This window comes from Prevotella sp. MA2016, assembly GCF_000619825.1.
Classification (GTDB): domain Bacteria; phylum Bacteroidota; class Bacteroidia; order Bacteroidales; family Bacteroidaceae; genus Prevotella.
The window spans coordinates 1-57,671 of sequence record NZ_JHUW01000010.1; the positions used below are offsets into that span (position 1 = coordinate 1).

Sequence of the window (57,671 nt, forward strand, 5' to 3'; positions counted from 1 at the left end):
GACCGTATTTTATCGAAGCTGCGTGCAAAGGTAAATGATTTTTCTCAATATCAAGAACTATTTGCCTCTTTATTTCCGGAGTAGAGCGAAAATAACTTCTTTTCTTGAGACCATCTATACCTAATTCTTGATATCTTTGCCATAATACTTTTAGAAATTTCTCATCAGAACCGTAATGGTTACTGATATACCTGAAACTATATCCTTCCTCTAGCATATGCATATAACGGAGATAGTCTGATAGGCTTTGCCTCTTTTGCTTTTTCTTTAACATAATACACCCCGAAAGTTTTTTGTCTAACTTTCGGGGTGCACTTCAAAATGAGGCGGGGTGCTTGTGTATAGAGAGCTAACCCTGTGACTAGTATTGGCGCAGGGCGGCAATCAACTCGCTGTTTTCGGTCTTGGTGCCGATGGTGATACGCAGGCAGTTCTGACAAAGCTGTACGCGGTTGCGGTTGCGAACAATGATGCCCTGATCCACCAGATAGTTGTAAATGCCGGTGGCATCGGTCATCTTGGCCAGGAAGAAGTTGGCATCCGTAGGATAAATCTTCTCGCAGATAGGGAGTATGCTGAAGGCCTGCATCACGCGGCCGCGCTCCTCCTTCAGAATCTTTACCCAACCATCTACTTCGAATGGGTCCTCCAGTGCCTTCAGTGCCTGCTGCTGGGTGAGCAGGTTGACATTGTAGGGATACTTCACCTTGTTAAAAATGTCGATGATACCTTCTGATGCGAAAGCCATACCCAGACGGATGGCAGCGCAGCCCCATGCCTTCGACATGGTGTTGAGCACTATCAGGTTGGGATACTTGGCCAACTCGGCGCGCAGAGGTTTCTGCGATGAGAAATCGCTGTAGGCCTCGTCAACAATCACCAGTCCGTCGAAACCCTCAATAATCTTGATCACCTCTTCGCGGTTCAGGCAGTTGCCTGTAGGGTTGTTAGGTGTGCACAGCCATATCAGTTTGGTATGCTCGTCGGTTGCGGCCAGCACTGCCTCGGCAGTAGTCTGGAAGTGCTCGTCGAGCACTACGGTGCGATACTCAGTATCGTTGATATCGGCACACACTTTATACATGCCGTAGGTGGGCTCGATAGCCACTACGTTATCCTTGCCCGGCTCGCAGAAACAGCGGTAGGGCAGGTCGATAGCCTCGTCGCTACCATTGCCCAGGAAGATGCACTGAGCAGGCACGCCTTTTACTTTAGAGATGGCTTCCTTGAGCTCCAGCTGCAGTGGGTCGGGGTAGCGGTTATAAGGCGTGTTGTATGGATTCTCGTTGGCATCGAGAAACACGCGTGCCTCTCTACCGGCATACTCATTGCGAGCACTGCTGTAAGGCGCCAGGTTCCATATATTCTTTCTTGTTAATTCTTGAAGCGATTTCATAATTGTCAATTATCAATTATCAATTGAGCGCAAGCGTACGCGCATCGCGTTAGCGTGTGCCTCCAGCTGTTCGGCTTCGGCCATGAGTTCTACGGCGCGACCGATGCTGCGGATACCATCCTCTGTGAGGTGCTGGAAGGTAATCTTGCGGCAGTAGCTGTCGAGGTTTACACCGCTGTAGGCAGTGGCATAACCATGTGTGGGCAGGGTGTGATTGGTGCCGCTGGCATAGTCGCCTGCACTCTCACAGGCATACTCGCCCAGGAACACGCTACCAGCATTCACCACCTTATTAGCCAGCTTGGCATAATCCTTCACCTGCAGAATCAGGTGCTCGGGGGCATAGGCATTCGAGAGGTCGATAGCATCCTGCATGCTCTTTACCAGCACCAGACGACTGTTGTCAAGCGCCTTGGCTGCCATCTCCTTACGGGGCAGCAGATCCAGCTGGCGGTTCACCTCGGCCTGTACGTCGAGAATCACCTGCTCGGAGGTGGTGATGAGGAACACCTGCGAGTCGATACCATGTTCGGCCTGCGACAGCAAGTCGGCAGCTACAAACTCGATGTTGGCATTCTTATCAGCAATCACGCAAACCTCAGACGGACCGGCAGGCATGTCGATAGCCACGTCGTGCAGACTAACCTGCTGCTTGGCGGCCATCACATACTGGTTGCCAGGACCGAAAATCTTAAATACCTTGGGCACACTCTCGGTGCCATAAGCCATTGCACCGATGGCCTGTACGCCACCAGCCTTGAATATCTTGCTAACGCCTGCTGTGCGGGCTGCCACCAGGATGGCGGGGTTCACCTTGCCATCGCGGCCTGGAGGGGTGCAGAGCACTATCTCCTGGCAACCGGCTATCTTGGCAGGTGTGGCCAGCATCAGTACGGTAGAGAAGAGTGGGGCAGTGCCGCCAGGAATGTAGAGGCCCACCTTCTCGATGGCTACACTCTTCTGCCAGCAAACCACGCCGGGCTGCGTCTCAATCTTCTTACCCTTGAACTGCTGCGACTCGTGGAAGGCTTTGATATTGCTGTGAGCCACCTGGATGGCAGCTTTCAGATCAGCACTTACCAGCGCCTCGGCCTCGTCCATCTCCTCCTCAGTAACAGCCAGTGTAGGCAGATCTACGTGGTCGAACTTCAGCTCGTAGCCCTTCACGGCATCATCGCCGCGCTTCTTCACGTCGGCCAATACCGAGGCTACGGTGTCGTTCAACTGTGAAACGTCCAAGTGCGGACGCTCTACAATCTTTGCCCACTCGCTTCTTTCAGGAAATCGAATTATATTCATAGAATCATCTTTTCGATTGGGGTAACCAGGATGCCCTGGGCGCCCATCTCCTTCAGTTTGCCAATAATCTCCCAGAACTGCTTCTGGTCGAGCACGGTGTGAACAGAGCACCACTCCTCGTCGGCCAATGGGATGATGGTGGGGCTCTTCAGGCCTGGCAGCACACTGATAATCTCCTGCAGGCGGGCCTTAGGGGCGTTCATACGTACATACTTCTTGTCCTCGGCATCCTTTACGGCTTTAAAACGGAACAGCATCTGCTCGAGGATGGCTTTCTTCTCGTCGCTCATCTGCTTGTTGCCAATCAGCAGAGCCTCACTCTGCATTACAATCTCAACTTCGCGCAGATTATTGCTCACCAGGGTAGAGCCTGATGATACAATATCAAAGATAGCATCGGCCAGACCAATGCCTGGGCTGATTTCTACGCTACCTGTGATGACATGGATTTCGGCATGGATATGATGCTGCTCAAGGAAATGTCGAAGGATTCCGGGGTAGCTGGTGGCAATCTTCTTGCCGTTGAACCACTCTACTCCCTTGTAGTCGATCTCTTTGGGAATGGCCAGCGAGAGGCGGCATTTTGAGAAGCCGAGACGTGAGATGATATCAGCATCTTCGCCACGCTCAACAAACTCGTTTTCGCCCACTACACCGATGTCAGCCACTCCACTGGCTACACTCTGTGGGATGTCATCATCGCGGAGGTAAAGCACCTCCAGCGGAAAGTTGGACGACTGCACCAGCAAGGTGCGTTTTGAGGCACCAACCTTGATGTCTGCTTCCGACAACAGGTTCATTGTGTCCTCGAACAGGCGTCCTTTTGATTGTACTGCAATTCTTAACATATTGTTAAATCTAAAAATATCGGGTGCAAAATTACAAAAAAATTCTCAATTATCAATTGTCAATTATCAATTATTTAGTACCTTTGCACCGTTTTTCTGTCAAAATGCTGCTGAAGCGTGCAAAAATGGTATAAATATGTCGGTTTTGGGGCGGTTTTGCTATCGCTGGTATCGTGTTTCGAAAAGAAGCACGAACCTATTGTGGCGCCCTGGGGCGTGATAGATGATACCGTGGCGGTGACAGACGAGTTCGACCTGCATGATATCCAAACCAGTGGCGAACTGATTATGGCCACGGTGAGTGGTCCGCAGACCTACTATGAGTATCGCGGAAAAAATCTGGGCACTCAGTTTCTGATTTGTCAGCGATTTGCCGACTCGCTGGGTGTGCGACTGCGTGTAGAGGTGTGCCGCGACAGTATGGAGCTGGTGAAGCGTTTTGCCGATGGCGAGGTGGACATCGTGGCATGGCCCACACCCGGACATATCAGTGCCGATACGGCTAAGAACGACTTGGCTAAGGAGCTGCAGGGCTGGTATCGACCGGAGCTGATTGCTGCGGTGCAGAAGGAGGAGAACGACCTGCTGACGGTGCGCAAGGTGCATCGCCGCATCTTCTCGCCTATGCTCGATGCCAAGGGTGGCGTCATCTCGCACTATGATCAGTATTTTATGACTTATGCACGCGATATCCGTTGGGACTGGCGCCTGTTGGCAGCCCAGTGCTATCAGGAATCGACATTCGACCCGCGTGCCGTGTCGTTTGCTGGTGCTAAGGGCCTGATGCAGATTATGCCAGGCACGGCCGACCACTTAGGCGTGTCTCGCGGACAGTTGTACGAGCCCGAGGCCAATATCCGTGCAGCGGTGAAATATATCGGACAGTTGCAGAACACTTTCCGCGATGTGCGCGACCAGTATGAACGCACCAATTTCGTGCTGGCAGCTTATAATGGTGGTGCCCATCATATCCGTGATGCCATGGCCTTGGCCAAGCGTGATGGCAGAAACCCACACCGCTGGAGCGAGGTGTCGCCTTATGTGCTGAAGCTCAGTCAGCCTCAGTATTATAACGACCCTGTGGTGAAGTATGGTTATATGCGTGGTTCTGAGACGGTGGATTACGTGCAGCGCATCCGTCAGCGCCATGCGGGCTATCAGGGTGTGAAATCACCTCACATGGGTTTCCACGGCGTTGGCAAGCCCCGCAAGGCTGATAAGCGAAAAACAAAATATGATATTAAAAATTAGGCACGGATGCGTAATCCGTGCCTAAATATTTATTTCTGTACGGGGATCTTGACCTTCGGTCGAGATCGCTCACGTTCGAAAATGAAAGCGAACTTTCATTTTGCTCACTTAATCGCGATCTTGTCCACGCGCTTCTGATGGCGGCCGCCTTCGAAGCTGGCTGTGAAGAACTCGTCCATGATCTTGCGAGCCATGTTGTTGTCGATGAAACGACCTGGCATTACCAGTACGTTGGCATCGTTGTGCTGACGGATGAGATGTGCAATCTCAGGAATCCAGCACAGTCCGGCGCGCACCTGCTGATGCTTGTTCAGTGTGATAGAGATACCCTCGCCGCTGCCGCAGATGGCAATGCCGGGATAAACCTCGCCACTCTCGATACCCTCGGCCAGCGCGTGTCCGAAGTCGGGATAATCTACACTGGCATCACTCCATGTTCCATAGTCTTTGACAGGATAACCTTTCTCCTCCAGATACTGGAGTACAAACTGCTTTAACGCAAAGCCTGCATGATCGCAAGCCACTCCTACTGTTTTTACTTCCATAGTTTTAAAATTTAAGGCACGAATTACACGAATTTTACGAATTTTACTAGCAATGAGTAAAATAATTCGTGTTAATTCGCGAAATTCGTGCCAGATTATTAATTAAGCAAGCAATTTCTTAACCTGCTTGTACACATTCTCACCGGTGAAGCCGAGCTTCTCGTCGAGCACCTTGTAAGGAGCAGAGAAACCGAAGCTCTCCAAGCCCCAAACAGTACCGTCGGCACCTACCAGACCTTCGAGGTTTACAGGCAGACCAGCGGTGAGACCGAACTTCTTAACACCTGCGGGCAGTACGCTCTGCTGATACTCCTTGCTCTGGCTGCGGAACAATCCCTCAGAAGGAACGCTAACCACGCGAACCTTTACGCCATCCTCGCGGAGCAGCTTAGCACCTGCCTCCAGAGTAGAAACCTCTGAACCAGAAGCCAGCAGAATCACGTCGTAGTTCTCATCACTTCCGGCTACTACATAAGCACCCTTAGTGGCCTGGCTGTAGTCGTTGCCCTCAGGCAGCATATCGATATTCTGACGAGAGAAGATGAGCGCTGTTGGGGTATCAACATTCTCCATGGCCATGCGCCAGCAAACGGTTGTCTCCTCGGCATCGGCAGGACGAACCACCAATACAGAGTTCTTGCCGTGGTGGTTCTTCAGCTTCTCCATCAGGCGGATCTGTGCCTCCTGCTCTACAGGCTCGTGGGTAGGACCATCCTCACCTACACGGAAGGCATCGTGAGTCCAGATGAACTTCACTGGCAGCTCCATCAGGGCAGCCATACGTACGGCGGGCTTCATGTAGTCAGAGAATACGAAGAAGGTACCGCATGCGGGGATTACACCACCGTGCAGAGCCATACCGATGCAGCAGCAAGCCATGGTGAGCTCGGCTACACCAGCCTCGAAGAAGGCACCGCTGAAGTCGCCACGAACCAGGTCGTGAGTCTTCTTCAGGAATCCGTCGGTCTTATCAGAGTTGCTCAGGTCGGCCGAAGCACAGATCATGTTAGGCACCTGCTCAGCCAGGGCTGACAGTACAGTAGCACTTGCACCACGTGTGGCAGCACCAGCCTTCTGCTCAACCTTGCTCCAGTCGATCACAGGAGCCTTGCCGCTGAACCACTCCTCCAGCTGCTTGGCCTGCTCGGGATGACCCTTAGCCCACTCAGCCTTCTCAGCGTAGCGCTCAGCCACAATCTTCTTCAGTTCCTCAGCACGCTTAGCGTACATCTCCTGTACCTCGGGGAATATCTGGAATGGGTTCTCAGGATCAGCACCCAGGTTCTTCATGGTGTTGATGTAAGCGTCGCCACCAAGAGGAGCACCGTGAGTAGCGCAGTTGCTCTCGTAGCTGCTGTTGTCAGCCTTGCGGGCACCCTTACCCATTACGCAGTGACCGATGATGAGTGATGGGCGATCCTTCTCGGCCTGAGCCTTCTTGATGGCCTCGCGAATCTGGTCAACATCGTTACCGTCAATCTTCTGTACAAACCATCCCCAAGCCTCATACTTCTTGGCGGTATCCTCAGAGGTAACCACCTCAGTCTTGGTAGAGAGCTGGATATCGTTAGCGTCGTAGAACATGATGAGGTTGTCGAGTCCCAGGTTTCCGGCGATACGACCTGCACCCTGTGAGATCTCCTCCTGCACGCCACCATCGCTGATGTATGCATAGATAGTCTGGTTCATCACGTTGCCCAGACGAGCCTTCAGGAACTTAGCGGCGATGGCAGCACCAACTGCAAAGCAGTGACCCTGACCCAGAGGACCAGAGGTGTTCTCGATACCGCGCTCAATCTCGCGCTCGGGGTGACCTGGAGTTACTGAGCCCCACTGGCGCAGATTCTTCAAATCCTCGAGTGTATATTTACCGATAAGAGCCAACTGGCTGTAAAGCATAGGAGCCATGTGACCTGGATCGAGGAAGAAACGGTCGCGACCTTCCCATGCGGGATTCTCTGGATCATAAACCAAGAACTCACTGTAAAGGGTGTTGATGAAATCTGCACCACCCATAGCACCGCCGGGGTGTCCCGACTTTGCTTTTTCAACCATCGAAGCAGCGAGGATACGGATATTATCCGCTGCCATGTTCATAACTTTGTTGTCGTACATAATGAATATTTAATAGTAATAAACGTTATTTTTGGGGGCAAAGATACAAAAAAACTTCGAAATAGGTGATGGTTTCTCGATAAATTGTGCGGAATGATAGAAAAATACTATATCTTTGCAACATATAACAAAGTATTTGTAATTATGAAGGTGTCAATTCTACAACATAACATCTTTTCCGGTGCACTCAGCAGCACCCTCAGCAATCTCGAAAATCAGCTTTCGCAGCATCCCGGTGCCGACCTTTATGTGCTGGCCGAAACCTTTGCCACGGGTTTCCTGGCCGAGGGGAGTAGTGCGATGGCTCAGCAGCAGGGTCCTTTGATTCTTTCGTGGATGCAGCAGCAGGCAGCCCGCCTTGATGCTGCCATCGCAGGCAGTGTGGCTGTGAAGGATGATAAGGGCCGACTGCGTAATCGCATGTATTTTGTGCGCCCCGATGGCACCTATGATTATTACGACAAGCGCCATCTGTTTTCGTATGCTGGCGAAACAAAGGAGTATGCAGCTGGCTGCCGGCGTGTGGTGGTCGAATGGCGTGGGGTGAGATTTCTCTTGCAGGTGTGCTATGATTTGCGCTTCCCGGTATTCTCGCGTTCGCGTGGCGATTATGATGCCATCATCTACGTGGCCAACTGGCCCGAGAAGCGTCAGGATGCCTGGACATCGTTGCTCAAGGCCCGCGCTATCGAGAACCAGTGCTATGTGATAGGCGTGAACCGTGTGGGTAGCGATGCTGCTTGTAAGTATATTGGTGGTTCGGTGGTGATTGATGCCTATGGCCGCACCATCGCCCAGTGTGCCGATGGTGAGGAGGGTATTGCTACCGTTGAACTTGATATGGAACAGCTGCAGCGTTTCCGCAAGAAGTTCCCCGTGCTGGACGATGCCGACAAGTTTAATGTTCTCTGATGCTTTTGGGTTCTACGTGTACCGATATGTGGGTTTCCTTGCCGTAGTGTTCGCGTAGGATATTCTCCACTTCTTCGCTTTTGTTGTGAGCCTCGCGCAAACTGATGTCGTCGTCCATCAGTATGTGCAGTTCTATGGCGTAATGATTGCCTATTCGGCGCGTGTGCAGATCGTGTGGCTCTGTAACGCCAGGTATCGATCCTGCCAGCTGCAGAATCTCGCTCTCAACCTCATCGGGCAGCGAATGCTCCATCAGGTCGCCAATGCCATTACGCAGCAGGTCTATCGCCACCTTAATAATAAATAGGCCCACGATGATACCTGCCATGGGATCGAGCACCGTCCATCGTTCACCTAAGAAGATGGCGCCACCAATGCCGATGGCTGTGCCTATACTCGACAGGGCATCGCTGCGGTGGTGCCAGGCGTTGGCCTCTACTGCCTGCGACTTGAGTTTGCGGGCCTGCACCATCGAGTAGTGGAACACCGCCTCTTTCAGAATAATCGAAAGAAGTGCAGCCCATAGCGCCAGCATGCCTGGTGCCTCTAAGGTGCCGCCCTGTGCCCAAGCGATAATCTTGGTGAGTGCGCTGTACACAATGCCTACAGCTACTATCAGTAGTGCCAACCCAATCAGTGTGGTGGCCAGCGTTTCGTATTTACCATGCCCGTACTCGTGCGATTTGTCGGTAGGTTTGCCGCTGATGCGCACAAACACCAGCACGATGATATCTGTAACAAAGTCGGACAGCGAGTGAACCGCGTCGGCCACCATCGCCGCACTATGTCCCACAATGCCCGCCACAAACTTAAACAGCAGCAGCACCACATTCACGGCGCCACCAACCATCGTTACCTTATATATCTCTTTATTTCTTTTCATTGTAGTGCAAAAGTAGTAAATTGATAGCAAATAGCAAAAAAAATCCCGTTTTATTTGTCAGATAGAAATAAAAACATTACTTTTGCAGCGCAATTTTGCAATATTCGGGGTGCTGAGGCATGTGCCAAAGCTGAGAAAATACCCATAGAACCTGATACGGGTAATGCCGTCGGAGGAAAGAAATATGAAAATAAGTATTAACAACAAACAACACGAGTCGCAAGCCGTGACATTGCTTGAGCTTGCCGCAGAGCTGCAGTTGCCCGCCAAAGGTGTGGCAATAGCCATTGATAATGAGTTGAAACCACGTACCACTTGGGGCGAAACCACACTGCAAGAGGGTGCTAGCATCACGATTATCAAAGCAGCATGCGGGGGGTGAGGCAGATGTTACAGTTCATATCACATTTTACGGAGCGTTATAGCTATCTTGACAGTATCCAACTGGCTTTGCAAGGTGGATGCCGCTGGATACAGTTGCGTATGAAGGATGCTACCGACGAGGAGGTGCGCCCTGTAGCCATCGAGGCCTTACGACTGTGCCGTGAGGCGGGTGCTACGTTCATCATCGACGATAGGGTGGAGCTGGTGCGCCAGTTGCAGGCCGACGGTGTGCATCTGGGCAAGAACGATATGCCCATCAGCGAGGCGCGCCGCATCCTGGGGCACGACTATATCATTGGTGGCACAGCCAATACCTTCAGCGATGTGAAAGCGCACTACGAGGCTGGTGCCGACTATATCGGTTGCGGACCATTCCGTTTCACCACCACCAAGCAGAAGCTCTCACCCGTGTTGGGCCTGGATGGCTATCGCCGCATTGTGATAGAGATGCGTGCGGCACATATCGAACTGCCCGTTGTGGCTATCGGCGGTATCACCGATGCCGACATACCTGCTATCCTTGCTACAGGCATTGATGGCATTGCCCTGAGTGGCAGTGTGCTGCGAGCCGAGAATCCGGTAGAAGAAATGAAACATATTATAAAGGTAATCAATCATGAGTAAATTAGTTATTGCAGGACGGGAGTTTGACTCTCGTCTGTTTTTAGGCACGGGTAAGTTCAATAACAATGAACTGATGGCGCGTGCCATCGCAGCCTCTGGCACAGAGATGGTGACAGTGGCTATGAAGCGTGTAGAGCTCGACGACAAGAATGACGACCTGCTCACCCACATCACGCAGAATCAGAACATACAGCTGCTGCCCAATACCTCGGGTGTGCGTAATGCCGAAGAGGCTGTGTTTGCTGCCCAGATGTCGCGTGAGGCTTTTGGTACCAACTGGCTTAAGTTGGAGATTCATCCCGACCCCCGATATCTGTTGCCCGACTCTGTAGAGACCCTGAAGGCCACCGAGCAGTTGGTGAAGATGGGTTTTGTGGTGCTGCCTTATTGCCAGGCCGACCCCACACTGTGCAAACATCTGGAAGAGGCTGGTGCAGCTACTGTGATGCCGCTGGCAGCGCCCATCGGTACCAATAAGGGCTTGCGCATGAAGGACTTCCTGCAGATTATCATCGATCAGGCCACGGTGCCTGTTGTGGTAGATGCCGGTATCGGTGCACCCAGTCATGCGGCTGAGGCGATGGAGATGGGTGCCGACTGTGTGCTGGTGAATACCGCCATTGCCGTGGCAGGCGATCCTGTAGCGATGGCTGATGCCTTCCGCCAAGCGGTGATTGCAGGTCGACACGCCTTTGAGGCTGGTCTTGGAGCCATTGCCGATAGCGCCGAAGCCTCGAGCCCACTCACGGCGTTTTTAAATGTTTAATGTTTAATCTTTCGCTCGGCTTTGCCGCTTTTACAAAGGCGGAACGCCGACTAAAAGAATGTTTGAAATATGATAAACGATCACAAAGCTTACGCACAGCGTGAGAAAGCATATATGCAGGGTAAGATTTACCCCGATATGAAGGTGGGTATGACCAAGGTGAACCTGACACCAACGGTGACGAAGGATGCTGATGGCAAAACCCACGTAGAGAAGAATGAACCGGTATATATCTACGACACCAGCGGTCCTTATACCGACCCTAACTATCAGGTTGACCTGAAAGCTGGTCTGCCCCGCATGCGCCAGCAGTGGATAGAAGACCGTGCGCAGAAAGGGCAGGGCATCACCCAGATGGCCTGCGCCAAGGCTGGTATCATCACCCCCGAAATGGAGTATGTGGCCATTCGTGAGAATATGAACTGCGAGGCATTAGGCATCGAGACGCATATCACCCCCGAATACGTACGTGAGGAGGTGGCACGCGGACGTGCGGTTATTCCTGCCAACATCAACCACCCTGAGAGCGAACCGATGATTATCGGACGCAACTTTGCCGTGAAAATCAATACCAATATCGGCAACTCGGCCACTACTTCGTCGATTGATGAAGAGGTGGACAAGGCCGTATGGTCGTGCAAGTGGGGTGGCGACACGCTGATGGACCTCTCTACTGGTAATAATATTCACGAGACACGCGAGTGGATTCTGCGCAACTGTCCTGTGCCCGTAGGCACCGTGCCCATCTATCAGGCTCTGGAGAAGGTAGATGGCAAGGTGGAAGACCTGACCTGGGAGGTGTATCGCGACACGCTGATAGAGCAGTGCGAGCAGGGTGTGGACTACTTTACCATCCACGCTGGCATCCGTCGCCACAACGTGCATCTGGCCGACAGCAGATTGTGCGGCATCGTGAGTCGTGGCGGTAGCATCATGAGCAAGTGGTGCCTGATTCACGATAAGGAGAGCTTCCTGTATGAGCATTTCGATGATATCTGTGATATCGTAGCCAAATATGATGTAGCGCTGTCGCTGGGCGACGGTCTGCGCCCCGGTTGTACTGCCGATGCCAATGATGCCGCTCAGTTTGCTGAGCTCGACACGATGGGCGAGCTGGTGGTACGTGCCTGGGAGAAGAACGTGCAGGCATTTATCGAAGGTCCTGGTCACGTGCCCATGCATAAGATCAAGGAGAACATGGAGCGCCAGTTGGAGAAGTGCCACGAGGCACCCTTCTACACCCTCGGACCTATCGTCACCGATATCGCTCCTGGCTATGATCACATCACGAGTGCTATTGGTGGAGCCCAGATAGCCTGGCTCGGAACTGCCATGCTTTGCTACGTAACTCCTAAGGAGCACTTGGCGCTGCCTAATAAGGACGATGTGCGTGCGGGTATCATTGCCTATAAGATAGCCGCTCATGCTGCCGACCTGGCTAAGGGGCATCCCGGTGCCTGCATCCGCGACAACGCCCTGTCGAAGGCCCGCTTCGAGTTCCGCTGGCGCGATCAGTTCCACCTGTCGTTAGACCCCGAACTGGCGCTGCAGTACTTCACAGAGGCAGGTCATACTGATGGCGAATACTGCACGATGTGTGGACCAAACTTCTGCGCAGCGAAGTTAACTCACGACTTGAGAAAATTGAAGAGTTGATGGATCTATCTAGCGAACAACGTAGGCGTTATAACCGCCACTTGATATTAGAGGGGTTTGGACACGAGGCGCAAGAGAAATTGCTGCAGGCCAAGGTGCTGCTTGTTGGTGCTGGTGGCCTGGGTTCGCCTGTGGCACTGTATCTGGCTGCTGCCGGCGTGGGCACCATTGGCGTGGTGGATGGTGATACTGTGAGTATCACGAATCTGCAGCGCCAGGTGCTGCATTCTACCAAGGATATCAACCGACCGAAGGTTGAGGTGGCCCGCGAACGCATTGAGGCGATGAATCCCGATGTGAACGTGCGTACCTATGAGCTCTATCTGAACGAGGCCAACGCCATGAAGCTGATAGAGTCGTATGACTTTGTCATCGACGGCACCGACAATTTTGCCACCAAATATCTTGTGAACGATGCCTGCGTGATGCTGGATAAGGCCTTTACGATGGGGGGCATCAGCAAGTATAGCGGACAGGTGATGACCCACCTGCCAGGCACAGCCTGCTACCGCTGTCTGTTTCCCGAACCGCCTGCCAAAGAGGATGTAGAAACCTGCGCCACGGTGGGCGTGCTGGGCTCTATCGCTGGCATGCTTGGCACCGTGCAGGCCACCGAGTGTATCAAATATCTGGCGGGGGTGGGGCAGCCACTCACCAACACCCTTCTCACCTTCGATGCCCTGAGCATGCAGTGGCAGCGCTTCGACTTCGGTCAGCGCTCTGACTGTGCGCTCTGCGGCGAGCACCCTTCAATCCACGAACTGAAGGAATATGCGTTTAAACCCTGCGCGAAGAGAATTTAAGAATTTAAATATTGAAGTTATGTTTTCTGACGAACTAAAAAATATCAGTTGGGACGAGACCACAGAGCGTATTGCTAGCAAGACCGATGCCGACGTGCGCCGCGCACTGGGCAGGAGTCGCTGCGATGTAGATGATTTTATGGCCCTGCTCTCGCCCGCTGCCGAGCCTTACCTTGAAACGATGGCCCGACTGTCACGACGTTATACCGAGGAGCGCTTCGGGCGCACCATGTCGATGTTTATCCCACTTTATATTACCAATTCCTGCTCTAACTCCTGCGTGTATTGCGGGTTCCATCGTGAGAACCCCATGGCACGCACCATCCTCACCCCCGACCAGATTGAGGATGAGTACCGCGCCATCAAGCAGTTGGCACCATTCGAGAATATCCTGCTCGTCACGGGTGAGAATCCCGCCAAGGCTGGCGTGCCCTATCTGGCTAAGGCCATCGACATAGCCAAACGCTATTTCTCGAATATCAAGATTGAGGTGATGCCACTCAAGATGGAGGAGTATCGCGAGCTCACCCATCACGGACTGAACGGTGTGATATGCTTTCAGGAGACCTACAACCGCGAGCACTACCAACTCTACCACCCACGCGGCATGAAGAGCCGTTTTGAATGGCGCTGCGACGGCTTCGACCGTATGGGGCAGGCCGGGGTGCACTCTATTGGCATGGGTGTGCTGATAGGTCTGGAGAAGGAGTGGCGCACCGACGTGACGATGATGGCCCACCACCTGCGCTATCTGCAGAAGCACTATTGGCGCACCAAGTACTCGATCAATTTCCCCCGCATGCGTCCGGCACAGAATGAGGGCTTCCAACCCAACTGTTTCATGACCGACCGCGAGTTGGCTCAGGCTACCTTCGCTATGCGTATCTTCGACCATGATGTGGACATCTCTTATTCTACCCGCGAACCGGCATATATCCGTGACAACATGTGCACGCTGGGCGTCACCACGATGTCGGCAGAGAGCCATGTCAATCCCGGTGGCTACCACACCTATCCGCAGGCGCTCGAACAGTTTACTGTGAGTGATGAGCGAACCGCCAAGGTGATCAACGCCCGTCTGAAAGAGCTGGGCCGTGAGCCGGTTTGGAAAGATTGGGATGCGAGCTTTGATTATACGAATGGAATAGAATGGAAGGGGAATTTAAAGGGAAATGATAATAGTAATCACGAAGCCCGAGTTTTTTGAGGGCGAGGCTGAGCGCATTGTGCAGCTGCTGGACAGCGGCCAGGCCGATATAGTGCATATCCGTAAGCCTGCCCTAGGTTCTCTGGCCGACTCGGCCAGAGGGCTAGAAAAACTCGAGCGCCTGATTCAGGCGCTACCAGCCCGGCTCTACTCGCGGCTGGTGCTGCACGATTGCCACCAGTTGGCCGTCAAATATCAGTTGCGTGGTGTGCATCTCAATAGTCGCAACCCCCAGCCCCCAGCAGGGTGGGGCGGTGCTGTCAGCATCTCGTGCCACTCTCTGAAGGAGTTGGCAGATTGCCTTCATCAACCATACGATTATATGAGTCTTAGCCCCATCTTCGATAGTATCTCGAAGCCCGGCTATTACTCAGCTTTTAGCAAGGAGAAGATAGCTGCAGCTCGCGAGTCGGGATTGATAGGTCCGCGCGTGATGGCGCTGGGCGGTGTGACATTTGATAAAATAAAGGAAGTGGAACAGATGGGCTTTGGAGGAGCCATGATATTAGGCGACGCATGGAAGTAGTATTAAGTATCGCTGGCAGCGACCCCTCGGGTGGTGCCGGCATTCAGCAGGACTTGAAGGTGATAACGGCACATGGTTGCTATGGTGCCACCGTTATCACAGCACTCACCTCACAGAATACACTGGGTGTGCAGGCCTCGATGCCTGTGCCCAAAGCAGTTGTGGCATCGCAGTTGCACGCCGTGCTGAGCGACTTGCAGCCAGCTGCTATCAAGATTGGCATGATACCCGATAAGGCAGTGGCCGAAGCTATTGTCGAGGCGCTGAGTCAGGTTGATGTGCCTGTGGTTTACGATCCCGTGATGATATCCACCAGTGGCTATACGCTGATGCAGCCAGAGGCTATCGACTATATTGCCGACGCGCTTTTCCCGTTGTGCACACTTGTGACGCCTAATCTGCCCGAAGCCGAGCGCCTGAAGAAGCAGGTGGACAGCAGATGCTGTGCCTTCCTGGTGAAAGGCGGTCATGCCGACGACACGCTGATGACTGACAGGCTCCTGATGCCTGATGGACGTATATATGAATATACCACCGAAAAAATTAAGAGCGCCAACCTGCACGGGACAGGATGTACGCTCTCATCTGCTATTGCCTCGAATCTGGCGTTGGGTTATCAGCTGCCAGATGCCGTAGGCCAGGCCAAAAAGTTTATTACCGAAGCCATACGTCGCTCAGTGAGCATCAGCGTAGGTCATGGTAACGGGCCGTTATTTCTTACTTGTTCAGACCGCGGTTGTTAAGTGTTACGTTCAGCAGCATCAAGTACTTACGCATCTGATCTGAGTTAAGCACGTAGCTCATACGCTTTACGTCGGTGTTGATGGCACGCTTTACCATTGCATCGCGATCAGCGCTACCGTACTGAGCAGCATAAGCCATCTCTGTGCTGAATACGTAGTGAATGTTCTCTACAGCTTCCTTCTGGTCGTTGGCCAGGTTCAGCGCGTCAGAGAGTTTGTTGATATTGATATTCATGTTATAAGCCTCTGCGTTGCTTACTGTTGCTGCGTTCTCATTCTCGGCAAATGCGGTTGTCATACTCAACATTGCTACCAGTGTCAAAATCATCTTTTTCATCTTTTTACCCTTTCTTTTCTTTTAATTCAACTTTTATTGTTATCCTTATTGGCGTGCCCTTTTGGCAAGCGCCTTATGTCTTTTGACGATGCAAAGATACGGCGATGTTTTGAACTGAACAAGCATTTTTATCAAATTGTGTGCGAACACAGTGTTTTTATTGATACAAATCAGATGTTTGATTCATATCAATCCTCCAGCCCGCTTATTTGCGGGTTGGAGTGGGAGCAGGGCCGAAGCCGAATGCGGGCAGCTTAGACTTCTCTGGTTCGCCCAGGAATGAAGCCTCGGCATCCTTGTCGTCCAGCTTAAACACCATGAACTTGGTGCTCTTCTCTGTGCAGGGTGTCCATGCGCCACCCTTAGGACCGTTAGGATCGCTGTACTTCACGAAGTTGGTCCAAGCGGTAAGCATCTTCTCCGACAGATCCCAGTCGCCCTTTGTCCAGGGGCGCCAGCAGTGCTTCAGACTCTTGAATACAAACCACAGGTCGCTTGAGTGGAAGGCTCCCTTCAGGCGCTGTGTCACCTCAGGATGACTGCCATCGTCGGGCAGAGGACGTGCAAACTGATAAGCCCAAGCCTTACCGCCCTTCTGTTCGCGCACCTTGCAGAACTCGGCAATGTTGGGTGCCATGTTGCCCATGTCATCCAGTGTGAAACCTATCATATAAGGCACGTCGGCCAGTGTGCCCTGGCGGGTAGCATCGTCGAAGCTCTTCTCGCTTACGTAGCCATCAATCATTGGCATGAAGGGCAGGCCCTGGCGCATGAAAGCCATCGGACCGCTGGCCTGCTGTCCGTCGTTGTTCACCTGATAGTAGAGTGTAGGCAGTGCAAAGATGGTCTCGGTGCTGGCAGCGCGCATCTTCTTCAGGTCGGTCAGTCCGGCCCAGTCGAACACCTTCTTAGCGTTAGCCTCGGCCTCCTTCACGGTACCGCCGCTGTAGCGTGCACCCATGGGGCGACCGTTGGCATCAGGAATGCTCAGTCCCTGGGCACTCATAATCACAGCCTTGTGGAACAAGCCGCGAGCCAATGGGCTCTCGCACAGTGTGCGTACGCTACCGCCACCGGCGCTCTGTCCGAAGATGGTTACGTTATTGGGGTCGCCACCAAACTGGGCGATGTTCTTCTTAATCCACTTCAGCGCCTCTATCTGGTCCAGGATACCGTAGTTGCCCGATACGTGGTTGGGGCTCTCGGCTGCCAGTGCAGGGTGAGTCAGGAATCCGAACACACCTAAGCGGTAGTTGATTGATACCAGCACCACATCCTTGGCACCCCACTCCTGACCGTCGAACTCAGGCTCCGAACCGAAACCCTCGCGATAGCCACCACCGTGAATCCACAGCGCTACGGGCAGTTTCTTGTTAGCCTGTCCGGGAGCTTTGGTCCATACGTTCAGATACAGGCAGTCCTCGCTGAAGGCAGCCTCCTTACCATAACCCCACTCGGTGTAGTAGCCACCGGTGTACTGTATGGCCTGATAGCTGGGCCGGCCAAAGGTGTCGCACACCTTCACACCCTTCCAGGGCAGAACAGGCTGTGGCGCCTTCCAGCGGTTCTCCTTGATAGGAGGCGCAGCATAAGGAATGCCACGATACACAAACACTTCAGGATGATCGTCGGCCAGGATGCCTTGCACCTTACCGCCTTCGATAGTTAGAACTGGGTTTTCTGCAGCACCTGCAGACGCTGCTACTAAGAGCAGGAGAGACATGAATAGTTTTCTCATAATTATTGGTTTTGTTGATAATAACTAATGGTTCCTTATTTATATAATAGGTTAATTAATTGACGCTGGCAGAGGCAAAAGGTTTAAACCGGATGTAAAGTTTGGCGTGTTTTTTGTCGGCCTATGGCGATGATCTTCTCCGATTTGTCGTAGTCGAATCCCCCGTAGCGTGCCATCTGTATGTCCACCAGCACATCCGGTTTGGTAAGCTGAGCCATCAGCAGCGAGTTCTGTCGTATCATCAGCGAGCTTACGCGTGACAGCATGGTGTAGTAGTTGAAGTCCAGATGGTCGGGCAGCAGTCGGTTCAGTATCTGTTGCGATAATGACGTGCTGTGCTTGCGCTTTTCGGTCAGCTCCTGCTGTATCTCCCATTGCGTTTTATAGTCGTGTCCGCTCACGTCGATACCAATCAGCAGGTCGCCCTCGTGGCGCTCCACGCGGTTCAGTGGTATGGGGTTGGTCACGCCGCCGTCTATCAGTATCATGCCGTCGCGCTGCACCGGTTCATAAAAGGTGGGTAGCGATATCGAGGCGCGTATGGCCTCAAACAGGCTGCCTTTGCGAAACACCACTTCCTGGCCCGACACCCAGTCGGTGGCTATGGCGCAGTAGGGGATAGGCAGATCCTCTATCTGCACATCGGGCACAAACTCCATGATAGCCTCGATGATGCGTGTGCCTTTCACCAGATGACTCAGACTGAACGAGAAATCGGTCAGCTCCAGCATCTTTTTGCGGTCGATGGTTTTCATCCACTCTCTGAAGTCCTCCAGCTTGCCTGCAGCATACACGCCACCTATCAGCGCACCCATCGAGCAGCCTGCTATCGAGGTGATATGATAGCCCTCGTTAAGCAGTTCCTCGATGGCACCGATATGTGCCAGTCCGCGGGCACCACCACTCGATAGTACCAGAGCCACATCACGCTTTGTGCTTGTTGCTGTATCCTGTTTGTTCATTGCAATCATTCTAATTTCGCGACAAAAATACAAAAAATTAGGCACGAATTACACGAATTTGCGCGAATTTATTAATTTTTTCGTGTTAATTCGTGAAATTCGTGCCAAAACATTTATCTTTGCATCCTATATGACACAACAAAGTATCTTCCAGCGTCCTGTTTGGGCTGCCCTCATGGCATTCACCGCAGCCTTTCTGTGGGGCTGGGCTTATCCGTTTATCAAACTAGGCTTTGCCGAGCTCGGAATCACCGCCGATATGACGGGCAGTAAGATGCTCTTTGCAGGCATCCGCTTCTGTATCTCCGGACTCATCATCCTTTCGATAGCCCGTTTCACCCATCGCTCGTTCAGCTTCAAGGAGTCGGCCCGTCCGCATCTGCTGGGCAGTGCCCTGTTTCTGTTGGGTTTCACCTTACTCAATACCACGCTGCATTATGCCGCCTTCTATATCGGTTTGTCGCATAGTCAGGGCAGTCGTGCTGCCATCCTCAATTCGCTCAGTGTGTTCACACTGGTGCTTCTGGCCTGCCTGTTTTTCAAGAGCGACAAGCTCACCACGCGCAAAATCCTGGGTTGCACCATCGGCTTTGGTGGTATCCTGTCGCTCAACCTGGGGGGCGAGGGTAGTGGCCAGTTCACCCTGCTGGGCGATGGCATGATCATCCTCAATGCCCTGTGCGGTGCCTTTGCGGGACTGATGACCCGCGGCGTTGGCAAGCGTGTGGACGTGTTTGTGGGCACTGGTTACAGTCTTGGCATTGGTGGTGCCCTACTCATCATCCCCGGTTTGCTGATGGGTGGCACGCTGCCCCATGTCACCCTGCTCGGACTGTTTTATCTGCTCATGCTGATAGGCATCTCCACCATCGGTTTTGCCCTCTACAACAAGCTCCTCACCTGCAACCCTGTGGGTAAGATAGCCATCTGGAATTCGCTCATCCCCGTGGTTGGCGCCGTCACCTCGTGTCTCTGCCTCGGCGAGCCCTTCCTGCCCAAGTACATCCTGGCAGCCACCCTCACCACAGCTGGTATATACATTATTAATAAAGGAAAAGTGTAATATCAAACAATAACAAACAAAACTAATAACCTTATGCCCACAACAGAATATCTACTACTTTTCGCCGTCAACCTGGCGTTTATCCTCACCAACCTGTATGGATGGATTCTGAAATGGTACTATCGTCCGAAAGCCTACGGCGAGCATTTTTATGAACTGTTTCCTGCCCAGCGATCGGTGGGCGTGCTGTATCTGATGCAGATTATGGAGTTGCCCTATCTGGTGCAGGTGGGCGATGCCGATGCCCTGCTGTATGTCAACGCCTTTGCCGTGCTGTTCTTCTCGCTGCAGATGCTGGTGATGTGCCACGGCTATTTCTTTGCGGCAGGCCATTCGTCGTGTAATTGCATGCTTGATAAGAAAGGCTACTGGCTGTTTCTGCCTGGTGCCATCGTGCTGGCTCCCCTGTTGCTACAGGCCCTGGGCATCGTGAAACTGGCTGATGGTTATCGTCCTTTGGCGTTTGTGGCAGTCAGCGTGGTGTTTGCTGCCTATTTCGCCCTGTCGGTGCGCATGGCACTCAAGATAGGACAGGCCGTGCGCCGTGCCAACGAGGACACCTATGCCGATAGCGATGATTTCCCCGTGCGCTTTGCCCAGTACATCCAGTGGTTGCCCACGTTCATCTGTGTGCTGATGGCTATCAACTTCTATGCTGATAATGCCATCGTGAAAGCGGTGCGCGACGTGTTTTTTACGGGTATGAACATCTGGTTCTGCATCTTTACGCTTAACCCTTGGCGACAGCCCTATGCCGACCGTACAGATGAAATCGTTAAGGCTGCAGCCGATGATATGGCTGAACCAGCACCTGTGGCAGGCACGTTCCGTTTAACCGACGAGCGCTTTATGCAGTTGAGCCGTAAGTTGGACGACCTGCTCACCAAGGAGCGTATCTTTACCGAGCAGCACATCACCAGCGACTTGCTGACGGCACGCCTGGGCACCAATGCCACCTATCTGTCGGAGGTGATACGCCGCAGCGGTTACCAGTCGTTCTACGATATGATTTGCCAGCATCGTGTGCGCCATGCCATCAGTTTGATTACTGCCAAGCCCGATGAGCGCTTGCTTGTGATAGCCGAAGAGTGTGGTTTCTCTTCGCCGGCATCAATGACCAAGGCCTTCAAGCAGTTAGGCAAGCAGTCGCCTTCGGCCTATCGCCAACAAGGGTAGGCGGCTTTCCTTTCAGCGTATTTCTTTCCTTTCGACGTATTTTTGCTTTCCTTTCAGCGTATTTTTGCTCAGGGGAAAGGACGTTTGCCGCCATCGGGTGTATATTTGCATCCGCAAACAATAATTCCTACCATTATGATGGCATTAGACATTCTGCTTTTTATTCTTTTCGGAGCCACAGCATTGATTGTTATTTACCTGATATATAAGGTGAACAGTTTCTTTTTACCACCGAACCGCCAAGATTTGACCTCTAAAAACAATAACTGAAAATGAAACAGAACATTCAGAAGACGCTGGTGCTACTGCCTACGAGCGCACTGCTGGTTGGGTGTTTGGATGCGACCGACAACCCCGCAAAAAAGATCACGCCTACGCCTAATGCCGACGGCAAGTACAACATCATTTTTATTACTACCGACCAGGAGTCGTATATGGAACAGTATCCTGCTGGTAGCGACTATGCTGCCCGCGAGCGATTGCGCAAGCTGGGAACCACGTTCGAGAAGCATTACGCCTGTGCTAATGTTTCCACATCAAGCCGATCGGTTATCTATACCGGTCGCCACATCACCGAAACGTGTATGCTCGACAACACCAACTATGCCTTCCAACCCAATATGTCAACCGATCTGACTACTGTAGGCGATATGCTGCGTCAGGCTGGCTACTACACCGCCTTTAAGGGCAAGTGGCACATGTCTGAGGGTGACACCTCGCTCGAGGAATATGGCTTTAGCGACTGGACCGAGGGCGATATGTATGGTGCCGTTTATGAGGGTTATAAAGAGGATGGTACCATCGCTGATAACACCATCGAATGGCTGAACAACAAGGGGAAACAGTTGAATGAGAATGGTCAGAGTTTCTTCCTGGCTGTCAACTTCCTGAACCCACATGATATTATGTACTATAACGAGGATGGTATCGGAGGCCTGGCCGGTGAAGGTGTTCCTGCTCCCGACGATCCTATCTACAAAAAGAGTTATAGCGTGCCCGTTCCTGCCACCTGGAATGAACCATTCGACAAGGAAGGTCGTGTGGCAGCCCATGGCGAGTATGCAGGCAACTGGGAGCGCATGGTGGGGCCATCACCTAAGACAGAGGCTGGATGGAAAACCTTCCGCGACTACTATTTCAACACCATTCGGGATCAGGACAACCATATGCAGAAACTGCTCAACTACCTGGCTGACAATGGTCTGCTGAAGAACACAATCATCATCTATACCAGTGATCATGGTGAGATGCAGGGCGAACACGGTCTGAAGGGTAAGGGAGGCTTTATTTATGACAACAACATCCACGTGCCCCTGATTGTTTATCATCCAGAACTGAAAGGTGGTCGCCATTGCGAGCATATCACGTCGCATCTGGATCTGGCACCTACCTTCGTCGATTTCGCTACTGGCGGAAATACTGCCAAGTTTGCTGAGATCACAAGTGGTTTGCATGGTCACTCGCTGGTGCCTGCCGTGAAGAATCCTACTGTTGATGTGCGCAATGGTGAGGGAGTCCTTTTCTGCTACGATATGTTATCGATGATTGATAGCGAGTTCATCATCGACAAGAGTCTTACACCAGCCTATCGCCTGGATATCAACAAGCGTGGATTTGTGCGTGGCATCGTCACCGAAAGTTATAAGTTTGCCCGCTATTTCGCACCTGTTAATTTCAATAATCCTACCGATATCGATGCCCTCTATGCCAATAACGATGTCGAGATGTTCACCTACGGCAGTTCTGAAACCGAGAATCTGGCATGGCCCAAGGGCAATATGCAGTCGGTGGTAGAGCTGATGAACCAGAAGCTGAACACCCTCATCCAGCACGAGATAGGTACCGACGACGGTAGCGAGACACTGACCTACTCAAAGCTCGGCGTAAAACCATTCGCTAAGCCTACAGAATGATTATTGTATGTCAGCTTGCGGTGACGATTTGAGGCATTATGCCATCGAGGTAAAGCCCATTGGTGCGGCTTGCAACCTGCGATGCCAGTACTGTTATTATTTAGCGAAGGGTAGTGGCCATGCCGCTGGCCCTTCGCTTATGACAGATGAGGTGCTCGAGAACTACATCCGTCAGGTGATAGATATCCACGGACGATATGCCGAGATAGAGTTTGCCTGGCATGGTGGCGAGCCCACTATGTGCGGCATTCCCTTTTTTGAGCGGGCCATGGCGCTGCAACAGAAATACGGCGAGGGCCGCCAAATACTTAACACGCTGCAAACCAACGGTACGCTGCTCACCGACGAGTGGTGCCAGTTCTTCCGCAATCATCAGTTCCGTATCGGCATCAGCATCGATGGTCCCGAACATCTGCACAACATCTATCGCAAGGACGCACGGGGCGAGGGCACCTTCAGTCGCACCATGCATGGCCTCGACCTGCTGCTGAAACACGGTGTCGACTTCAACACCCTTACCACCGTAAATGCCGCCAACGCCACGCATGCTGCCGAGGTATATCAGTTTCTGCGTGGATTCAGCAACTACATGCAGTTTCTGCCAGTGGTAGAAAGTCTGCCGCAGAATGATAGCGGAAAGAATGTGGCTTTGCCCCCTGGCATCTATAGCCATCAGCCCCGCAACCTGGCGCCCTTCTCCGTTCAGCCCGAAGCCTACGGCAAGTTCCTCTGTACCGTTTTCGATGAGTGGAGCCGCCGTGATGTAGGGCGAAAGTTTGTGCAGGTAATCGAGGCAGCCATTGGCAACCTGACCCACCGCCCAGCCGGTTTGTGTGTTCACGAATCCGTTTGCGGCCATTGTGGTGTGATTGAGAAGAATGGCGACCTGTACCGTTGCGACCGCTATGTGTTTCCCGAGTATCGCATTGGCAATATCCTGCAGGGTTCGCTCCATGATATGATGCAAACCAATCGCAAGTTTGGCGAGTATAAACTCGACAGTCTGCCCTCCGCCTGTCTGCATTGCGATGTGGCCCACCTCTGTTTCGGAGGCTGTCCCAAGGATCGCTTGGTAGAGCGCATCACCCTTCGCGGTCCCGAGCGCCGCAACTACCTATGCCCCGGCTATAAAATGTTTTTCCGCTACATCTCGCAGAAAATCAAAAACTGAATGTCTTATACTACAAACAGCGTTCTTATAGTTAATAAGTACTAAATTAATGCGGTTGGAAGAGCAATGAACGGGAAAATTGCCTATATTTGTAACAACTAAAAATCACCAAAAAGGAATGCTTATGACAACTAAGAACGAAACAAAAAACGAAGAATTACAGTTCGACGAGAAAATGGTCGACAACAGTACACCGAAACAAATGCCATCTATATGGTACACTTAAAGAATAAGCGCGGCACCTGCAAAAAGGTGTCGCGCTTCTCTTTTTATTGTATGGTAAGTACGGCTTTCTTCAGATGTTTCAGACTGCTGTCGGGACCAATCATAATCTCAAAGTCGCCTGGTTCCAGCACATATTCCAACTGGCTGTTGTAGAATTTCAGCAGGTCGTCGGTAATCTCGAACTTCACTACCTTGCTTTCGCCCTTCTTCAGGTGAATGCGCTCAAAGCCCTTCAGCTCTTTTACGGGGCGGGTGATGCTGGCCACCACATCGTGGATGTACAGCTGCACAATCTCGTCGGCATCGTAGTTGCCGGTATTGGTAACCGTTACCTGTGCTGTGCGGCCGTTAAGCGTTACATCGCTATAAGCAAAGGTGGTATAGCTCAGACCGTAGCCGAAGGGGTAGAGTGGGTCGTTACGTACATCGAAGTAGTTGCTGCCGAACTTCTGGAACTCCTTGCGATCCTCGCCTACAGGGCGACCGGTGGGTAGATAGTTGTAGTAGAGTGGCTCCTGACCTGTGACCTGAGGCATAGAGGTGGTGAGCTTGCCGCTGGGCACCTTATCACCAAACAGTACGTCGCAGATGGCATCGCCTGCCTCGCTGCCACCAAACCATACCTGCAGGATGGCGGGCACATGGGCCTGCTCCCAGCTGAGCACGGTGGGGCGGCCTGCAAAGTTGAGTACCACTACGGGCTTGTCCAGTTGCAGCAGGGCCTGGAGCAGTTCGCGCTGCACATCAAACATCTCGAGTGTGGCGCGGCTGCTGCTCTCGCCACTCATCTCGGCACTCTCGCCCATAGCGCACACAATCACGTCGGCATCCTTGGCTATGGCCAGTGCCTCGCGCTTCAACAGTTCGCTATCCTTGAACGGGGTGGCGCGATAAAAACCACCATCCTTCTGCAGCGTAGAGTCGCTGGTAAAGTTGCAGCCCTGGGCATAGCTCACGGTGGCCTTACCTGCCAGCGCCTGCTCCATAGCCTCTTTCAGGGTGATGTACTTGCTGTTGTCGGCTGTAGGTGCCCAGGTGCCAGCCATGTTGGCACGGTTGTGGGCCATCGGACCGATAAGGGCTATCTTGCCTTGTTTCTTGAGTGGTAGCAGCTGGTCCTGGTTCTTAAGCAGCACAAAACTCTCGGCTGCCAGATTGCGGGCTGCCTGCTTGTGTTCGGTGGTATAGATGTCGGTGGCGCGGCGTTTCTTATCAAGGAAACGGTAGGGATTCTGGAACAGTCCTAACTTGTATTTCGCCTCCAGCACACGACGGCAGGCCTGGTCGATCTCGGCCATAGTGACCTTACCCTCCTTGAGCGACTGCTCTAAGGTACCGATGAATCCCTCGGCACACATATCCATATCGGTGCCTGCCTTCAGGGCCAGTGCCGATACCTGTGGGAGATTGCCCAGACCGTGTTTCATCATCTCGGCGATGGCGCCGTAGTCGGTAACTACAAAGCCATCCCACTGCCACTGCTTGCGCAGCACATCGTCGATAAGCCAGCGGTTGGCTGTGGCAGGGGTGTAATCTACGATATTAAACGATGTCATGAACGAGCCAGCCCCTGCCTTGGCGGCTGCCTGGTAGGGTGGGAAGAACTGGTTGTACATGCGTATGTGACTCATATCTACGGTGTTGTAGTCGCGACCGGCTTCGGCACCGCCGTACAGGGCGTAGTGCTTTACGCAGGCCATCATGTTCTCAGGACCATAGTTGCCCTGATAGCCGCGTACCAATGCCTCGGCAATGCGTGAGCCTAAGAACGGGTCCTCGCCATTACCCTCGGCAATACGGCCCCAGCGGGCATCGAGGGCGATATCCACCATGGGGCTGTAGGTCCAGCAGATGCCATCGGCTGTGGCTTCCTTGGCTGCGATGCGTGCAGCCTGCTCGATGGCAGCCAGGTCCCAACTGCACGACATGCCCAGGGGAATAGGAAAAATGGTTTCGTAGCCATGAATCACATCCATACCCACCAGCAGGGGAATACCCAGACGGCTCTTCTTGACGGCGGCATCCTGTAGCTGACGGATGCCATCCACACCTTTCTGATTCAGGATGGTGCCCAGCTTGCCCTGGGCTATCAGTTGCATCAGCGGACTGTTCTTCAGTTCGCCTGTGGTTGCCGATGTGCCTGGCAGCAGGTTCATCTGTCCTAACTTCTCCTCGACGGTCATCCTGGCCATCAGCTGGCTGATAAAATCATTCATTTTGGTGTCCTGAGCCGTAACGTGCAGCCCAGAGAGGAGCAGCAGGGCTCCTACAAGTAGTCTTTTTAGTTTCATAAATGGGTTTAATTAAAGATTTTGGGGCAAAGGTACATAAAGGGCACGAGCGCTTGGCCCGTACCCTTTATCTTTATTTCAGCGTTACCACAACAATCGACTTAGCTGGCACCTTCATGGTAAGCACGCCCTTCTTAATCTTAGCGTCCTTGTACTCCTTTGGAGCAACCACGTTAGGATGATTGAAGTCGTTGAAGTCGGCTACGTTCTTTGAGGTGAGGATGCGACCGCTAACCTGCTTGGCGTTGAAACCGGCGAAGTTGAAATCTACGGTCTGATCCTTATCCAGACTAACGTTGGTGATGGCCAGAACGATGCTGCCATCCTTGGTCTTTGCAGCTGATGCTGAGAGCACGGGGCAGGGACGTGTGGTGTTGTCGCTGGTCTTCTGCTTCTCCTTCCAGTACTCTGTGCTGCACTGGATGGTCTCACTCTGCAAATCTACAGGCAGATAAGTAGCCTCCTGGAATGGGGTGTACATCTGGAACACGTGATAGGTTGGGGTGAGAACCATGTGGCCTGTGCCCTCCTGATCGGTGAGGATCATAGACTGCAGCACGTTGACTACTTGAGCAATGTTGGCCATCTTTACACGGTCGGTGTACTTATGGAAAACATTGAGGCTCAGCGCAGCTACGAAGGCGTCGCGCAGGGCGTTCTGCTGATACAGGTGGCCAGGGATGGTACCGGGCTCTTCGTCCCACCAGGTTCCCCACTCATCAACCAGCAGGCCGATGCTGTTCTTGGGGTCCTTCTCGTCCATGATGGCCTTGTGCTTCTTGATCACCTCTTCAATCTCCAAGCACTTGCCCAGTGCCCAGTAGTACTGGTCGGTGTCGAAGTTCAGGGCAGAACCCTTAGGACCGGTCCAACCGGTGCAGGTGTAGTAGTGGAGAGAGATGCCCTGCATGCGGCCACCAATCTTATCCATACAAACCTTGGTCCAGTTGTAGTCGTAGTCGCTGGCACCTGACGCAATGCGATAGAGGCGGTTGGCACCCTGATCGCGCAGGTAGGTGTTGAACTTGCGGAACTCGTCAGAGTAGTACTCGGGGCTCATGTTACCACCGCAGCCCCAGGCCTCGTTACCAATACCGAAGTACTTCACCTTCCAAGCCTTGTCGCGTCCGTTCTGGCGGCGCAGGCGGGCCATAGGTGTGTCGCCATCGCTGGTCATATACTCCACCCACTGGGCCATCTCCTTGACGGTACCAGAACCTACGTTACCTGAGATATAAGGCTCGCAGCCCAGCATCTCGCACAGGTTCAGGAACTCATGGGTACCAAACGAGTTGTCCTCGATGGTGCCACCCCAGTTGTTGTTACGCAGTGAGGGGCGCTGCTCTTTGGGACCGATACCGTCCATCCAGTGGTAGTCGTCGGCAAAGCAGCCGCCAGGCCAGCGCAGTACAGGAATCTGCAGTGCTTTCAGAGCCTCGAACACATCCTTGCGGTAACCGTTGATGTTGGGAATCTGTGAGTTCTCACCCACCCAGAGACCGCCGTAGATACAGCAGCCCAGGTGCTCGGAGAACTGTCCGTAGATCTCCTTGTTGATTTTGGCTCCAGCCTGATCGGCATGAACCGTAGCTTTCACATTTTCAGCGGCTGTTGCCGATGTGGCAAAAGCCATTGCGATAGTCGCGGTAAAAATAAATTTCTTCATGTCGTTGATAAAATGTTACTTATTATCTACAGCGGCCTGCTCGATGGGGAGGCAGCGCTTGTAGTTCTCGATATACTTCTCGAAACCAGCTACATCCTCGGCGGTTGGAGCTACTGAGGTGCCAGTGTTGCCAGCGAAGACAACATCCTCGAGGTAGTCGGCCAGGTTCTTACCGTTGTTCTTAACCAGGTAAGCAGCCAGCAGGGCGATACCCCATGCACCACCTTCGCCTGCAGTCTCCATCACAGAGATAGGAGAGTTGAGGGCAGCAGCCAGCATGCGCTGACCTACTACTGGTGTCTTGAAGTAACCACCGTGACCGGTGATGCGATCTACCTTAATCTTCTCTTCCTTTAGCAGGATGTCGTTACCAATCTTCAGTACGCCGATGGCACCATAGAGGTGGGCACGCATAAAGTTGGCCAGGTTGAACTTGTCGCCGGCAGAGCGCACGAACATAGGACGACCCTCAGCCAGACCTGTTACAGGCTCGCCTGATACGTAGTTATAAGCCATCAGACCACCGCAGTCGGTATCGCCTTCGAGGGCCTTGTTAAACAGCTTGCCGTAGAGCTCGTTCATATCCACGGGCACACCCAGCAGCTGCTGATACTCCTTGAACAGACCTACCCAGGCGTTGATGTCGCTGGTGCAGTTGTTGCAGTGTACCATGGCTACAAGCGAACCGTCAGGGGTGGTAACCATATCAATCATCTCGTAAGGCTTAGAGAGAGGTTTCTCAAGCACAATCATTGAGAATGATGAGGTACCGGCTGACACGTTACCTGTGCGCTGCTTAACGGCGTTGGTGGCTACCATACCGGTGCCAGCGTCGCCCTCAGGAGGACATACGGGGCAGCCTGGCTTCAGGTGGCCTGATACGTCGAGCTTCATGGCACCCTCGGGGGTGAGGAAACCGGCATTCTCGCCTGCGTTCAATGACTTAGGCAGAATGTCGAGCAACTTCCATGAGAAACCCTTTGGAGCGATGAGCTCGTCGAACTTACGAACCATCTCGGCATCGTAGGTCTTGGTAGCGGGGTCAACAGGAATCATACCTGACGCATCGCCTACGCCGAGTACGAACTCGCCTGTTACCTGCCAGTGTACATAACCAGCCAGGGTGGTGAGGTACTTGATGTCGGCTACGTGCTCCTCATTGTCGAGAATGCACTGATAGAGGTGCGAGATGCTCCAACGCAGGGGGATATTGTAGTTGAAAAGCTGAGAGAGCTCGGCAGCGGCCTTACCGGTGTTGGTGTTACGCCAGGTGCGGAAAGGTACCAAAATCTGCTGGTCCTTGTTGAAGGCCATATAGCCGTGCATCATGGCGCTGAAGCCGATGGCTGCCAGCGACTCAATCTCGCAGTCGTACTGCTTCTGTACATCCTTGCGCAGTTCGGCATAGCAGTCCTGCAGTCCATACCATACAGCCTCGGTAGAGTAGGTCCAGAGACCATCTACCAACTGATTTTCCCACTCGTGTGAACCCTGTGCGATGGGCTCGTTGTCCTCGTCGATGAGGACAGCCTTAATGCGGGTAGAGCCAAACTCGATACCGAGAATGGCTTTACCTGCTTCTATAGTTTGCTTAGCATTCATAATTATCAATTATCAATTTTCAATTGTCAATTACAATTAGCGCAGCGCTTTGTTAAGCATGAAGAAAACCTCGTTGTTGCGGAGGGTCTGCTTGAAGTCGGCGATGTTGGTCTGCTTGTTGATGCGAACATACTCGATGCCCAGCATCTCGGCGAAATCCTCCCAGTACTCCTCGTTGATGTCGTAAGAGAAGGCACTGTGGTGTGTACCACCAGCCAGAATCCATGCGGCAGCACCTACCTCGAACGAAGGCTGAGGAATCCACAGAGCTGAAGCTACAGGCAGCTTTGGCATTGGTTTTGGCTCGATGCACTCAACCTCCTGAGAGATGAGGCGGAAGCGGTTGCCAAGGTCAACAACGGTAGCCTTGATACCAGCACCGGTCTTAGAGGTGAATACCAGACGGGCTGTCTGCTGCTTGCGGATACCGATGCCCAGGAAGTGTACCTCGAGCTTTGGCTTGTCGGTAGCAATCAGAGGACAAACCTCAAGCATGTGGCTCTGCAGACAAGAACTCTTGTCGCCGGCGAAGTTCAGGGTGTAGTCCTCCAGGAATGAGCAACCAGTAGGCATGCCCTGCTGGATAACCCACAGTGTGCGATAGAGGCAGGCTGTCTTCCAGTCACCCTCGGCACCGAAACCATAACCCTCCTGCATCAGGCGCTGTGAAGCCAGACCAGGAATCTGGTCGAAACCGCAGAAGTTTGGATCGTCGATGTTGGCATCACCCAGGTCGTCGAAGTTGGTAGTGAAAGCGGTAGCGCCCTCGTCCTTCAATACGCGGCGCAGAGCAATCTCGGCCTTGGCAGCATTCTTCACCTTCTCCCAGTAAACCTGCTCGCCACTCTCATCAATCTTGATGGTGTAGAGCTTCTTGTACTCCTCAACAAGCTCGTCGGCCTCCTTATCGGTTACCTTCTTAAAATACTCCATCAGCGAGCTAACGGGATAGTAATCTACATGGTAGCCCAGACGCTGCTCGAACTCTACACGGTCGCCATCGGTAACGGCTACGTTGTTCATGTTCATACCGAACATCAGGCAACGTACGTTGTGAGCATCAGCAACACCGGCAGCCACGCGAGCCCAAACGGCAATCTGCTTCTGAGCCTTCTCGTCCTTCCAGTAGCCACAAACCACCTTGCGAGCCACGCGCATGCGGGTGCAGATATGTCCGAACTCGATATCACCGTGAGCACTCTGGTTCAGGTTCATGAAGTCCATGTCGATCTCGCTCCAGGGGATTTCGGCGTTATACTGTGTGTGGAAGTGGAGCAGAGGCTTCTGCAACTGCTGCAGACCCTTGATCCACATCTTGGCAGGCGAGAAGGTGTGCATCCAAGTGATGATACCTACGCACTTCTCGTCGTTGTTGGCTGCCAGCATTACCTGCTCTACTTCCTTAGAGCTGTTGGCTGTACCTTTATATACAATCTTAACGGGGATGTTACCAGAAGTGTTCAAACCCTCAACCATCTCCTTTGAGTGTCCATCAACTGCAACTACAGCGTCGCCTCCGTACAGAAGCTGTGCGCCAGTTACCCACCAAATTTCAAAATTCTCAAAACCTTTCATATTCGTAAGTTGTTATTAGTTAATAATGTATGATTCTTTTTAATGTTTCTGTCCCTTTTGGCCATAGTAGGCATTGGGGCCGTGTTTGCGCATGTAGTGCTTCTCTACCAGCAATGGGTTCATTGTGAGGTTGGGATTTACCGAGAAGGCTACGAAGGCCATCTTGGCGCACTGCTCCATCACCTTAGCGTTGTAAACAGCATTGTCGGGTGAGGTTCCCCATGAGAACGGACCGTGGTTCTTAACCAGAACAGCAGGTGTGTGATCAGGATTGATCTTGCGGATGTTCAGAATCTCATCCACAATGACATTACCCGTCTCCAGCTCGTAGTTGCCCTTCACCTCTGCTTCGGTCATATCACGTGTGCAGGGGATATCCTTGTAGAAATAGTCGGCATGAGTGGTACCGATGTTGGGGATATCACGACCAGCCTGTGCAAATGCGGTGGCATAGGTAGAGTGGGTGTGAACCACGCCCTGGATGTTGGGGAATGCCCTATATAATACAAGGTGTGTAGGTGTGTCGGAAGATGGGTTCAGGTCGCCTTCAACCACCTTGCCGCTCTCCAAATCTACTACTACCATATCGCTGGCCTTCATGACGTCGTAGTCAACGCCAGAGGGCTTGATGACTACGAGACCTTTCTCGCGGTCGATACCTGAAACGTTTCCCCATGTAAAGATTACCAGGTTCTGCTTCACAAGGTCGAGATTGGCCTTGAATACTTTTTCTTTCAGTTCTTCTAACATACTTATTATTTTTCAATTTTCAATTTTCAATTGGGATTACAACTTAAAGTTGGAATCCTCCGTATAGGCGCGCTTGTTGAAACGATAGAGATATGCACCACGCTTAGAACTCTTCTTGTCGATGAGCTCGGTCTTCTCGATGAAGTCCATATCTTTTACACGCTTGCGGAAGTTGCGCTTGTCGAGCTCAGTGCCGTAAACGGCCTCGTAGAGTGTCTGCAACTGGGTGAGTGTAAACAGCTCGGGCAGCAGACGGAAACCTACTGGCTCGTGCGACATTTTCTGCTGAACCAGTTTGCGAGCCTTCTCAACCATCTCATTATGGTCGGAATAAAGCTGTGGTATCTGCTCAACGTCGATCCACTCGGCTCCATGCTCCTGGCGCAGTTTGTCGTCGTAATCCTTAGCATTGATAAGTGCATAGTAGGCGATAGACACAACACGCTCGCCGGGGTCGCGATCTACCTTACCGAAAGCACCAATCTGGCGCATATAGATATTGCGCATGCCGGTTAGCTCAAAAAGGGTGCGTGAGGCTGCCTCGTCCACACTCTCGGTGGCGCCAACGAAGCCTCCGTAGAGGCTCCATTCGCCACGTCCTGGGTCCATCTTGCGGCGACCTACAAGAATCTTCAGTTTCTTCTCATCGAAGCCGAAGATAATGCAGTCCACCGACAACCAGACCTTAGAATGTTCGTTATAAAATGTCATTTTCTTATTGCTATTTTACCAGAAATAGAAATAGAACGATGCGCAGAGGCCGATAACAACCAGAGTTCCGATGATATCGAATGCGCCCCAGCTCTCCTTGATAGACTGCTTGAAGTCGGCAGAGAAGGTGATAGCATCAATCTGTTCTTTCGAAGGTGCTGGAGTGAAGAAGCTTACAGCTACCATCAGCACGATGATGAAGAGCAGCAACCAGCACTCGAAAATGAGCCAGTTGGTCTGCCAGAACCAAGAGGTGGCATCCCAGAAAGCACCATCCATCACAGCCTTACCAGAGTCGGTAACGACGTTGGTGATAAGGCGAACCATACCAATGAGGAAACCGCCAATCAAGCCCCACTCACCTGCCTTTGGAGTGATCTTCTTAGAGAAGATACCCAGGGTGAACACTGCTACCATGGCAGGTGCGATGAGCGACTGGATGTCCTGCAGATAAGAGTAGAGGTTACCCATGTTCATCATGATAGGCATCCAAGCCAGACCCAGCAGCACTACTACCACTGTGGCCATACGACCTACGAATACGTAATGCTCCTCGCTCATACCCTTCTTCATGGGCTTGTAGAAGTCCTCAGTAAACAGGGTGGCGCAGCTGTTGAAGAAGGCTGCCAGCGAAGCTACCAGAGCGCATACGAAACCGATAGTTACGATACCCTTGATACCAGCAGGCAGGATGTTCTTCACCATCATGGCAAAGGCACCATCGGTAGATTCGTGATTCATGATGTCCATCTCGATGCCGCTACCGCTCTTCAGTGAGAGGGCATAGGCAATCATACCAGGAATAAGGAACATGAAGCAAGGCAGAATCTTGAAGAAACCGGCTGCGATAGTACCGCGGCGGGCACGCTTCATCACCTCCTTGTTATCCTCGCCAGGCACCTGTCCGAGTACACGCTGAACGATGTGCTGGTCGGTACACCAGTACCAGAAACCAATGATAGAGGCGCCGAGGAATACTACGTAGCCAGGGAACTGAGGATACATAGGATCGGCAGGATCGGGATGGAACATGTGAGTGGTTCCGAAACCATCGTGAGCTGCGTTACATACGCGCATCATCTCGCTCCATCCTGCTGTGATGCTACCATCGCCCAGCATGTTCAGTCCGAGGAACAGAACCAGGAATGAACCTACAATCAGGATTGGGGTCTGGATGGTAGAGAGGGTCATCACACCCTTCATACCACCGAATACGGTGAATACAGCGGTGATGGCAATCAGCCCAATGGCACCATACCAGAAAGGTATGCCCAACAAGAACTTGAAGAAGATACCACCAGTGAAAGCGGTTACCGACACCTTGGTGAGCACATAGGCCACCAGTGTGATGATACTAAGCCAAGAACCTGTGCGCTGAGTGTAGCGGAACTTCAGGAAATCAGGCATGGTGATAATCTTACCCATCTTGTTGATGAGCAGCTGATAGAATGGTACGAACAGCCAACCAAGAATCAGGATCATCCAACCCTGCATCTCCCAGTGGGCCATACCCACACCATCCTTAGCACCAGTACCGGCCAGACCTACCAGGTGCTCTGAACCAATGTTGGCAGCAAAGATGGCCATACCGATTACATACCAAGGCTCGCCCTTACCAAAGAGGTAAGCAGATGAGTCTTCGCCCTGCTGGGCTTTCTTGTCTTTCCAGATAGCATACCATACGGCTGCCACCACTCCAAATAGGCCGAGAATGAGTACAACCCAATCCAGCCAAATGAATTCATGTGAACTCCAATTCATGAGTTTTTAAAATTTGATATTAGTTAATAATTTGTAGAGTTATCATTGCCAATAATTAATCGTCAATTACAAGTTCTCATTTGATTGAGAACTTGTAAGCAGCATGACTATAGTATTTCTCGCCTGGGTTCAGAGTTGGCTGTACCCACTCAGGATGGTTAGGTGAGTCGGGATACTTCTGGCTCTCCAAGCAAACACTTACATGCTTAGGATAGGTGAGACCGTTCTTGCGGGGGATATCCTTATCGGCACCTACACCCTGGAAGTTGCCACTGTAAACCTGTACACCTGGCTCGTTGGTAAACATCTCCATCAGGATACCTGTCTTGGGGCTGTAGAGGCTGGCGCAAACCTGTGTGTCGTCGCCTTTACCGTCCTTATAGGTATTCAGACAGAAGTTGTGGTCGTAGCCAGTAGCGTTCTGAATCTGGTCGAACTGTGAATTGATGCTGTCGCCCAGAGCGTGTGGCTGACGGAAGTCCATTGGAGTGCCCTCAACCGACTTGATCTCGCCTGTGGGGATATAGAGCTTATCGCTTGGGGTGAAGTTGTCGGCATTTACATAGAGTACCATGTCGTAAGCAGGCTGTGTGAAGTCGCCGCTCAGGTTGTAATAGTTGTGGTTGGTCTGGTTGATGATGGTTGGCTTGTCAGTCTCTGCCTCCCAAGTCATATCCAGCACGTTGTCGGCAGTAAGCTTATAGGTGGTTACCGACATCACCTTGCCGGGGAATCCGTTCTCACCAGCCTGTGCTACGTGGGTGAGCTTCAGGATTGAGTCGCCAATCTGCTCGGCTTCCAGCACCTGATGCATCCAACCTGTGTTGCCACCGCCATGCAGTGAGTTAGGACCATCATTGGTGCGCAGCTGGATGGTGTCGCCATTAAGTACAAACTGTCCGTTCTTGATGCGGTTGGCATAACGGCCTACGCTTGAACCGTAGTCGGATGGGGTGTTAATGGTGTCGGCATACTGCGCGATATTGTCGAATCCGAGAACAACATCTGTAGGATTTCCGTCCTTATCGGGCACTACCAGCGAAACGATACGGGCACCATAGTTGGTGATGCAAACCTCCATGCCGTTGTCGTTCTTTAAGGTGTAGAGCTTGACAGGTTTCGACTGAATGGTTGTGTCAAACTTTGCTGGGTCGAGACCCGATACTGTTAGTTGTGTTGCCTGCTGGTTACCAGCACAAGAGAGCATCAGTGCTGCTGCACCAACTCCCATCAATGTTGCTTTTAATGCTTTCATTGTTTTTAAATTGATTTTAAGTTATTACAATATTGTTATTGTTATTTTGGGTGTAAAATTACAATTATAATTTGAACTACCAAACAAAAAAAGAGAAAAAAAAAGAGTAAGGTGTAGGAAAAACACCTTACTCACTTACTTTTAACTTTTATAAACACAAAAATGTGTTTTTTGCTATCTCCGAGTTAGCAAATTCTACGTGAACCATCACCAATTACGACGTCGTAAACTTTTGGCTCATGTCCATACTTTGCCTTGAACTTAACCTTAGCGTCGTCGATGAACTTCTTGTAGAGGTCATTGCGAACCAGGTTGATGGTGCAACCACCAAATCCACCACCCATGATGCGTGAACCGGTAACACCGTTCTCCTTAGCGATATCATTCAGGTAGTCGAGCTCCTCGCAAGAAACCTCATAGTCTTTCGACAGGCCCTCGTGAGTCTTATACATCATCTCGCCAACCTTCTCGTAGTCGCCCTCGTTCAGAGCATCGCAAACTGCCAGTACGCGGTCTTTCTCACCGAGCACAAACTTAGCGCGCTTGTAATCCTCTTCGCCTACCTCGGCACGAACCTCGTCAAGCTGCTCCCATGTGCAATCGCGCAGGGTTTCAAACTTGCCCTCTGGATGCTTAGCCTGAATGTGCTTAACCACATTCTCACAGCTGTTGCGGCGATCGTTGTAGGGCGAACCTGCCAACTGGTGCTTAACAACAGAGTCGAGCAGTACCAGGCGATAGCCATCTGGCTTGAATGGGAAGTACTCGAACTCACGGCTGCGGCAGTCGAGGCGCATCAGGCAGCCTGCCTTACCGAATACTGAGGCAAACTGGTCCATGATACCGCAGTTAACACCGCAGTAGTTGTGCTCTGTAGCCTGACCAGCCAGTACCATATCCCACTGAGAAACCTTGTTCTCGCCGAAGATATCGTTCAGACCGCAAGCAAAGCAGCTCTCCATAGCAGCCGATGATGACATACCAGCACCAAGGGGTACGTCGCCGGCAAAAGCGATATTGAAGCCCTTTACAGGAACACCCAGCTTCTTCATCTCCAGTGCGATACCATAGATGTAGCGCGCCCATGAGGCCTTAGGACCTGCAGGGTCAGAGAGCTTGAAGTCAACGCGGTCCTTCAAGTCGATAGCGTATGCCATCACGGTGTCTTCAGTATCATTGGCACGCATCTCAGCTACAATACCTTTATCTACTGCACCTGGGAATACGAATCCACCATTATAGTCGGTGTGCTCACCAATGAGGTTGATACGTCCGGGAGAAGCATATACGTTACCAGTCTTTCCATCAAAGTGCTTGATGAAGCGGCTTCTTACAAATTCAATATCCATAATCGTAAAGTTTTAAAAAGGGGTTAATATTAGTCAACTTTGATGTCCTTATTCACGTTCTTGCAACCAACGAGGGCGTAGAACAGAATGTAGGCCAGCATTGCGATGACGAGCCAGTAGCTAAAGATGGGGCCGGCTGACTTGGCGATAGCCTCCTGGATAAGAGGCATCACACCACCACCAACAACCATAGTCATGAAGATGCCTGATGCTGCTTCGGTATATTTACCCAGTCCCTCAACAGAGAGGTTGAAGATACCTCCCCACATGATTGAGGTGCAAAGACCGCAAGCAGGAATCAGAAATGCCTTGGCAGGCACATCGTGACCGCTGAACGAGATAGTAACACTCTCAGGCATGAAGATGGCAACTGCCAGCAGCAGGATGGCTACAGCGCTAACTGTAGAAAGCTGGAGCTTGGTAGATACCTTGCCAGAGATGGCACTCGAACAAGCACGACCGATCATCATCAGGAGCCAGTAAGCGGCAGCCAGTGTACCACCGATGGCGGCTGCACCTTCGAAACCGAGGTCGGTTACATAGAAGTTCAGCTCCATTGGAATTCCAATCTCGATACCTACATAGAAGAAGATAGCGATAACGCCCAGCACACAGTGGCGGAAGGCCAATGGGCTACGCTCGTACTTGGGTGATACCTTGCCGAGTGTGGGCTCTGGAATTGTAACACGGCTGATGATAACAAACGAAATAGCGAATACAGCCATACCGATGAACAGCAGTGGAGCAACATCGCTCATGCTGGTTTCAGCAGTAACGGTTCCTACCAGGATACCTGCCAACAGGGGGGTGAGTGTACCGGTCAGTGAGTTCAGTGTACCTCCCACCTGAATGAGCTGGTTACCCTTGTTGCCGCCACCTCCGAGAAGGTTCAGCATGGGGTTTACTACGGTGTTCAGCATGCAAACGCAGAAACCGCAGATGAATGCACCAAGCAGGTAGATAACCAAGTTGAGCGCTACAGGAATGCTATCGTATGTAAATACGTAGGTACCAGCGCCTACAAGGCTAGAGAGATACTGGAAGCACAGACCTACGATACCCACGATGAGGGCTATCAAGGCAGTCTTTTTGTATCCATACTTCGTAAGCATTTTACCTGCAGGGATACCCATGAACAGGTAAGCAGCAAAGTTCATCAGGTTACCCCAAGCTTTGGCAAAAGGATACTCAAAACCCCAGATGTTGCCGAAGGGGGCGCCCATGTTAGTAACGAAGCTAATCATCGCGAAGATGAAGCACATAGTGATAATGGCAATTACCTTGCCATTCTTGTTTGTTTCAGTCATATTTGTCGTCTAATTAATAATTATGTTGATAATATTATTCTACTACACCGAAGCGGTAGATGGTCTTCTGCTTATAGCGCTGTCCGGGATTCAGTACTACACTTGGGAAGTAAGGACGGTTTGGTGAATCGGGGAAGTGCTGTGCCTCGAAGCAGACAGCAGAGCGGTGTGGGAATGTGCATCCGTTGGCACCCTTATAACCGTTCAGGAAGTTACCAGTGTAGAGCTGCAGGCCTGGCTCGGTGGTATAAACCTCCATGGTGCGGCCGCTCTTTGGATCGGTAACCTTAGCAGCGAATGAAAGCTCGCCTTCCTCCTGCTTGTTCAGTACATAGTTGTGGTCGAAACCGTGACCGAACTTAATCTGCTCGTTGTCGGCATTGATATCTTGTCCGAATGGTTTTGGCTGACGGAAATCGAATGGAGTGCCCTCTACTTTCAGGATCTCACCTGTTGGGATTGCGGTAGCATCGGTAGGCAGGTAGAAGTCGGCATTGATTTCACAAATCTGGTCGTCGATACCAGGAGTAGGATCAGCTGTACCGGCCAGTGAGAAGAATGCGTGATGTGTCAGGTTCACGATGGTCTTCTTGTTGGTGGTAGCCAGATACTCGATAACGAGCTCGTTCTGATCGGTGAAAGTAAACTCTACTGTTACATCGAGTTCGCCTGTGAAGCCTTCTTCACCATAAGATGATATACGATGCAGCGCTAAAGAGCGTGGGCCCATCTGACGGGCATCCCATACCTTGGCATTGAAACCAACTGAACCGCCATGCAGATGGTTTGGTCCGTCGTTAAGTGCCAACTGGTACTCCTTACCATTCAGAATGAACTGGCCTTTGCAGATACGGTTACCCCAACGACCGATCAGTGTCGACAGATAAGGCTCGTTTCCGCTGGTCAGCTGCTGAATGCTGTCGTGACCCTGGATAACGTTTGCTACTTTGCCATCCTTACCTGGAACCATGATAGCACAAATGGCACCTCCATAGTTAGAGATAGCCACTTCATAACCCTTACGATTCCTCAGAATGTACAAGTCGGTTTTTTTACCGTTGATAGTGGCCTGAAAGTTTTCACGCTTCAAGCCGCACAGATTCACTGTCTCTGTAGTATTTGCCATAATGAAATGTTTTTAGTTAAAAATTTATTTTTCTGCAAAGTAACAGAAAAAAATTTAAACTAACGAACGTTTCAACGAAAAAAGTGTTTTTGCAGTCTTAAAAAACGCTAAATACAGTTTTTTAACAGCTCTGCTACGATATAACTGCTACCTCCAACAAACACAAAGTCGTTATTGCTTGCTGCCGACTTGGCTGCATTATAGGCTGTTTTTACGTCAGGATAGCTCTCGCCGTTCAGGCCGATTCCCTGTGCATAGACCTTGATGACGTTCTCTGAAAGAGCGCGTTTATTGTTGGCTTTTGTAAAATAATAAGTAGCATTCTTGGGCAGAAGTTCCAGTACGCCTTGCACGTCTTTGTCATCCACCATACCGAATACGATATGCATGTGGTCGCATCTCACAGCGTTGAGCTGCTGGCTCAGATACTGCCAACCTGCTACGTTATGACCCGTATCGCAGATGGTCAGCGGTGCCTCGTTCACCTTCTGCCAGCGTCCCTTCAGTCCGGTCAGTGTGCAAACGTGCTTGAAGCCTCTGCGCACTTCGCGATTCATGCAGGGCTTGTAGGGGTCGCTGGCGCAGGGGTGCATATAGCCAAGTGCCTCCAGCTGTTGCACTGCACAGAGAATGGTATTGGTGTTCTTCTCCTGATAAGTACCGGCCAGTTCTCCTGTTAATATGCCGAAGTGTCTGGTGTGATACTCGTAGCCATTAGCAGCTTGTGATGCTGAGATAAGCTCCTTCTGGTCTTCGGCGAAGGTAATAGGTGCCTGGTTTTCTGCAGCTACAGCCTCGAAAACGGCGCGTGTCTCGGGTGTTGTCTCGCCAATCACTACGGGCACATTCTTCTTGATGATACCTGCCTTCTCCATCGCAATCTGTTCGAGCGAAGTACCCAGGAACTGGGTGTGGTCGAATCCGATATTAGTGATGACGGATAGGATAGGGGTGATGATGTTGGTGCAGTCCAAACGTCCTCCCAGTCCAACCTCTATGACTGCGATGTCAACGTTCATATCGGCAAAATACTTGAATGCCATTGCCGTTGTGATCTCAAAGAATGAGGGATGCAGCGGTTCGAAGAATGACTTTTCGTTCTCAACGAACTCTGTGACATACTCCTCGCTGATGGGTTGACCGTTTACGCGGATACGCTCGCTGAAATCTACCAGATGGGGAGATGTATATAATCCCACCTTGTAGCCGCACAATTGCAGAATAGCAGAAAGCGTGTGAGCACACGACCCCTTTCCGTTGGTACCAGCCACATGAATAGTGGTGAACTTTTGATGTGGGTGGTCGAAATGATTGTCGAGTGCATGACTGTTGTCCAGTCCTTCCTTATAGCCACTAGCGCCTTGGCGCTCAAACATAGGCAACTGGCTGAAAAGGTATTCACACGTTTCCTGATAAGTCATAGCTTTATACCTTATTATTTATTAATTAAAGTAATTTTTGAATTTCTGGAAAATAGAGTCGCGTGTCTGCTTGTCTCCCTTGAAATTGTCGCTATTCTTAAACTGCTCGATGGCCTGTTTCTCTTCGCGGCTCAATGTCTTGGGCACATATACGCTGATGTTCACTACCAAGTCGCCTCGGCCACTGCCATAGCCCTGTACGGCAGGCAGACCTTTTCCGCGCAGGCGGAGTGTCTTGCCTGGCTGAGTTCCGTTTTCGAGTTTCACCTTCAGTTTGGTGCCCTCGATGGTAGGAATCTCTATCTCTCCACCCAGTGCTGCTGTTGGGAAGTCGAGCAGCAGGTTGTAGATGAGGTCATTGCCGTCGCGGATGAATGTCTCGTGTGGCTCTTCTGCAATAAACACCTGAATGTCGCCCGATATGCCGTTGTGCTTACCGGCATTACCTTTTCCAGGTACGTTTACTACCATGCCTTCTGCTACACCTGCGGGGATGTTGATCTCAACAACCTCTTCGCCCTTTTCAATACCAGTACCGCCGCAGTGCTTACATTTGTCCTTGATAACCTGGCCTTCGCCACCGCATGTAGGACATACGCTCTGCTGTTGCATCATACCGAAAATGCTCTGTGTGGTGTGGGTGATATAGCCCTGACCATGACAGGTGGGGCACTGCTCCTTGGTACTGCCTGCTTCAGCGCCAGAACCCTGGCAGTGTGGGCATTGGATATCCTTACGTACCTTAAACTTCTTGGTGACGCCGGTATTGATCTCCTCGAGTGTAAGCTTTACCTTCAGGCGCAGGTCGCTGCCGCGATGCTGCTGCGGACGGCGCTGGCCTCCGCCAAAACCGCCGAATCCGTGCCCGCCGAAGATGTCGCCGAACATCGAGAAGATGTCGTCCATGTTCATGTTGGTCTCAAAACCGCTGAAACCACCAAATCCGCCTCCCATCTTAGGACCGTCGAATCCGAACTGGTCGTACTGCTGGCGTGTCTTAGGATCATGCAGCACATTGTATGCCTCGGCCGCTTCCTTGAATTTCTCCTCGGCTTCTTTGTCGCCAGGGTTGCGGTCGGGGTGATACTTGATGGCTATCTTACGATACGCTTTCTTAATTTCGTCTTCTGATGCACCCTTTTGGATGCCCAGCACCTCGTAGTAGTCTCTTTTTTGTGCCATATTGCCTTATTGTCCTACTGCCACTTTGGCGTGGCGGATTACTTTGTCGTTCAGTTTATAACCCTCCTGCAGGCAGTCTATAACCTTACCCTTTTTGTCGTCGCCCATACCAGGAACCATAGCTACGGCCTCGTGTAAGTCAGTGTCGAAGTCGGCATCCTTGGTTTCAATCTTGCTAACGCCTTGGCCCTCGAGGGTCTTTACGAACTTCTGATAGATAAGTTCCATACCCTCGCGCAATACCTGTGGGTCGTCTGTCTTGGCACCATTAGCAATGGCGCGTTCCATATCGTCGAGTACAGGCAGTACAGCTGTGATAACCTTCTCGCCACCATTCAGAATAAGCTCAGCACGCTCTTTCAGGGTGCGCTTGCGGTAATTCTCAAATTCGGCAGCCTTGTAAAGGATCTGGGTCTTCAATTCCTCAATCTCCTTCTGAGCTTTCTCTAGTGGATCCAGCTCTTCTACCTCTTCTGTCTGAGCAGCTTCTTCTGTTGTTGCTTCTGCTGTCTCTTTGTCAGTTTCTTCGACGGGAGCCTCGTTCAAGGTCTCCTCATCTTCGATGTTGATATCTTTTTCTGTCATAATAGCGTTGTTTTAATGTTCTGCTTTTCCTCAAGGCAAAATCCGTGCCAATTACCAAATATTACTCGTACATCTTCTCGCGCTGAGCCTTGATGGCATCATCGTAGATGTAGTCATCATAGGTAGTCAACTTGTCGATAGTACCCTTTGGTGTGAGCTCGATAATGCGGTCGGCCACGGTGTTGATGAACTCGTGATCGTGAGATGCAAAGAGGATATTGCCCTTAAAACCAATCAGGTTGTTGTTGAATGCCTGAATCGACTCCAGATCCAAGTGGTTGGTAGGTGTGTCGAGGATCAAGCAGTTGGCATTCTTCAGCTGCATGCGTGCAATCATACAGCGCATCTTCTCACCTCCCGACAGCACATTGACATGCTTCAGAACATCTTCCTCCTTAAACAGCATGCGGCCCAGGAATGACTTCATGGTTACCTCGTTGCCTGGTCCCCACTGTGAGAGCCAATCTACCAGATTCATTTCACTCTGGAAGAAATCGGTATTGTCGAGTGGCAGATAAGCAGTGGTGATAGTAACACCCCACTTGTAGGTACCTGCATCGGCCTGACGATTGCCATTGATAATTTCAAAAAGGGCAGTCATAGCCTTGGGGTTGTGAGAAAGGAATACAGTCTTCTGCCCCTTCTCGATGGTGAAGTTCACGTTGTCGAACAGTACGGTACCGTCGCTGTCAACAGCCTTCAGTCCTTCTACCTCCAGAATCTGTGTACCAGGCTCGCGCTCCATCTGGAAGATGATACCTGGGTATTTACGTGTAGATGGTGTGATCTCTTCTACATTCAGCTTCTCCAGCATCTTCTTACGCGATGTGGTCTGCTTACTCTTGGCTACGTTGGCCGAGAATCGGCGGATAAACTCCTCCAGCTGTTTCTTCTTCTCCTCAGCTTTCATTTTCTGGTTCTGAGCTTGGCGCAGAGCCAACTGTGAACTCTCGTACCAGAATGAGTAGTTACCGCTGAAGAGTGTTACCTTGCCAAAGTCGATATCTACAGTCTGTGTAGATACGGCATCCAGGAAGTGACGGTCGTGAGATACTACGAGCACGCACTGCTCGAGGTTTGACAGATATTCCTCCAACCACTGAACGGTATCCAAGTCGAGGTCGTTGGTAGGCTCGTCGAGCAGCAGGTTGTCGGGGTGTCCAAACAGCGCTTTTGCCAGCATTACGCGCACTTTCTCGTTGTTTGATATCTCGCTCATCTGCTTGTAGTGCTGACTCTCGGCTACGCCTAAGTTCTGCAACAGCTGTGCAGCCTCACTCTCGGCCTCCCAGCCGTTCATTTCTGCAAACTGCATTTCCAAGTCGGCAGCTCTTACACCATCTTCCTCGGTCATCTCGGGTTTGGCATAGAGTGCCTCGCGTTCTTTCATGTTTTCCCACAGTGGCTGATGTCCCATCAGCACAGTGTTCATTACTGAAAATTCATCATACTTAAAGTGGTCCTGCTCCAGCACGCTCAGGCGCTCGCCTGGCTGCATCTCGATGGAACCCTTGTTGGCCTCAAGCTCGCCGCTGATGGCGCGAAGAAGGGTTGACTTACCAGCACCATTAGCACCGATAATACCATAAATGTTACCACTTGTAAACTTCAGGTTCACATCCTTGTAGAGAACCTTCTTTCCAAACTGGATTGCCAGATTTGTAACTGTAATCATCTTAACTTCTTAAAAAACTTTATGTTATTTGGGCTGCAAAGGTACGAAAAAATTCTGATACTACCAAATTTTCTACAACATTCCCTTTGTGGAGGGTAACTCGTAGTGGTAGATGTCACGTCTTACAGCCATTTTCAGAGCTCTTGCCAGTGCTTTAAAAATACCCTCAATCTTGTGGTGCTCGTTCTGTCCTTCGGCCTTGATGTTCAGGTTCATCTTTGATGCGTCGCTCAGACTCTTGAAGAAGTGTAGGAACATCTCTGTAGGCATTTCTCCGATTTTTTCGCGGTGAAACTCGGCATCCCATACCAGCCAGGGGCGGCCTCCGAAATCCAGGCAGGCTGAGCATAAGCAGTCGTCCATAGGCAGTGAGTAGCCATAGCGCTCAATACCGCGCTTGTTGCCCAGTGCCTGCAGGATGCACTCGCCCAATGCAATGGCGGTGTCCTCGATGGTGTGATGCTCGTCAACCTCTAAATCACCCTTGGTGTGTATCGTCAGGTCTATCATGCCATGTTTGCCAATCTGTTCCAGCATATGGTCGAAGAATCCTAACCCTGTCGAGATGTCGCATTTGCCCGAGCCGTCCAAGTTTACTTTTACCCAGATGTCGGTCTCTTTAGTGGTGCGTTTCACTTCTGCTGTGCGCTCTCCAGCAAACAGCAGTTCTGCTATTTTGTTCCAGTCGATGCCTTCGTCGCTCAGGATGAGTGAGCGGCAACCGATATTCTTGGCAAACTGGCGGTCGGTTTCTCTGTCTCCGATGACGTACGAACCCGCAATATCATATTCTGGATTGTTGATATATTTCTCTACAAGTCCTATGTTTGGTTTGCGGGTTGGTGCATTGTCCTCTGGGAAGTGAGGGTCAATGAGTATCTCGTCGAAGGTGATGCCTTCGCCTTCCAGTGTCTGCAAGATGAAGTTGTGCACAGGCCAGAATGTGTTTTCTGGAAAACTCTCTGTTCCAAGTCCGTCCTGATTGCTGACCATCACAAACTCAAAGTCAAGTTTTTCGCGGATAAAGGCCAGGTTGCGTATCATTCCTTTCACAAACTTCAGTTTCTCGAAGCTGTCTATCTGTTCGTCGGCTGGTTCCTCAATCAAGGTGCCGTCACGATCGATAAATAAAATTTTTTTCATATTGTTTTCTTGTTGAATTCTTCTTTTTCCTTGTCTTGTATGCTCATCGAAGCCTTCATGAGGTAGAAGGTTGGAATGAGAGTGATCCATACGTAGGCCTGGATAAATCCTGCTATGGCAAACACCACAATGCTGAGCCACATCACGCTGTCGGGCATGCCCGATGGGTCGCCATTAAGCACGCCTACCTGACTCTGCAGATTTGCCATCATCAGTATGCCCATAGGCAGTGTGGTAAGTAGTGCAAGTATGGTCACGATGAATAGGCATACCACTGTGACGATGAATACCTTGCCCAGATGGCGCAGCCACGACATGAAGGGTAGTGGGGGTAGTGGCTTTATCAATTGGCGCTTCTTCAGTTGCTTGTTGGCTACAAACAGCCATAAGGCAACTATAACTATAGCCAATAGTGATGCGGGCAGCATGAGGGTTGGCGAAAGGAGCGTGGGTAGAGCTGATGCGCCTGCCTGTAGGATGGCAAAGCCGATAGCCAGCCACCATGTGGCTTTGAAAATCTTTCGGAAATTACCGCTGAATAATTGGTAGCCATCGCTAATGCAGGCTTGACTGCTACGCACCTTTAATTCTATGTCTTTTTTTTCTGTTTCCATTGCTAAATTTAATTTTTCGAGTGCAAAGATAGCGTTTTTTGGCTCGAATTGCACGAATTAACATGAAAAAATAAATAAATTCGCAAAAATTCGCGTTATTCGTGCCTAATTTTTACTATCTTTGCAGCCAAATAGGTTAATTATGAAAGTATTAAGGTGGGGTTTTATTGGCTGTGGCGAGGTTACCGAGAAGAAGAGTGGTCCCGCTTTCAGTGAGGTTGAAGGCTCTAGCGTAGTGGCTGTCATGAGTCGCACTGAGAAGCATGCGCGCACTTATGCTGTCCAGCATGGCATAGCCAAATGGTACACCGATGCTCAGGAGATGATAGATGATCCTGATGTCAATGCAGTGTATGTGGCCACACCGCCTTCTAGTCATGCCACTTATGCTATTATGGCCATGAAGGCAGGCAAGCCTGTGTATGTAGAAAAACCGCTGGCAGCCAGTTATGAGGATTGTGCACGTATCAATCGTATTAGTGAGCAGACTGGTGTGCCATGTTTTGTGGCCTACTATCGCAGATATCTTCCTTATTTCCAGAAGGTTAAAGAGATAGTGAATAGCGGTAGGATAGGTAAGATTCTGAATGTACAGATACGCTATACCGAACCTCCTCGTCAGGCCGATCTGGATGCAATTGCCAATCATGAGCCCTTGCCTTGGCGCCTGCAGCCCGATATCGCTGGCGGTGGCTATTTTTATGATATGGCCCCCCATCAGCTCGACATGTTGCAGGATTTGTTTGGCGTTATCCTCGAGGCGCGTGGCATTTGCAGTAATCGTGGCGGCTTGTATAAGGCCGAAGATTCAGTAAGCGCTTGTTTTCAGTTTGAGAATGGATTGCCTGGCAGTGGCTCGTGGTGTTATGTGGCTCATGAGAGTGCTCGCGAGGATTGTATAGAAATTATTGGCACCGAGGGACAAGTCAGTTTCTCTGTGTTCGATTATACCCCCATCCGCTTGCAAACTAACCAGGGTGAAGAGCGTATCACCGTGCCTAATCCGCCTTATGTGCAGTATCCCATCATCAAGAGTGTGATAGAGCATCTGCAGGGGTTGGGCGTTTGCGAGTGTACCAGCGTGTCGGCCACACCTGTCAACTGGGTGATGGATCGCATCTTGGGTAAATTCTGATTGCTTTTGTTTCTTATGAAGAAAGGACTGTTGGTTGTGTTGTGGATGATGATGGGGCTGAGCGCAATGGCTGCTGAGCCCGACTCTCTTGTCATCGATAGCATCGGCAGTCTGCATAAAATGGGCGTGATACGTCGTACTGTTCGTGAGTTCGACCGCCTGAACAAAGCGTATATCGAGCCGCAGCATTATGAGTTTACGGTGATGGGACAGATCACCCGCACCTATGAGAGCTTTATTCTTGACAGCAAAGGGCAGACCATCACCTTGGCTCCCGACGGGCTCACCAAGATTGGTCCTTATTTCGGATGGCGCTGGTTCTTCCTGGGTTTTACGTTTGATATTAAGAATATCGGTTTCAGTCAGAGTGGCTTGCGTAAAGAGTTCGATCTGAGTATATACTCCTCGCAGGTGGGTGTGGATATCTTCTACCGCCGTACGGGTAATGACTATAAGATTCGCGATGTACGACTGGGATATGGTCTTGATGGCGACTGGTTGGAAGGAGTACCTTTTGATGGTGTAAATGTGGGTATCACTGGTGCCAGTGCCTATTATATCTTTAATCATGGGCGTTTTTCCTATCCGGCAGCATTCGCTCAGAGCACCTGTCAGAAGATAAGCTGTGGTTCATGGATGGCTGGAGTGGGATTTACAAAGAATACCCTTGACATGGACTACGAGAAATTGGAGACTACCCTCCGTTCGCGCATCTCCAAGGAGCAGGAACTGAAACTCGATTCGGGTATGATGTTCAGCGATATCAAGTACAGCGATTTCATGCTGTCGGGTGGCTATGCCTACAACTGGGTGTTTGCCAAGAACTGGCTGTTTTGCGCCAGCGGACAGTTGGCTGTGTGCTATAAGTCGAGCTATGGCGAGATTGCCGGTGAGAAGAAGGGGTTTAGTATCGATAAGGTGAATCTGGATGGTATAGGCCGCTTCGGACTGGTTTATAATAATACCCGCTGGTATGCCGGTTGCAGTGCCATTATGCGCACCAACAACTATCACACGGCGCGCTTTACTGCCAAGAACTTCTTCGGCTCGTTTAACTGCTATGTGGGTTATAATTTTGTATTGAAAAAGAAATATCGTAAAGCATGATAAGAAAACTATATATTCTATTACTGGTGTTTGTGCTGGCAGCTCCGTTGCATGCTGCAGAGCCTGAGGCAGCCAAGATTGTGGCGCTGCTCAAGAAGGCCCGGCAGCAGGATAGCAAAACGGTGCTCCCACTGTTCTTCGCCCGTCAGTTCTTGGGTGTGCCTTATGTGGCGCATACCTTAGAGGTGAACGATAGCGAACGCTTGGTGGTGAATACCCGTCAGATGGACTGTACAACACTGGTTGAAACGGTAACAGCGCTCACTTTTTGTGCACAGCGTAAGGATACTGCTTACGCGGCTTTTCAGCACACGCTGCAGGCTATGCGCTATCGGGGTGGGGTGATAGATGGTTATCCATCGCGCATACATTATTTCACTGATTGGATTGTAGAGAACCAGAAGGCGGGCATTGTGAACGAGATTCAGCAGCCTAATCCGCCTTTCACTGCTATTCAAACGGTGAAGGTCAACTATATGAGCACCCATCCTCAAAGCTATGAGGCGTTGCGTAAGCATCCTGAGTATGTGGCTCAGATAGCAAAGGCCGAACGTCGTATCACTGGACAGAAGTTTCGCTACATCCCCAAGAAGCTGGTAGGCAGGCAGGCATTGCTGCGCAAGGCTATTAAGGATGGCGATATCATTGCTATCACCTGCAATAAGTCAGGCCTCGATATTGCCCATCTGGGCTTTGCTGTGTGGAAAAAGGATGGCCTGCATCTGCTCAACGCCTCGCAACTGCATCATAAGGTGGTAGAGGAGCCTATGACGCTCTATCGCTATCTGCAGAAGCATCCCTCGCATACAGGTATTCGAATTATAAGAATAACAAAATAACTTAATAGTAACTTAACCAAAGGTAGAGAAAATGGAATTACCCGATTTTATGAGTTATGCGAATAAGTTTTCGCAGGCCGAGTTTACAGAGAAGATTGCGCGTATTGCTAAGCGCGCTGGTGCCAAACTGGTTTATGCCGCACTGATACTTTACTACACGTTGCAGAGCGACAAGGTGAGCAAGACTGACAAGGCTATTATCATTGGCGCTCTGGGCTACATGATCAGTCCGCTTGATGTCATCCCCGATGCTATTCCTATTGCCGGTCTTACCGACGACCTGGCCGTACTGCTGTACGTGCTCAAGAAGGTGTGGACAGGTATTGATCCCGAGATCATGGAACAGGCAAAGAGCAAGCTCTCTCGCTGGTTTGATGAGGATGAGATCGACGAGATGGGCGACATCTTCACTGCAGAAGATTGATCAGCGGTACTAACACAAAAAAAAGAGAGTCTCAGAAAGACTCTCTTTTTTGGAGGTGCCTAGCAGATTCGAACTGCTGTAGACGGTTTTGCAGACCGTTGACTAAGCCACTCATCCAAGGCACCATGATTAGTCATTTTGTTGGATGACAGCGCATCTTTTCAAATGCGGGTGCAAAAGTACTAAGATTTTCTGAGACCACCAAATTTTTTAGCTACTTTTTCGCTGAACAACATGAATTTTTCTGTTTCTTGCACTTTTTTGCCTGTTCTTTCAGTTCCTTTAGCTGGCATCCGTCGCAACCTTCGCACGGCTCTTCCGCTTTGTTCAGTCGTTCGTATGCCCACCACCCAGCATACAAAATCGCCCCCACCAGCACCAGAATTACTATTAACAGTTGCATCATATCATACCTCTCAGTTCTCAGTTCTCACCTCTCAGTTCTCACCTCTCGGTTCTACAGTTTGGTTAGCTTTCGCAACAAAACCTTGTTGATTACCTGGAATCTGTGTCCCTGGCGCTCAATATCTTCGCGTACATTATTTATATTATTAAAGAAGTCGCTAAAAGCGTTCAGCAGGAAATTGGGCTGTCCGGCGTCTTCGGTAGCCTCTGGGTTGATGAGTATTTTGATACCTTGTGGCTCAATGTGTACATCAATTTCTCTGCCAGTCATGATGGGGTCGCCATCGTAGTGTATGGCACCAGGCTGCTTGCGGGTGATGTGTAGCGTCTTGGTGCGGAATGTTTTGATTTTCGAATTGTTGTGCATGGTTTTCATAAACAGGTCGGCGGCTATCTGTGGCGCGTCGAGGGCTGTAAATGGTTCCATGATGATCACATCCATCTCGCCATCCTTCATAGTGGCGCCAGGTGCGATATAGGCATTGTTGCCATACTGAGAGGCATTGGCACAGGCTATGAGAAATGCCTTGTATTTGCGTGCGCCGGTGTCGTCGCTTACCTCGTAGGTTTCTGGCTTGTATTTCAGTCCTTCCTTCAGCACATTCTCTACGTAGGTGATAGGGCCGCGCTTGCCAGCCTCGGCAAACTTCAGCGATATAAAAGCATCGAAGCCCATGCCGCAAGTGCAAAAGAAAGGCATATCGTTGATTACGCCATAGTCGTAGGCTTCTATCTTACAGCTGTTGATGATAGCGATGGCTTTTTTGATGTCGAGTGGCAGGCACAAGTGTCGTGCCAGTCCATTGCCGCTACCACATGGAATGATAGCCAGTGCCGTTTCTGTGTGAACCAGTGAGCGTGCCACTTCGTTCACAGTGCCGTCGCCACCCACAGCCACTACAATGTCAACCTTCTCGTTGACCTTTTGTTGGGCTATTTCAGCCGCGTGTCCGGCGTATTCAGTAAAGCATATTTCGGTGTTAAACAGATTTTGGTCGATAATCTGTTCTATCATGGCGGGTATCTCCTCCTTCGAGTGTGTACCCGAGATTGGGTTTAGAATAAATGTAATTTTCCTCTTTTTCGTCATAATCGTGCTGCAAATTTACGAATTTTGAGCGAAAAAATCCCCCTTAAAACAAGAAAAAACGAAAAAAGTAATCATTTATTAGTAAAAACTTGCACGTTTTGCCGAAAAATGTGTATCTTTGCACCCTGAAATTTAAGAAATAATAGACGATACCTATATCAGAATGGGACAGTTACAAGAAAGATTCAAGCATTATCGTGAGCCACAGAAGTTTATGGCGGCTGACGTATATCCCTATTTCCGCGAGATTGAAGGAAAGCAGGGAACGGAAGTTGAAATGGGTGGCCACAAGGTGCTTATGTTCGGCTCAAATGCCTATACAGGTCTGACTGGCGATCAGCGCATTATCGATGCAGCTAAGGCTGCGCTCGACAAGTATGGTTCTGGTTGCGCAGGCAGTCGATTCCTTAATGGTACACTCGACCTTCATGTTAAGCTCGAAAAAGAAATCTCTAAGTTTATAGGCAAGGATGATTGTCTCTGCCTCTCTACCGGTTTCTCAGTTAATCAGGGTGTTATCCCTGCACTGCTGAGTAAGGATGATTATGTTATCTGCGATGACCGCGATCACGCATCAATTGTTGATGGACGTCGTTTGGCTTTCGCTCGTCAGTTGCACTACAAGCATAACGACATGGCCGACTTGGAGCGCGTACTGCAGAAGTTGCCTCAGGAGGCTGTTAAGTTGATAGTTGTGGATGGCGTGTTCTCTATGGAGGGCGACTTGGCTAATCTGCCTGCTATCGTTGAGCTTAAGCACAAGTATAACTGCTCTATCATGGTCGATGAGGCTCATGGTGTGGGCGTGTTTGGTCGTCAGGGCCGTGGTGTTTGCGATCACTTCGGACTTACTGATGAGGTTGATCTTATCATGGGTACCTTCTCTAAGTCGTTGGCTTCTATCGGTGGTTTCATTGCAGCCGACTGGGATACCATTAATTATCTGCGCCACACTTGCCGCACATACATCTTCTCGGCATCTAACACACCTGCAGCTACTGCCGCTGCTCTCGAGGCTCTGCACATTATCCAGCAGGAACCCGAGCGCATCCAGGCTTTGTGGGATGTAACCAACTATGCCCTGAAGCGTTTCCGTGAGGAAGGATTCGAAATCGGTGATACCGAGAGTCCTATTATTCCTCTTTATGTGCGCGATGTTAATAAGACATTCCTGGTAACCGCATTGGCCTTCAAGGCTGGTGTGTTTATCAACCCTGTAATTCCACCTGCATGTGCTCCTCAGGACACACTGGTGCGCTACGCTCTGATGGCAACTCATACCAAAGAACAGGTTGACCGTTCAGTAGTTGCTCTGAAGAAGATTTTCGTAGAGCAGGGAATCATTAAGTAATTGATAATTGAAAATTGATATTAAAGCCTCCCAATTTTGGGGGGGCTTTTTTGTTTTAAGAGGCTTAAAGGGTGTATTTGTTAAAATATGCAAACAAAAGGCACTTTTGTGCTCTAATATTTTTGTATTCCGAAAAATCTTCGTACCTTTGCACCCGCAAAAACGAGGTGTAGCGCAGTTGGTAGCGTTCCTGGTTTGGGACCAGGCTGTCGCAGGTTCGAGTCCTGTCACCTCGACAAACGCCAAAAGTGTGAGCCGCTAGCTATTTTTAGCTGGCGGTTTTTTGTTTATTTTTGACTAAGAACAATAACTATAAATAAGATTTTCGAACTATATGAAAAAGCTATTATTGTGTGCATGTCTGGCCGCGGTCATACCAGCCAGTGGTCAGAATGAGTATCAGCTGTCGATACAGAGCAATAAGCCCTCGGGCATTATTAATGAGATGCTCTACGGCCAACTTTTCGAGCATATTTATTTTAGTGCCAACAATGGTGTGTGGCAGGAGTTGATACAGGAGCGTTCGTTCGAGCCTGAGCAGTATCCTGGCATCCATCCACGTGATGGTTATTTCGATGGTTGGTATATGGACGATGATCAGGTGCTCCATTCGCCCACGCGTTATGAGCAGCCATTGCGTATAGACAGTATAGATACTACCGATTTCGATTTGACGATGGATGTGAACTGGCGTGCTTATAAGCTGGCCCGTCGTAGTTGGAGTGGTGGACTGATGGATCTGCGCTTTGCTTTCCGTAATAAAGCCGACGGTTCGCCCTATTATCTGCGCATACACGATCCTTATTATGAGAGTCGCACCTTTACTCCTGCTCAGACACAGGCACAGATTGAGGCTGCAGCAGCCGCCAAGGCACAAGCCGCACTGCAGCAACAAGCCGCTACAGCCGATTTCTCCATCTGCCGTATGGAGATGCGTGAAGTACCAGGGTGGGGTGGTAGCACACGTCGTATCAACACACTGGTGCCCTTAGTGTCGGCACCCGCTACCAAGCAGCAGATCAACGAGCAGCAGCAGTGGCACAAGCTGCGTATCAAGAGTCGTGGTTCGCATGTGGTAGTATATTGGGATGAGCAGCAGGTGCTCGCTTGTAATGATATGGAGCTGGCTAGTCGTAATTTTATCACTTTCTGGGTGAACTATACAGAGGCCACCTATCGCAACATTCGTCTGTCGGCGCCAGATGGACGTGTATTCTTCGAGGGTACTCCTGGCGATGTCCGTCTGCCTGAGGTGGCTCAGCAGTGGCAGCCTTTTGGTACTGATGCCCGCTATCGCCTGGTGAAAGATGATGCTGTCAACATGCGTTATTCGCAGGTCATTACTGCCGGCAAGGGTGAGGCTGGCCTCTCGCAAGGGCCACAGCACATCGTGGCTGGTGAGCAGTATGTGGGCTCCATCTGTGCCAAAGGTAAAGGTGTTCTGTCGGTAGGTCTGCGTGATGCTGATGGACGTTTTGTGGCCCGCAGACAGATAGGTTCCGTGGGGCGCGATTGGCGTAAATACGACTTTGTGCTTGAACCTCAGGAAAATTGTGAGGGCGATTTTGCCATTGTCGTTGAAAAAGGAAGCGTACAGGTGGATATGGCTACTATGACAACCCGTACGGGCAAGAACCTAGGCGGATTCCGTCCTGACATCCTGCAGGCCGTCAAGGAACTTCACCCCACTTGCCTGCGCTGGCCTGGTGGTGGTTACGTGGCTCAGTATGACTGGCAGTGGGGCATCGGTCCGCAGGAGAATCGTGAGCGCTGGGCCCACTGGATGTGGATGGACTACGATCAGAACTGCTTTGGTACCGACGAGTTTATCCGTTTCTGTCGCGAGGTGGGCTCTGAGCCCGTTATCGTGGTAAGCGTAAAATTTGAGCGCCCTGCTGACGAGTATGAGCGCATTCTGCAGGATGCTGTCAACTGGTTGCGCTACTGCAATGCCCCTGCTACTGATGAATGGGGTGCCAAGCGTGCTGCCAACGGGCATCCAGAGCCTTACAACGTGAAGTATTGGGAGATTGATAACGAGATGTGGGAGATGGGTATCGAGCGCTACGAGAAGTGTGTGCGCGACTTCAGCACCGCTATGCGAAAGGTTGATCCTCGCATCAAGATCATAGCCTGTGGTGGTTTCCGCGAAGACGAACAGTTCATCCAGCGTAGCGGTACATATTTCGACTATCTCAGTCTGCACCATTACGAGCAACAGGGTGGCTATGCCAGTGGTCCTGTGCGTCTGGGACAGCAGTACGACCGCTATGCCCAGATGATAGCCGCTGGTCCCAACCCCAACATCAAACTCTTTATCTCTGAGTGGAATCTGAATAGCATCGACTGGCGCACAGGACTCTTTGCTGGTGGCTTCCTCAATATGTGCGAGGCTCGAGATGTGGTAGCTATGGGTGCTGCTGCTCTGTTCCTGCGTCGTACTGATGCGCCCGACTGGAACAATGCATTCATCAATTTTGACTATAAAGACCTGTTTAAAGCCCCCAATTGCCAGGTTACTGAGTTATGGTACGATCATTTTTCTAAGTACCGCCTGGCTCATAATGGCGAAACGGGTGATATCAGTGTTAGCACGACGTTGTCAGAGAATGGTGCCGATGTCATTGTGAAGGTTGTCAACCCCACCGATACTGCTGCTACGCTGCGTATCAAGGGCGATTGGACCGGTGTGGCTCGCACGCAGTATGATTATTATGCTCCTGGCTCACTTCTTGTGGCCAATAGTATGGCAGATAAGCATGCTGTAGCCCTGCAGTCGGCCGTTCCTCCTGTCGAAGGTTGCGATGTGATACTCCAGGTACCAGCTCTCTCGGCTGGTGTGCTCACTATTACCAAGAAGGCAGCCTACTAATTTGAAAACTTTTTGATTTAGTTCTTGGCAATCTCATTTCTTTTGGTTACCTTTGCAGGCTAGTAACGAACATAGATTTAAAATGGCACATTTTGGGCAAAATGATGATTTCAGGCGTGATGAACTGATTCGGGTTATTGAGCATTCTGTAGAGAAGCTGACGCTTCAGGAGCTTGAGGCCCTATATTACGACATGGCAACGAAAAATTATATTAACGACAGCTATTAGAAGTGACTAGGCTGCCTGATTAAAAACAACATAAAAAGTAACTAATTATGGAAAAAGAGATTTACCTGGCTGGAGGTTGCTTCTGGGGTACAGAGCACTTCTTTAAACAGATAGAAGGTGTGATTGAAACAGAGGTAGGATTTGCCAACGGCCATACCGAGAACCCTACTTATAAAGAGGTTTATACCGATACCACAGGCCACGCCGAGACCGTTCGTATCAAGTATAACGACGAGGTAGTTGGTTTGGAGTTCCTGTTGCAGATGTTCTTCAAGGCTATCGACCCAACAAGTTTGAACAAGCAGGGCCACGACGAGGGCACCCGCTATCGTACCGGCATTTATTATCAGGATGCCAACGATCTGCCTGTTATTGAGAAGGTATATGCCGAGCAGCAGGCCCAGTACACAGAGCCTCTGGCTGTTGAGAAACTGCCTCTGCAGAAGTTCTATTCCGCCGAAGAGTATCATCAGGACTATCTTGACAAGAATCCCGATGGCTACTGTCACTTGCCTCTTGAGCTCTTTAAGTTTGCCAAGCAGGCCAAGGATAAGAGCAAGCAGCAGTAAGCATGCAAGTAAAACTCACCTATAGGTTTACAAGCCGATTATCCATGCGCATCGCCAAAAATGGCGATGTGCATGTTTCTGCACCAATCGGTCTGCCCAAGAAGACCATACAGAAGTTCATTTCCGAGCACCTTGATTGGATTGAGCAGGCCCGAAAGCGCACCCTGTCCCGGCAACAGCAGCGTGCCGCCTTTTACGGTCAGCTGCCAGTTAAAGCCCGCAAGGACAGAGCCGAAGCCATCGCTCGTCTTAAAGCCATTGTTGAGCCGATGGTTGAGCGCTATGCCAGGCAGATGGGCGTCGCCCCATCCGCCATCACCTATAAGGCCATGATATCCCGTTGGGGCATGTGCAACATTAAAACCCATGCCATTTGTTTTTCCATCTACACCCTGTTGCTACCCGAGTGGTGTATTGAGCATGTTGTGGCCCACGAACTCTGCCATTTGTTAGAGCCCACCCACAACGCCCGCTTCCACGCCCTCATGGATCAGTATTTCCCCAAATGGCGCGCTGCCCGAAAAGAAACCATCCGCGTTTCTATGGGTGGAAAGTAATCATCCAACCTCAAACACCTTTTACATGATTGATACAATTAATGATACAACTGCTGATGGTTGTATCTGTAAATCGTTGATTATCATGTATGTCCGGATTTGATGTTGCTGGATAATGGAAATAATCCATTATACAAACCACTATATACCTTGTGTAAATCCCCGGATTGATATACCTTTGCACCAGCAAAAGCTTAAAATACTGAATATTATCTATAATAAACAACAATGATGAAAACAAAAATTCTACTTTTTGCGATGGCCTGTGTGTTCACCGTTCTGGCGTCGGCTCAGTCGGGAAGTGTTAAGTACAACGATTTCGTGGTTACCAACCCTTCAAACATCAAACAGGGTGTTCTCGCCAATGGTTTCCGCTATTATTTATGCGACAACGGTGTTCCTGGTAACAAACTTGAAATGCGACTCATCCAGAAATCAGGTACCGACGACGAGGGTGATATCCCAGGCATCGCGTTTTTATTACGCCGGATGCTTTGCTCCGAGAACCTCACTGCCGGCACTGCCGGTGTGCTGAAG

General features: G+C 50.9%; 51 protein-coding genes, 2 tRNA genes and 1 riboswitch (1 of these 54 running past the window's edge). Of the genes, 24 read left to right on the forward strand and 29 right to left on the reverse strand.

Translation table 11 applies throughout. The annotated features are described in order from the left end of the window. From T360_RS16525 to hisG, 4 genes are all read right to left on the reverse strand, one after another. Window positions 1-274: helix-turn-helix domain-containing protein (locus T360_RS16525; RefSeq protein ID WP_028912220.1), on the reverse strand; the 274-nt coding region annotated here is incomplete at its 3' end. An 87-nt stretch (window positions 275-361) separates the two neighbouring features. Beyond that, on the reverse strand, window positions 362-1,396 hold the full coding sequence (hisC, locus tag T360_RS0107430) for a histidinol-phosphate transaminase (protein ID WP_028912221.1): 1,035 nt from the start codon (window positions 1,394-1,396) through the stop codon (window positions 362-364). Window positions 1,397-1,408: 12 nt separating this feature from the next. Beyond that, a complete protein-coding gene (gene hisD / locus T360_RS0107435; RefSeq protein ID WP_028912222.1) occupies window positions 1,409-2,695 on the reverse strand; it encodes a histidinol dehydrogenase in 1,287 nt (428 codons plus the stop codon). After that, window positions 2,692-3,543 carry an ATP phosphoribosyltransferase gene (gene hisG, locus T360_RS0107440; protein WP_028912223.1) on the reverse strand — a complete coding sequence of 284 codons (852 nt, stop codon included), beginning with the start codon at window positions 3,541-3,543 and terminating at the stop codon, window positions 2,692-2,694. Before hisG ends, hisD begins: the two co-directional genes overlap by 4 nt. 156 nt (window positions 3,544-3,699) lie before the next feature. Here hisG and T360_RS0107445 point away from each other — a divergent pair, with 156 nt between their 5' ends. Next, the gene (locus T360_RS0107445; protein ID WP_036929226.1) at window positions 3,700-4,794 is read left to right on the forward strand and encodes a transglycosylase SLT domain-containing protein; all 1,095 of its coding nucleotides are present in this window, start codon (window positions 3,700-3,702) and stop codon (window positions 4,792-4,794) included. 104 nt (window positions 4,795-4,898) lie between these two features. Here T360_RS0107445 and rpiB read toward each other — a convergent pair whose 3' ends face one another. Further along, window positions 4,899-5,339, reverse strand: coding sequence for a ribose 5-phosphate isomerase B (rpiB, locus tag T360_RS0107450; RefSeq protein ID WP_028912225.1), 441 nt, complete (start codon window positions 5,337-5,339; stop codon window positions 4,899-4,901). Window positions 5,340-5,441: 102 nt separating this feature from the next. Continuing rightward, complete coding sequence (locus T360_RS0107455) at window positions 5,442-7,454, reverse strand: transketolase (protein ID WP_028912226.1); 2,013 nt, start codon at window positions 7,452-7,454, stop codon at window positions 5,442-5,444. A 144-nt stretch (window positions 7,455-7,598) separates the two neighbouring features. Here T360_RS0107455 and T360_RS0107460 point away from each other — a divergent pair, with 144 nt between their 5' ends. Next, window positions 7,599-8,366, forward strand: coding sequence for an amidohydrolase (locus T360_RS0107460; RefSeq protein WP_028912227.1), 768 nt, complete (start codon window positions 7,599-7,601; stop codon window positions 8,364-8,366). On the opposite strand, the gene T360_RS0107465 is transcribed toward T360_RS0107460, so the two are convergent. After that, a complete protein-coding gene (locus T360_RS0107465; RefSeq protein WP_036929154.1) occupies window positions 8,353-9,249 on the reverse strand; it encodes a cation diffusion facilitator family transporter in 897 nt (298 codons plus the stop codon). The genes T360_RS0107460 and T360_RS0107465 overlap by 14 nt on opposite strands. Window positions 9,250-9,344: 95 nt before the next feature. Further along, window positions 9,345-9,447: riboswitch (TPP riboswitch) on the forward strand. On the opposite strand from T360_RS0107465, the gene thiS reads away from it, so the two are divergent. The 8 genes from thiS to thiD all read left to right on the forward strand — a co-directional run bounded on the left by thiS (window position 9,434) and on the right by thiD (window position 15,958). Beyond that, complete coding sequence (gene thiS / locus T360_RS0107470) at window positions 9,434-9,631, forward strand: sulfur carrier protein ThiS (RefSeq protein WP_028912229.1); 198 nt, start codon at window positions 9,434-9,436, stop codon at window positions 9,629-9,631. It overlaps the preceding riboswitch by 14 nt. A 5-nt stretch (window positions 9,632-9,636) precedes the next feature. Continuing rightward, window positions 9,637-10,257: a thiamine phosphate synthase gene (locus T360_RS0107475; RefSeq protein WP_231488130.1), complete on the forward strand. Its 621-nt coding sequence runs from the start codon at window positions 9,637-9,639 to the stop codon at window positions 10,255-10,257. Next, on the forward strand, window positions 10,250-11,023 hold the full coding sequence (locus T360_RS0107480; protein ID WP_028912231.1) for a thiazole synthase: 774 nt from the start codon (window positions 10,250-10,252) through the stop codon (window positions 11,021-11,023). Before T360_RS0107475 ends, T360_RS0107480 begins: the two co-directional genes overlap by 8 nt. Before the next feature lie 69 nt (window positions 11,024-11,092). After that, a complete protein-coding gene (thiC, locus tag T360_RS0107485; RefSeq protein ID WP_028912232.1) occupies window positions 11,093-12,679 on the forward strand; it encodes a phosphomethylpyrimidine synthase ThiC in 1,587 nt (528 codons plus the stop codon). After that, entirely contained in the window at window positions 12,679-13,482 is an 804-nt protein-coding gene (locus T360_RS0107490; RefSeq protein ID WP_028912233.1) for a HesA/MoeB/ThiF family protein, read from the forward strand. The genes thiC and T360_RS0107490 overlap by 1 nt, the downstream gene beginning before the upstream one ends. A 19-nt stretch (window positions 13,483-13,501) precedes the next feature. Continuing rightward, window positions 13,502-14,689, forward strand: coding sequence for a 2-iminoacetate synthase ThiH (gene thiH, locus T360_RS14880; RefSeq protein ID WP_051523460.1), 1,188 nt, complete (start codon window positions 13,502-13,504; stop codon window positions 14,687-14,689). Next, a complete protein-coding gene (locus T360_RS0107500; protein WP_028912234.1) occupies window positions 14,655-15,215 on the forward strand; it encodes a thiamine phosphate synthase in 561 nt (186 codons plus the stop codon). The genes thiH and T360_RS0107500 overlap by 35 nt, the downstream gene beginning before the upstream one ends. Next, window positions 15,206-15,958 carry a bifunctional hydroxymethylpyrimidine kinase/phosphomethylpyrimidine kinase gene (thiD, locus tag T360_RS0107505; protein ID WP_036929157.1) on the forward strand — a complete coding sequence of 251 codons (753 nt, stop codon included), beginning with the start codon at window positions 15,206-15,208 and terminating at the stop codon, window positions 15,956-15,958. Before T360_RS0107500 ends, thiD begins: the two co-directional genes overlap by 10 nt. Here thiD and T360_RS0107510 read toward each other — a convergent pair. The 3 genes from T360_RS0107510 to T360_RS0107520 form a co-directional block, all read right to left on the reverse strand. After that, a complete protein-coding gene (locus T360_RS0107510) occupies window positions 15,933-16,295 on the reverse strand; it encodes a hypothetical protein (protein ID WP_028912236.1) in 363 nt (120 codons plus the stop codon). The two genes, thiD and T360_RS0107510, sit on opposite strands and share 26 nt — an antisense overlap. Window positions 16,296-16,500: 205 nt before the next feature. Further along, window positions 16,501-18,033, reverse strand: coding sequence for a carboxylesterase/lipase family protein (locus T360_RS0107515; protein ID WP_028912237.1), 1,533 nt, complete (start codon window positions 18,031-18,033; stop codon window positions 16,501-16,503). 83 nt (window positions 18,034-18,116) lie between these two features. Then, window positions 18,117-18,995: a patatin-like phospholipase family protein gene (locus T360_RS0107520; protein WP_036929230.1), complete on the reverse strand. Its 879-nt coding sequence runs from the start codon at window positions 18,993-18,995 to the stop codon at window positions 18,117-18,119. Window positions 18,996-19,125: 130 nt separating this feature from the next. Here T360_RS0107520 and T360_RS0107525 point away from each other — a divergent pair, with 130 nt between their 5' ends. The 4 genes from T360_RS0107525 to T360_RS14885 all read left to right on the forward strand — a co-directional run bounded on the left by T360_RS0107525 (window position 19,126) and on the right by T360_RS14885 (window position 24,318). Next, complete coding sequence (locus tag T360_RS0107525) at window positions 19,126-20,058, forward strand: DMT family transporter (RefSeq protein WP_028912239.1); 933 nt, start codon at window positions 19,126-19,128, stop codon at window positions 20,056-20,058. Window positions 20,059-20,091: 33 nt separating this feature from the next. Continuing rightward, complete coding sequence (locus T360_RS0107530; protein WP_028912240.1) at window positions 20,092-21,234, forward strand: AraC family transcriptional regulator; 1,143 nt, start codon at window positions 20,092-20,094, stop codon at window positions 21,232-21,234. Window positions 21,235-21,506: 272 nt separating this feature from the next. Then, on the forward strand, window positions 21,507-23,147 hold the full coding sequence (locus T360_RS0107540; RefSeq protein ID WP_036929160.1) for a sulfatase-like hydrolase/transferase: 1,641 nt from the start codon (window positions 21,507-21,509) through the stop codon (window positions 23,145-23,147). Between the two features lie 7 nt (window positions 23,148-23,154). Beyond that, window positions 23,155-24,318: an anaerobic sulfatase maturase gene (locus T360_RS14885; RefSeq protein ID WP_051523461.1), complete on the forward strand. Its 1,164-nt coding sequence runs from the start codon at window positions 23,155-23,157 to the stop codon at window positions 24,316-24,318. 269 nt (window positions 24,319-24,587) lie between these two features. On the opposite strand, the gene bglX is transcribed toward T360_RS14885, so the two are convergent. The 17 genes from bglX to T360_RS0107635 form a co-directional block, all read right to left on the reverse strand. Further along, window positions 24,588-26,834 (reverse strand): beta-glucosidase BglX, encoded by a 2,247-nt coding sequence (gene bglX / locus T360_RS0107555; RefSeq protein ID WP_013064472.1) that lies wholly within the window; start codon window positions 26,832-26,834, stop codon window positions 24,588-24,590. A gap of 73 nt (window positions 26,835-26,907) precedes the next feature. Next, entirely contained in the window at window positions 26,908-28,500 is a 1,593-nt protein-coding gene (locus tag T360_RS0107560) for an alpha-N-arabinofuranosidase (RefSeq protein WP_028912242.1), read from the reverse strand. Window positions 28,501-28,515: 15 nt separating this feature from the next. Next, the gene (locus T360_RS0107565) at window positions 28,516-30,102 is read right to left on the reverse strand and encodes an FGGY-family carbohydrate kinase (protein ID WP_036929161.1); all 1,587 of its coding nucleotides are present in this window, start codon (window positions 30,100-30,102) and stop codon (window positions 28,516-28,518) included. 36 nt (window positions 30,103-30,138) lie between these two features. Further along, on the reverse strand, window positions 30,139-31,677 hold the full coding sequence (gene araA / locus T360_RS0107570) for an L-arabinose isomerase (RefSeq protein WP_028912244.1): 1,539 nt from the start codon (window positions 31,675-31,677) through the stop codon (window positions 30,139-30,141). Between the two features lie 39 nt (window positions 31,678-31,716). After that, window positions 31,717-32,427 (reverse strand): L-ribulose-5-phosphate 4-epimerase, encoded by a 711-nt coding sequence (locus T360_RS0107575; RefSeq protein WP_028912245.1) that lies wholly within the window; start codon window positions 32,425-32,427, stop codon window positions 31,717-31,719. Window positions 32,428-32,463: 36 nt separating this feature from the next. Further along, window positions 32,464-33,138, reverse strand: a complete 675-nt coding sequence (locus T360_RS0107580) for an NUDIX domain-containing protein (protein ID WP_028912246.1) — start codon at window positions 33,136-33,138, stop codon at window positions 32,464-32,466. Between the two features lie 15 nt (window positions 33,139-33,153). Then, the gene (locus tag T360_RS0107585) at window positions 33,154-34,899 is read right to left on the reverse strand and encodes a sodium:solute symporter (protein WP_028912247.1); all 1,746 of its coding nucleotides are present in this window, start codon (window positions 34,897-34,899) and stop codon (window positions 33,154-33,156) included. A 76-nt stretch (window positions 34,900-34,975) separates the two neighbouring features. Further along, complete coding sequence (locus T360_RS0107590) at window positions 34,976-36,154, reverse strand: aldose epimerase family protein (protein WP_028912248.1); 1,179 nt, start codon at window positions 36,152-36,154, stop codon at window positions 34,976-34,978. Window positions 36,155-36,339: 185 nt separating this feature from the next. Then, entirely contained in the window at window positions 36,340-37,503 is a 1,164-nt protein-coding gene (galK, locus tag T360_RS0107595; RefSeq protein ID WP_028912249.1) for a galactokinase, read from the reverse strand. A 29-nt stretch (window positions 37,504-37,532) separates the two neighbouring features. Then, complete coding sequence (locus T360_RS0107600; protein WP_028912250.1) at window positions 37,533-38,810, reverse strand: MFS transporter; 1,278 nt, start codon at window positions 38,808-38,810, stop codon at window positions 37,533-37,535. 34 nt (window positions 38,811-38,844) lie between these two features. Further along, the gene (locus T360_RS0107605) at window positions 38,845-39,936 is read right to left on the reverse strand and encodes an aldose epimerase family protein (RefSeq protein ID WP_028912251.1); all 1,092 of its coding nucleotides are present in this window, start codon (window positions 39,934-39,936) and stop codon (window positions 38,845-38,847) included. Window positions 39,937-40,043: 107 nt separating this feature from the next. Beyond that, on the reverse strand, window positions 40,044-41,357 hold the full coding sequence (locus T360_RS0107610; protein ID WP_028912252.1) for a folylpolyglutamate synthase/dihydrofolate synthase family protein: 1,314 nt from the start codon (window positions 41,355-41,357) through the stop codon (window positions 40,044-40,046). A gap of 21 nt (window positions 41,358-41,378) precedes the next feature. Then, on the reverse strand, window positions 41,379-42,539 hold the full coding sequence (gene dnaJ, locus T360_RS0107615; RefSeq protein ID WP_028912253.1) for a molecular chaperone DnaJ: 1,161 nt from the start codon (window positions 42,537-42,539) through the stop codon (window positions 41,379-41,381). 6 nt (window positions 42,540-42,545) lie between these two features. Then, window positions 42,546-43,124: a nucleotide exchange factor GrpE gene (locus T360_RS0107620; protein ID WP_028912254.1), complete on the reverse strand. Its 579-nt coding sequence runs from the start codon at window positions 43,122-43,124 to the stop codon at window positions 42,546-42,548. A 61-nt stretch (window positions 43,125-43,185) separates the two neighbouring features. Next, window positions 43,186-44,799 carry an ABC-F family ATP-binding cassette domain-containing protein gene (locus tag T360_RS0107625; protein WP_028912255.1) on the reverse strand — a complete coding sequence of 538 codons (1,614 nt, stop codon included), beginning with the start codon at window positions 44,797-44,799 and terminating at the stop codon, window positions 43,186-43,188. Window positions 44,800-44,871: 72 nt separating this feature from the next. Further along, window positions 44,872-45,942: a bifunctional histidinol-phosphatase/imidazoleglycerol-phosphate dehydratase HisB gene (gene hisB / locus T360_RS0107630; RefSeq protein ID WP_028912256.1), complete on the reverse strand. Its 1,071-nt coding sequence runs from the start codon at window positions 45,940-45,942 to the stop codon at window positions 44,872-44,874. After that, on the reverse strand, window positions 45,939-46,556 hold the full coding sequence (locus T360_RS0107635) for a cytochrome b/b6 domain-containing protein (RefSeq protein ID WP_028912257.1): 618 nt from the start codon (window positions 46,554-46,556) through the stop codon (window positions 45,939-45,941). The genes hisB and T360_RS0107635 overlap by 4 nt, the downstream gene beginning before the upstream one ends. 142 nt (window positions 46,557-46,698) lie before the next feature. On the opposite strand from T360_RS0107635, the gene T360_RS0107640 reads away from it, so the two are divergent. The 4 genes from T360_RS0107640 to T360_RS0107655 are packed head-to-tail and all read left to right on the forward strand — an operon-like array spanning window position 46,699 to window position 50,061. Beyond that, window positions 46,699-47,691 carry a Gfo/Idh/MocA family protein gene (locus tag T360_RS0107640; RefSeq protein ID WP_028912258.1) on the forward strand — a complete coding sequence of 331 codons (993 nt, stop codon included), beginning with the start codon at window positions 46,699-46,701 and terminating at the stop codon, window positions 47,689-47,691. Between the two features lie 15 nt (window positions 47,692-47,706). Next, a complete protein-coding gene (locus T360_RS14890) occupies window positions 47,707-48,798 on the forward strand; it encodes a DUF4421 domain-containing protein (RefSeq protein ID WP_231488132.1) in 1,092 nt (363 codons plus the stop codon). Beyond that, window positions 48,795-49,637: an N-acetylmuramoyl-L-alanine amidase-like domain-containing protein gene (locus tag T360_RS0107650; RefSeq protein ID WP_051523462.1), complete on the forward strand. Its 843-nt coding sequence runs from the start codon at window positions 48,795-48,797 to the stop codon at window positions 49,635-49,637. Before T360_RS14890 ends, T360_RS0107650 begins: the two co-directional genes overlap by 4 nt. A gap of 31 nt (window positions 49,638-49,668) precedes the next feature. Further along, window positions 49,669-50,061 carry a YkvA family protein gene (locus T360_RS0107655; protein ID WP_028912260.1) on the forward strand — a complete coding sequence of 131 codons (393 nt, stop codon included), beginning with the start codon at window positions 49,669-49,671 and terminating at the stop codon, window positions 50,059-50,061. 50 nt (window positions 50,062-50,111) lie between these two features. Here the strand turns inward: T360_RS0107655 and T360_RS0107660 are convergent. After that, window positions 50,112-50,186, reverse strand: a tRNA-Cys gene (locus T360_RS0107660). 332 nt (window positions 50,187-50,518) lie between these two features. Beyond that, window positions 50,519-51,556 carry a diacylglycerol kinase family protein gene (locus tag T360_RS0107670; RefSeq protein ID WP_028912261.1) on the reverse strand — a complete coding sequence of 346 codons (1,038 nt, stop codon included), beginning with the start codon at window positions 51,554-51,556 and terminating at the stop codon, window positions 50,519-50,521. Between the two features lie 163 nt (window positions 51,557-51,719). On the opposite strand from T360_RS0107670, the gene T360_RS0107675 reads away from it, so the two are divergent. From T360_RS0107675 to T360_RS0107705, 6 genes are all read left to right on the forward strand, one after another. After that, on the forward strand, window positions 51,720-52,907 hold the full coding sequence (locus T360_RS0107675) for an aminotransferase class I/II-fold pyridoxal phosphate-dependent enzyme (RefSeq protein WP_028912262.1): 1,188 nt from the start codon (window positions 51,720-51,722) through the stop codon (window positions 52,905-52,907). A gap of 163 nt (window positions 52,908-53,070) precedes the next feature. Next, window positions 53,071-53,143, forward strand: a tRNA-Pro gene (locus T360_RS0107680). A gap of 98 nt (window positions 53,144-53,241) precedes the next feature. Continuing rightward, window positions 53,242-55,779: a family 16 glycoside hydrolase gene (locus tag T360_RS0107685; RefSeq protein WP_036929164.1), complete on the forward strand. Its 2,538-nt coding sequence runs from the start codon at window positions 53,242-53,244 to the stop codon at window positions 55,777-55,779. Between the two features lie 276 nt (window positions 55,780-56,055). Then, window positions 56,056-56,577 carry a peptide-methionine (S)-S-oxide reductase MsrA gene (gene msrA / locus T360_RS0107695; protein ID WP_028912264.1) on the forward strand — a complete coding sequence of 174 codons (522 nt, stop codon included), beginning with the start codon at window positions 56,056-56,058 and terminating at the stop codon, window positions 56,575-56,577. A 2-nt stretch (window positions 56,578-56,579) separates the two neighbouring features. Next, complete coding sequence (locus tag T360_RS15755) at window positions 56,580-57,134, forward strand: M48 family metallopeptidase (protein WP_081772732.1); 555 nt, start codon at window positions 56,580-56,582, stop codon at window positions 57,132-57,134. 228 nt (window positions 57,135-57,362) lie between these two features. Then, window positions 57,363-57,671 carry the 5' end (the start) of a pitrilysin family protein gene (locus T360_RS0107705; RefSeq protein ID WP_081772733.1) on the forward strand. 1,167 nt of this gene lie beyond the right edge of the window, so 309 of the gene's 1,476 nt are visible here — the first part of the coding sequence; the start codon lies at window positions 57,363-57,365; its stop codon lies off the right edge, out of view.

What these genes read in the sequence shown, in the direction of transcription:
- rpiB (WP_028912225.1), bottom strand. Translation starts at nt 5,339, where the DNA reads ATGGAAGTAAAAACAGTAGGAGTGGCTTGCGATCATGCAGGCTTTGCG.
- T360_RS0107585 (WP_028912247.1), bottom strand. Translation starts at nt 34,899, where the DNA reads ATGAATTGGAGTTCACATGAATTCATTTGGCTGGATTGGGTTGTACTC.
- bglX (WP_013064472.1), bottom strand. Translation starts at nt 26,834, where the DNA reads ATGAAACTAAAAAGACTACTTGTAGGAGCCCTGCTGCTCCTCTCTGGG.
- thiS (WP_028912229.1), top strand. Translation starts at nt 9,434, where the DNA reads ATGAAAATAAGTATTAACAACAAACAACACGAGTCGCAAGCCGTGACA.
- T360_RS0107515 (WP_028912237.1), bottom strand. Translation starts at nt 18,033, where the DNA reads ATGAGAAAACTATTCATGTCTCTCCTGCTCTTAGTAGCAGCGTCTGCA.
- T360_RS0107490 (WP_028912233.1), top strand. Translation starts at nt 12,679, where the DNA reads ATGGATCTATCTAGCGAACAACGTAGGCGTTATAACCGCCACTTGATA.
- T360_RS0107650 (WP_051523462.1), top strand. Translation starts at nt 48,795, where the DNA reads ATGATAAGAAAACTATATATTCTATTACTGGTGTTTGTGCTGGCAGCT.
- T360_RS0107590 (WP_028912248.1), bottom strand. Translation starts at nt 36,154, where the DNA reads ATGAAAGCATTAAAAGCAACATTGATGGGAGTTGGTGCAGCAGCACTG.
- thiH (WP_051523460.1), top strand. Translation starts at nt 13,502, where the DNA reads ATGTTTTCTGACGAACTAAAAAATATCAGTTGGGACGAGACCACAGAG.
- T360_RS0107625 (WP_028912255.1), bottom strand. Translation starts at nt 44,799, where the DNA reads ATGATTACAGTTACAAATCTGGCAATCCAGTTTGGAAAGAAGGTTCTC.
- T360_RS0107460 (WP_028912227.1), top strand. Translation starts at nt 7,599, where the DNA reads ATGAAGGTGTCAATTCTACAACATAACATCTTTTCCGGTGCACTCAGC.
- thiD (WP_036929157.1), top strand. Translation starts at nt 15,206, where the DNA reads ATGGAAGTAGTATTAAGTATCGCTGGCAGCGACCCCTCGGGTGGTGCC.
- T360_RS0107655 (WP_028912260.1), top strand. Translation starts at nt 49,669, where the DNA reads ATGGAATTACCCGATTTTATGAGTTATGCGAATAAGTTTTCGCAGGCC.
- T360_RS0107620 (WP_028912254.1), bottom strand. Translation starts at nt 43,124, where the DNA reads ATGACAGAAAAAGATATCAACATCGAAGATGAGGAGACCTTGAACGAG.
- T360_RS0107600 (WP_028912250.1), bottom strand. Translation starts at nt 38,810, where the DNA reads ATGACTGAAACAAACAAGAATGGCAAGGTAATTGCCATTATCACTATG.
- araA (WP_028912244.1), bottom strand. Translation starts at nt 31,677, where the DNA reads ATGAAAGGTTTTGAGAATTTTGAAATTTGGTGGGTAACTGGCGCACAG.
- T360_RS14890 (WP_231488132.1), top strand. Translation starts at nt 47,707, where the DNA reads ATGAAGAAAGGACTGTTGGTTGTGTTGTGGATGATGATGGGGCTGAGC.
- T360_RS0107685 (WP_036929164.1), top strand. Translation starts at nt 53,242, where the DNA reads ATGAAAAAGCTATTATTGTGTGCATGTCTGGCCGCGGTCATACCAGCC.
- T360_RS0107525 (WP_028912239.1), top strand. Translation starts at nt 19,126, where the DNA reads ATGACACAACAAAGTATCTTCCAGCGTCCTGTTTGGGCTGCCCTCATG.
- T360_RS0107540 (WP_036929160.1), top strand. Translation starts at nt 21,507, where the DNA reads ATGAAACAGAACATTCAGAAGACGCTGGTGCTACTGCCTACGAGCGCA.
- T360_RS0107475 (WP_231488130.1), top strand. Translation starts at nt 9,637, where the DNA reads ATGTTACAGTTCATATCACATTTTACGGAGCGTTATAGCTATCTTGAC.
- T360_RS0107465 (WP_036929154.1), bottom strand. Translation starts at nt 9,249, where the DNA reads ATGAAAAGAAATAAAGAGATATATAAGGTAACGATGGTTGGTGGCGCC.
- T360_RS0107675 (WP_028912262.1), top strand. Translation starts at nt 51,720, where the DNA reads ATGGGACAGTTACAAGAAAGATTCAAGCATTATCGTGAGCCACAGAAG.
- dnaJ (WP_028912253.1), bottom strand. Translation starts at nt 42,539, where the DNA reads ATGGCACAAAAAAGAGACTACTACGAGGTGCTGGGCATCCAAAAGGGT.
- hisG (WP_028912223.1), bottom strand. Translation starts at nt 3,543, where the DNA reads ATGTTAAGAATTGCAGTACAATCAAAAGGACGCCTGTTCGAGGACACA.
- T360_RS0107610 (WP_028912252.1), bottom strand. Translation starts at nt 41,357, where the DNA reads ATGACTTATCAGGAAACGTGTGAATACCTTTTCAGCCAGTTGCCTATG.
- hisB (WP_028912256.1), bottom strand. Translation starts at nt 45,942, where the DNA reads ATGAAAAAAATTTTATTTATCGATCGTGACGGCACCTTGATTGAGGAA.
- T360_RS0107510 (WP_028912236.1), bottom strand. Translation starts at nt 16,295, where the DNA reads ATGAAAAAGATGATTTTGACACTGGTAGCAATGTTGAGTATGACAACC.
- T360_RS0107635 (WP_028912257.1), bottom strand. Translation starts at nt 46,556, where the DNA reads ATGGAAACAGAAAAAAAAGACATAGAATTAAAGGTGCGTAGCAGTCAA.
- T360_RS0107605 (WP_028912251.1), bottom strand. Translation starts at nt 39,936, where the DNA reads ATGGCAAATACTACAGAGACAGTGAATCTGTGCGGCTTGAAGCGTGAA.
- T360_RS0107455 (WP_028912226.1), bottom strand. Translation starts at nt 7,454, where the DNA reads ATGTACGACAACAAAGTTATGAACATGGCAGCGGATAATATCCGTATC.
- T360_RS0107480 (WP_028912231.1), top strand. Translation starts at nt 10,250, where the DNA reads ATGAGTAAATTAGTTATTGCAGGACGGGAGTTTGACTCTCGTCTGTTT.
- T360_RS0107520 (WP_036929230.1), bottom strand. Translation starts at nt 18,995, where the DNA reads ATGAACAAACAGGATACAGCAACAAGCACAAAGCGTGATGTGGCTCTG.
- T360_RS0107580 (WP_028912246.1), bottom strand. Translation starts at nt 33,138, where the DNA reads ATGACATTTTATAACGAACATTCTAAGGTCTGGTTGTCGGTGGACTGC.
- galK (WP_028912249.1), bottom strand. Translation starts at nt 37,503, where the DNA reads ATGGATATTGAATTTGTAAGAAGCCGCTTCATCAAGCACTTTGATGGA.
- hisD (WP_028912222.1), bottom strand. Translation starts at nt 2,695, where the DNA reads ATGAATATAATTCGATTTCCTGAAAGAAGCGAGTGGGCAAAGATTGTA.
- T360_RS0107560 (WP_028912242.1), bottom strand. Translation starts at nt 28,500, where the DNA reads ATGAAGAAATTTATTTTTACCGCGACTATCGCAATGGCTTTTGCCACA.
- T360_RS0107530 (WP_028912240.1), top strand. Translation starts at nt 20,092, where the DNA reads ATGCCCACAACAGAATATCTACTACTTTTCGCCGTCAACCTGGCGTTT.
- msrA (WP_028912264.1), top strand. Translation starts at nt 56,056, where the DNA reads ATGGAAAAAGAGATTTACCTGGCTGGAGGTTGCTTCTGGGGTACAGAG.
- T360_RS0107575 (WP_028912245.1), bottom strand. Translation starts at nt 32,427, where the DNA reads ATGTTAGAAGAACTGAAAGAAAAAGTATTCAAGGCCAATCTCGACCTT.
- T360_RS0107670 (WP_028912261.1), bottom strand. Translation starts at nt 51,556, where the DNA reads ATGACGAAAAAGAGGAAAATTACATTTATTCTAAACCCAATCTCGGGT.
- T360_RS0107565 (WP_036929161.1), bottom strand. Translation starts at nt 30,102, where the DNA reads ATGAATGCTAAGCAAACTATAGAAGCAGGTAAAGCCATTCTCGGTATC.
- hisC (WP_028912221.1), bottom strand. Translation starts at nt 1,396, where the DNA reads ATGAAATCGCTTCAAGAATTAACAAGAAAGAATATATGGAACCTGGCG.
- T360_RS14885 (WP_051523461.1), top strand. Translation starts at nt 23,155, where the DNA reads ATGTCAGCTTGCGGTGACGATTTGAGGCATTATGCCATCGAGGTAAAG.
- T360_RS15755 (WP_081772732.1), top strand. Translation starts at nt 56,580, where the DNA reads ATGCAAGTAAAACTCACCTATAGGTTTACAAGCCGATTATCCATGCGC.
- T360_RS0107500 (WP_028912234.1), top strand. Translation starts at nt 14,655, where the DNA reads ATGATAATAGTAATCACGAAGCCCGAGTTTTTTGAGGGCGAGGCTGAG.
- thiC (WP_028912232.1), top strand. Translation starts at nt 11,093, where the DNA reads ATGATAAACGATCACAAAGCTTACGCACAGCGTGAGAAAGCATATATG.
- T360_RS0107640 (WP_028912258.1), top strand. Translation starts at nt 46,699, where the DNA reads ATGAAAGTATTAAGGTGGGGTTTTATTGGCTGTGGCGAGGTTACCGAG.